This is a genomic window from Neisseria sp. P0022.S009, assembly GCF_051956675.1.
Taxonomy (GTDB): Bacteria; Pseudomonadota; Gammaproteobacteria; order Burkholderiales; family Neisseriaceae; genus Neisseria.
Genome location: NZ_JBQCXE010000002.1, coordinates 333,458 through 389,646, shown reverse-complemented (window position 1 = coordinate 389,646; position 56,189 = coordinate 333,458). Strand labels below are relative to the sequence as shown.

54 protein-coding genes and 4 tRNA genes (2 of these 58 running past the window's edge) are annotated in these 56,189 nt (G+C 49.8%); 32 read left to right on the top strand and 26 right to left on the bottom strand.

Annotation, left to right across the window (positions count from 1 at the left end; translation table 11 throughout):
* On the top strand, positions 1 to 557 hold the end of the coding sequence (locus tag ACTHUG_RS04970; RefSeq protein WP_440386170.1) for an efflux transporter outer membrane subunit. 850 nt of this gene lie to the left of the window's left edge; 557 of the gene's 1,407 nt are visible here — the last part of the coding sequence; its start codon lies off the left edge, out of view; it ends in the stop codon at positions 555 to 557.
* 73 nt (positions 558 to 630) lie between these two features.
* On the opposite strand, the gene ACTHUG_RS04965 is transcribed toward ACTHUG_RS04970, so the two are convergent.
* Positions 631 to 1,968 (bottom strand): GTPase/DUF3482 domain-containing protein, encoded by a 1,338-nt coding sequence (locus tag ACTHUG_RS04965; protein WP_440386171.1) that lies wholly within the window; start codon positions 1,966 to 1,968, stop codon positions 631 to 633.
* A 574-nt stretch (positions 1,969 to 2,542) separates the two neighbouring features.
* Entirely contained in the window at positions 2,543 to 3,004 is a 462-nt protein-coding gene (locus ACTHUG_RS04960) for an Lrp/AsnC ligand binding domain-containing protein (RefSeq protein WP_083296572.1), read from the bottom strand.
* 206 nt (positions 3,005 to 3,210) lie between these two features.
* On the opposite strand from ACTHUG_RS04960, the gene alr reads away from it, so the two are divergent.
* The gene (gene alr / locus ACTHUG_RS04955) at positions 3,211 to 4,269 is read left to right on the top strand and encodes an alanine racemase (protein WP_314058648.1); all 1,059 of its coding nucleotides are present in this window, start codon (positions 3,211 to 3,213) and stop codon (positions 4,267 to 4,269) included.
* 58 nt (positions 4,270 to 4,327) lie between these two features.
* Here the strand turns inward: alr and ACTHUG_RS04950 are convergent, their stop codons facing one another.
* Entirely contained in the window at positions 4,328 to 5,071 is a 744-nt protein-coding gene (locus ACTHUG_RS04950; RefSeq protein ID WP_036493902.1) for a pseudouridine synthase, read from the bottom strand.
* Positions 5,072 to 5,401: 330 nt separating this feature from the next.
* On the opposite strand from ACTHUG_RS04950, the gene ACTHUG_RS04945 reads away from it, so the two are divergent.
* The gene (locus ACTHUG_RS04945) at positions 5,402 to 7,483 is read left to right on the top strand and encodes a carbon starvation CstA family protein (RefSeq protein WP_440386172.1); all 2,082 of its coding nucleotides are present in this window, start codon (positions 5,402 to 5,404) and stop codon (positions 7,481 to 7,483) included.
* On the top strand, positions 7,473 to 7,667 hold the full coding sequence (locus ACTHUG_RS04940) for a YbdD/YjiX family protein (protein ID WP_003747442.1): 195 nt from the start codon (positions 7,473 to 7,475) through the stop codon (positions 7,665 to 7,667). The genes ACTHUG_RS04945 and ACTHUG_RS04940 overlap by 11 nt, the downstream gene beginning before the upstream one ends.
* Positions 7,668 to 7,784: 117 nt before the next feature.
* On the opposite strand, the gene ACTHUG_RS04935 is transcribed toward ACTHUG_RS04940, so the two are convergent.
* The 5 genes from ACTHUG_RS04935 to ppsA form a co-directional block, all read right to left on the bottom strand.
* Complete coding sequence (locus ACTHUG_RS04935; protein WP_003747441.1) at positions 7,785 to 8,075, bottom strand: chaperone modulator CbpM; 291 nt, start codon at positions 8,073 to 8,075, stop codon at positions 7,785 to 7,787.
* Between the two features lie 15 nt (positions 8,076 to 8,090).
* Entirely contained in the window at positions 8,091 to 9,050 is a 960-nt protein-coding gene (locus tag ACTHUG_RS04930) for a DnaJ C-terminal domain-containing protein (protein WP_036491296.1), read from the bottom strand.
* A 192-nt stretch (positions 9,051 to 9,242) separates the two neighbouring features.
* Positions 9,243 to 9,737, bottom strand: a complete 495-nt coding sequence (locus ACTHUG_RS04925; RefSeq protein WP_036491298.1) for a hypothetical protein — start codon at positions 9,735 to 9,737, stop codon at positions 9,243 to 9,245.
* Between the two features lie 170 nt (positions 9,738 to 9,907).
* A complete protein-coding gene (locus ACTHUG_RS04920) occupies positions 9,908 to 10,612 on the bottom strand; it encodes a peptidoglycan DD-metalloendopeptidase family protein (RefSeq protein ID WP_004520516.1) in 705 nt (234 codons plus the stop codon).
* A 270-nt stretch (positions 10,613 to 10,882) separates the two neighbouring features.
* Positions 10,883 to 13,267, bottom strand: a complete 2,385-nt coding sequence (gene ppsA / locus ACTHUG_RS04915; protein WP_049347931.1) for a phosphoenolpyruvate synthase — start codon at positions 13,265 to 13,267, stop codon at positions 10,883 to 10,885.
* 416 nt (positions 13,268 to 13,683) lie between these two features.
* Between ppsA and ppsR the strand changes: the two genes are divergently transcribed.
* Positions 13,684 to 14,505 carry a posphoenolpyruvate synthetase regulatory kinase/phosphorylase PpsR gene (ppsR, locus tag ACTHUG_RS04910; RefSeq protein WP_049323052.1) on the top strand — a complete coding sequence of 274 codons (822 nt, stop codon included), beginning with the start codon at positions 13,684 to 13,686 and terminating at the stop codon, positions 14,503 to 14,505.
* 58 nt (positions 14,506 to 14,563) lie between these two features.
* Here ppsR and dcd read toward each other — a convergent pair whose 3' ends face one another.
* From dcd to ACTHUG_RS04890, 4 genes are all read right to left on the bottom strand, one after another.
* Positions 14,564 to 15,130, bottom strand: coding sequence for a dCTP deaminase (dcd, locus tag ACTHUG_RS04905; RefSeq protein WP_003680541.1), 567 nt, complete (start codon positions 15,128 to 15,130; stop codon positions 14,564 to 14,566).
* 125 nt (positions 15,131 to 15,255) lie between these two features.
* Positions 15,256 to 15,687 carry an MORN repeat family protein gene (locus ACTHUG_RS04900; RefSeq protein ID WP_036491305.1) on the bottom strand — a complete coding sequence of 144 codons (432 nt, stop codon included), beginning with the start codon at positions 15,685 to 15,687 and terminating at the stop codon, positions 15,256 to 15,258.
* Between the two features lie 24 nt (positions 15,688 to 15,711).
* Positions 15,712 to 16,494, bottom strand: a complete 783-nt coding sequence (locus tag ACTHUG_RS04895) for an ADP-ribosylglycohydrolase family protein (protein WP_440386173.1) — start codon at positions 16,492 to 16,494, stop codon at positions 15,712 to 15,714.
* A 77-nt stretch (positions 16,495 to 16,571) separates the two neighbouring features.
* Complete coding sequence (locus ACTHUG_RS04890) at positions 16,572 to 17,471, bottom strand: recombination-associated protein RdgC (protein WP_440386174.1); 900 nt, start codon at positions 17,469 to 17,471, stop codon at positions 16,572 to 16,574.
* 133 nt (positions 17,472 to 17,604) lie between these two features.
* Here ACTHUG_RS04890 and ACTHUG_RS04885 point away from each other — a divergent pair.
* Positions 17,605 to 17,680, top strand: a tRNA-Glu gene (locus tag ACTHUG_RS04885).
* A gap of 124 nt (positions 17,681 to 17,804) precedes the next feature.
* The gene (serS, locus tag ACTHUG_RS04880; RefSeq protein WP_107857501.1) at positions 17,805 to 19,100 is read left to right on the top strand and encodes a serine--tRNA ligase; all 1,296 of its coding nucleotides are present in this window, start codon (positions 17,805 to 17,807) and stop codon (positions 19,098 to 19,100) included.
* 65 nt (positions 19,101 to 19,165) lie between these two features.
* Here serS and ACTHUG_RS04875 read toward each other — a convergent pair whose 3' ends face one another.
* The 3 genes from ACTHUG_RS04875 to ACTHUG_RS04865 all read right to left on the bottom strand — a co-directional run bounded on the left by ACTHUG_RS04875 (position 19,166) and on the right by ACTHUG_RS04865 (position 20,666).
* Positions 19,166 to 19,405, bottom strand: coding sequence for a putative hemolysin (locus ACTHUG_RS04875; RefSeq protein WP_440386175.1), 240 nt, complete (start codon positions 19,403 to 19,405; stop codon positions 19,166 to 19,168).
* A 129-nt stretch (positions 19,406 to 19,534) separates the two neighbouring features.
* Entirely contained in the window at positions 19,535 to 20,338 is an 804-nt protein-coding gene (locus tag ACTHUG_RS04870; RefSeq protein ID WP_049347925.1) for a basic amino acid ABC transporter substrate-binding protein, read from the bottom strand.
* A 76-nt stretch (positions 20,339 to 20,414) separates the two neighbouring features.
* Entirely contained in the window at positions 20,415 to 20,666 is a 252-nt protein-coding gene (locus ACTHUG_RS04865; protein WP_070588139.1) for an NGO1151 family protein, read from the bottom strand.
* A 165-nt stretch (positions 20,667 to 20,831) separates the two neighbouring features.
* Here ACTHUG_RS04865 and ACTHUG_RS04860 point away from each other — a divergent pair, with 165 nt between their 5' ends.
* The 4 genes from ACTHUG_RS04860 to ACTHUG_RS04845 all read left to right on the top strand — a co-directional run bounded on the left by ACTHUG_RS04860 (position 20,832) and on the right by ACTHUG_RS04845 (position 23,930).
* Entirely contained in the window at positions 20,832 to 21,638 is an 807-nt protein-coding gene (locus tag ACTHUG_RS04860; protein ID WP_440386176.1) for a hypothetical protein, read from the top strand.
* A 121-nt stretch (positions 21,639 to 21,759) separates the two neighbouring features.
* On the top strand, positions 21,760 to 22,320 hold the full coding sequence (locus ACTHUG_RS04855; protein WP_440386177.1) for a DUF3465 domain-containing protein: 561 nt from the start codon (positions 21,760 to 21,762) through the stop codon (positions 22,318 to 22,320).
* Positions 22,321 to 22,464: 144 nt separating this feature from the next.
* Entirely contained in the window at positions 22,465 to 23,634 is a 1,170-nt protein-coding gene (gene metZ / locus ACTHUG_RS04850; RefSeq protein ID WP_440386178.1) for an O-succinylhomoserine sulfhydrylase, read from the top strand.
* Between the two features lie 89 nt (positions 23,635 to 23,723).
* Positions 23,724 to 23,930, top strand: coding sequence for a DUF2788 domain-containing protein (locus ACTHUG_RS04845; RefSeq protein WP_003747401.1), 207 nt, complete (start codon positions 23,724 to 23,726; stop codon positions 23,928 to 23,930).
* A 66-nt stretch (positions 23,931 to 23,996) separates the two neighbouring features.
* Here ACTHUG_RS04845 and ACTHUG_RS04840 read toward each other — a convergent pair whose 3' ends face one another.
* Both ACTHUG_RS04840 and ACTHUG_RS04835 read right to left on the bottom strand, forming a co-directional pair.
* Positions 23,997 to 24,788, bottom strand: a complete 792-nt coding sequence (locus ACTHUG_RS04840; protein WP_440386179.1) for a Cof-type HAD-IIB family hydrolase — start codon at positions 24,786 to 24,788, stop codon at positions 23,997 to 23,999.
* 197 nt (positions 24,789 to 24,985) lie between these two features.
* Positions 24,986 to 26,377, bottom strand: a complete 1,392-nt coding sequence (locus ACTHUG_RS04835) for an exonuclease domain-containing protein (protein ID WP_440386180.1) — start codon at positions 26,375 to 26,377, stop codon at positions 24,986 to 24,988.
* Positions 26,378 to 26,492: 115 nt separating this feature from the next.
* On the opposite strand from ACTHUG_RS04835, the gene ACTHUG_RS04830 reads away from it, so the two are divergent.
* From ACTHUG_RS04830 to ylqF, 18 genes are all read left to right on the top strand, one after another.
* Positions 26,493 to 26,569: transfer RNA gene (locus ACTHUG_RS04830), tRNA-Arg, on the top strand.
* Positions 26,570 to 26,581: 12 nt separating this feature from the next.
* A tRNA-Glu gene (locus ACTHUG_RS04825) sits at positions 26,582 to 26,656 on the top strand.
* Between the two features lie 165 nt (positions 26,657 to 26,821).
* Complete coding sequence (locus tag ACTHUG_RS04820; RefSeq protein WP_440386181.1) at positions 26,822 to 29,047, top strand: DNA internalization-related competence protein ComEC/Rec2; 2,226 nt, start codon at positions 26,822 to 26,824, stop codon at positions 29,045 to 29,047.
* 321 nt (positions 29,048 to 29,368) lie between these two features.
* Positions 29,369 to 32,488, top strand: a complete 3,120-nt coding sequence (locus ACTHUG_RS04815) for an Mbeg1-like protein (protein WP_440386182.1) — start codon at positions 29,369 to 29,371, stop codon at positions 32,486 to 32,488.
* Between the two features lie 116 nt (positions 32,489 to 32,604).
* A complete protein-coding gene (locus ACTHUG_RS04810; RefSeq protein ID WP_440386183.1) occupies positions 32,605 to 33,225 on the top strand; it encodes a phosphoribosylanthranilate isomerase in 621 nt (206 codons plus the stop codon).
* 36 nt (positions 33,226 to 33,261) lie between these two features.
* The gene (locus ACTHUG_RS04805) at positions 33,262 to 33,864 is read left to right on the top strand and encodes a DNA glycosylase (protein WP_070813819.1); all 603 of its coding nucleotides are present in this window, start codon (positions 33,262 to 33,264) and stop codon (positions 33,862 to 33,864) included.
* A 4-nt stretch (positions 33,865 to 33,868) separates the two neighbouring features.
* Complete coding sequence (locus ACTHUG_RS04800; protein WP_440386184.1) at positions 33,869 to 34,279, top strand: hypothetical protein; 411 nt, start codon at positions 33,869 to 33,871, stop codon at positions 34,277 to 34,279.
* Between the two features lie 112 nt (positions 34,280 to 34,391).
* Complete coding sequence (gene trpB / locus ACTHUG_RS04795) at positions 34,392 to 35,594, top strand: tryptophan synthase subunit beta (RefSeq protein WP_440386185.1); 1,203 nt, start codon at positions 34,392 to 34,394, stop codon at positions 35,592 to 35,594.
* A gap of 127 nt (positions 35,595 to 35,721) precedes the next feature.
* The gene (locus ACTHUG_RS04790) at positions 35,722 to 36,627 is read left to right on the top strand and encodes a DMT family transporter (protein ID WP_440386420.1); all 906 of its coding nucleotides are present in this window, start codon (positions 35,722 to 35,724) and stop codon (positions 36,625 to 36,627) included.
* 52 nt (positions 36,628 to 36,679) lie between these two features.
* Entirely contained in the window at positions 36,680 to 37,969 is a 1,290-nt protein-coding gene (bioA, locus tag ACTHUG_RS04785; RefSeq protein WP_440386187.1) for an adenosylmethionine--8-amino-7-oxononanoate transaminase, read from the top strand.
* The gene (gene bioD, locus ACTHUG_RS04780; RefSeq protein ID WP_440386188.1) at positions 37,966 to 38,622 is read left to right on the top strand and encodes a dethiobiotin synthase; all 657 of its coding nucleotides are present in this window, start codon (positions 37,966 to 37,968) and stop codon (positions 38,620 to 38,622) included. The genes bioA and bioD overlap by 4 nt, the downstream gene beginning before the upstream one ends.
* Positions 38,612 to 39,106, top strand: coding sequence for a chorismate--pyruvate lyase family protein (locus tag ACTHUG_RS04775; RefSeq protein ID WP_440386189.1), 495 nt, complete (start codon positions 38,612 to 38,614; stop codon positions 39,104 to 39,106). Before bioD ends, ACTHUG_RS04775 begins: the two co-directional genes overlap by 11 nt.
* A gap of 173 nt (positions 39,107 to 39,279) precedes the next feature.
* Complete coding sequence (gene ubiA, locus ACTHUG_RS04770) at positions 39,280 to 40,200, top strand: 4-hydroxybenzoate octaprenyltransferase (RefSeq protein WP_070850695.1); 921 nt, start codon at positions 39,280 to 39,282, stop codon at positions 40,198 to 40,200.
* Between the two features lie 269 nt (positions 40,201 to 40,469).
* Positions 40,470 to 40,919, top strand: coding sequence for a PTS IIA-like nitrogen regulatory protein PtsN (ptsN, locus tag ACTHUG_RS04765; RefSeq protein ID WP_003747374.1), 450 nt, complete (start codon positions 40,470 to 40,472; stop codon positions 40,917 to 40,919).
* 3 nt (positions 40,920 to 40,922) lie between these two features.
* Positions 40,923 to 41,885, top strand: a complete 963-nt coding sequence (gene hprK / locus ACTHUG_RS04760; protein WP_003747372.1) for an HPr(Ser) kinase/phosphatase — start codon at positions 40,923 to 40,925, stop codon at positions 41,883 to 41,885.
* Positions 41,866 to 42,720 carry an RNase adapter RapZ gene (gene rapZ / locus ACTHUG_RS04755; RefSeq protein WP_440386190.1) on the top strand — a complete coding sequence of 285 codons (855 nt, stop codon included), beginning with the start codon at positions 41,866 to 41,868 and terminating at the stop codon, positions 42,718 to 42,720. The genes hprK and rapZ overlap by 20 nt, the downstream gene beginning before the upstream one ends.
* 34 nt (positions 42,721 to 42,754) lie before the next feature.
* A complete protein-coding gene (locus ACTHUG_RS04750; RefSeq protein ID WP_039862229.1) occupies positions 42,755 to 42,979 on the top strand; it encodes a protocatechuate 3,4-dioxygenase in 225 nt (74 codons plus the stop codon).
* 93 nt (positions 42,980 to 43,072) lie between these two features.
* Entirely contained in the window at positions 43,073 to 44,014 is a 942-nt protein-coding gene (gene ylqF / locus ACTHUG_RS04745) for a ribosome biogenesis GTPase YlqF (RefSeq protein ID WP_440386191.1), read from the top strand.
* A gap of 54 nt (positions 44,015 to 44,068) precedes the next feature.
* Here the strand turns inward: ylqF and ACTHUG_RS04740 are convergent, their stop codons facing one another.
* From ACTHUG_RS04740 to ACTHUG_RS04705, 8 genes are all read right to left on the bottom strand, one after another.
* On the bottom strand, positions 44,069 to 44,662 hold the full coding sequence (locus tag ACTHUG_RS04740) for a LolA family protein (RefSeq protein WP_440386192.1): 594 nt from the start codon (positions 44,660 to 44,662) through the stop codon (positions 44,069 to 44,071).
* A 59-nt stretch (positions 44,663 to 44,721) separates the two neighbouring features.
* On the bottom strand, positions 44,722 to 46,944 hold the full coding sequence (locus ACTHUG_RS04735) for an NADP-dependent isocitrate dehydrogenase (RefSeq protein WP_440386193.1): 2,223 nt from the start codon (positions 46,942 to 46,944) through the stop codon (positions 44,722 to 44,724).
* Between the two features lie 172 nt (positions 46,945 to 47,116).
* Entirely contained in the window at positions 47,117 to 48,319 is a 1,203-nt protein-coding gene (locus tag ACTHUG_RS04730; RefSeq protein ID WP_440386194.1) for a beta-ketoacyl-ACP synthase, read from the bottom strand.
* A 3-nt stretch (positions 48,320 to 48,322) separates the two neighbouring features.
* Positions 48,323 to 48,841 (bottom strand): hypothetical protein, encoded by a 519-nt coding sequence (locus ACTHUG_RS04725; protein WP_440386195.1) that lies wholly within the window; start codon positions 48,839 to 48,841, stop codon positions 48,323 to 48,325.
* A gap of 97 nt (positions 48,842 to 48,938) precedes the next feature.
* Entirely contained in the window at positions 48,939 to 50,177 is a 1,239-nt protein-coding gene (locus ACTHUG_RS04720; protein WP_314576963.1) for an NAD(P)/FAD-dependent oxidoreductase, read from the bottom strand.
* A gap of 133 nt (positions 50,178 to 50,310) precedes the next feature.
* Positions 50,311 to 52,629, bottom strand: a complete 2,319-nt coding sequence (locus ACTHUG_RS04715; RefSeq protein WP_440386196.1) for an MMPL family transporter — start codon at positions 52,627 to 52,629, stop codon at positions 50,311 to 50,313.
* Between the two features lie 93 nt (positions 52,630 to 52,722).
* Positions 52,723 to 53,340, bottom strand: coding sequence for a 4'-phosphopantetheinyl transferase family protein (locus ACTHUG_RS04710; RefSeq protein ID WP_440386197.1), 618 nt, complete (start codon positions 53,338 to 53,340; stop codon positions 52,723 to 52,725).
* Positions 53,341 to 53,392: 52 nt separating this feature from the next.
* The gene (locus ACTHUG_RS04705) at positions 53,393 to 53,905 is read right to left on the bottom strand and encodes a hypothetical protein (protein ID WP_223168965.1); all 513 of its coding nucleotides are present in this window, start codon (positions 53,903 to 53,905) and stop codon (positions 53,393 to 53,395) included.
* A 199-nt stretch (positions 53,906 to 54,104) separates the two neighbouring features.
* On the opposite strand from ACTHUG_RS04705, the gene ACTHUG_RS04700 reads away from it, so the two are divergent.
* The 3 genes from ACTHUG_RS04700 (at position 54,105) to ACTHUG_RS04690 (ending at position 55,468) form a co-directional block, all read left to right on the top strand.
* Positions 54,105 to 54,197 (top strand) — tRNA-Ser (locus tag ACTHUG_RS04700).
* A gap of 80 nt (positions 54,198 to 54,277) precedes the next feature.
* Positions 54,278 to 54,838, top strand: a complete 561-nt coding sequence (locus tag ACTHUG_RS04695) for a pseudouridine synthase (RefSeq protein WP_440386198.1) — start codon at positions 54,278 to 54,280, stop codon at positions 54,836 to 54,838.
* Positions 54,839 to 54,973: 135 nt separating this feature from the next.
* The gene (locus tag ACTHUG_RS04690) at positions 54,974 to 55,468 is read left to right on the top strand and encodes a hypothetical protein (protein ID WP_082013629.1); all 495 of its coding nucleotides are present in this window, start codon (positions 54,974 to 54,976) and stop codon (positions 55,466 to 55,468) included.
* Between the two features lie 99 nt (positions 55,469 to 55,567).
* Here the strand turns inward: ACTHUG_RS04690 and ACTHUG_RS04685 are convergent, their stop codons facing one another.
* On the bottom strand, positions 55,568 to 56,189 hold the 3' portion of the coding sequence (locus ACTHUG_RS04685) for a DUF4198 domain-containing protein (protein WP_440386199.1). 185 nt of this gene lie beyond the right edge of the window; 622 of the gene's 807 nt are visible here — the last part of the coding sequence; the start codon falls outside the window, past its right edge; its stop codon occupies positions 55,568 to 55,570.

Here is a 56,189-nt window from a genome sequence, read left to right as displayed (position 1 = left end):
ATATCCGCGCGGCCGAATACTCGCTCAAACAAGCCAATGCCAATATCGGCGCGGCACGTGCGGCCTTCTTCCCGCGCATCAGCCTGACCGGTTCGGTCGGTACGGCTTCCGGCGAGTTGAGCGGCCTGTTTAAGAGCGGTACAGGTGTTTGGGCGTTTGCACCGTCCATCACGCTGCCTATCTTTGACTGGGGTACCAACAAAGCCAATCTTGACGTAGCCAAACTGCGCCAACAGGTACAAATCGTTGCTTATGAAGCCGCTGTTCAATCCGCATTTAAAGACGTTTCCAATGCTTTGGTTGCGCGCGAACAGCTGGATAAAAGCTATGAAGCGTTGAGCAAGCAAAGCCGTGCTTACAACGACAGCCTGCGCCTCATCAGCCTGCGTTACAAACATGGCGTATCTAGCGCATTGGATTTATTGGATGCCGAACGCAGCAGTTACGGCGCAGAAACTGCTCTTTTGGCCAATCAGCTGACCCGTCTGGAAAACCTTGCCGACTTGTATAAAGCACTTGGCGGCGGTTTGAAACGCGAAACCAAAGCTGCCGAATAAGTGTTGTCGGCTAAAATCAAGAGGCCGTCTGAAACATTTGGGTTTCAGACGGCCTTTTTGTTCAACAGCGATTTTAAACTTTTAATTTCTCGCTTAAAGAACCGACATAGGCTGCGCGTTCGTTACGGCTGAGTTCGGGCTGGTGTGTGTTGAGCGAAGACCATTTGCGGTTGCTGCGTGCTTTGTTGAGTTCGCTTGGCAGTTTGGCCGCATTCCATGGCGCTTTGCGTTCGTTTAGCTCGATATGAGATTGGGCGGCATGGCCGCGCGTTTGCAAGACGTGCAACAAACCCAGCGCACGCGCAGCGAGCAGGGTAAGGGTTTCCGGATCGGTATGCAGGGTTTGTCGGCCGTTGATTTTGTCGGTGATGTCTTGGGCGTTGGGCAAAATGCCGCCCAACAGTCCGCCGATGGCGGTACCCAAACCAAGCGAACCGCCAAGCGTGGCAATGTCCAAGCCTAGGCCGATGAGTGCGCCTGCGGTTGCGCCGGTACCGGTACGGATGCCGTAATGTTTGAGCAATTCGCTGTCAAACGGATCTTGTTTGAAGGCTTTGGGCATCCATGTGCTGTCGCTGCCGACTTCGTCGTGATAGAAGCGGTAAAGTGTGAACAGGCGTTGTTGCATTTGCCGCTCAAGTTGGCGGATTTCCGATTGCATGACTTCCAAAGTCGGGGCAGGGTCGTCGTTTTCGGCAATTTCTTGGGTAAATGCGGCGGCATCCAGCAGAAAATCGGCAATTTCACGGCGCGCTTCCGTATCCAGCCGTTGCCACTCGCGACGGCGCATATTGATGAGGCGGTCGAGGATGTCGCGCTTAGGTAACATGGTGGCAAGGTTGTCCCATAATCGGATTTCGCCTTCAAAGTCAAACGCAACGGTATCGAAACCGGCGTAAACATGCAGGGCGCGGCGGGCGAGCATATTGGTCCAAGCGGTCAGGTCTTGATTTTGAGTGAAGTTGAACACAGGCATGATGGGCTTGGCGCACCAAGACAAAATGGTCAGCTCGTCTTTGTATTTGTTAAGGACGGGCTCCCGCGCATCGATGACATACATGGCCATGTCGCTTTGCATGACTTGGCGCAGCACTTTGGCTTCTTGGTTGAATTCGTGATGCGCTTCATGGTTGTTGAGGAATTGCTGAATGCGCTCGATGCCGTCATCGCGTGCGGATGTGTGGGTTTCCAGCCAGTCCAACACGCCGCCGGCATCTTCGAGGCCGGGTGTGTCGTAGAGGTAAACCAAGCTGTCGTCGCCGTCGTTGATGAGGGCTTCTTCGACATGGCGCGTGGTCGAGGGCGCATTTTTTACTTCGCCGAAGGTGCTGTCGCGCAAAAGCGTGCGTAAGAGTGAGGTTTTGCCTGTGTTGGTATGGCCGACGACGGCAAGGGAAAGTGGGGTGGTCATGGTTGTGGGTTGGGACGGATATGGGCTATGAATGTGTGAGTATGGGGCTGTTTGCCTGCAGTGGCAATATGTGTTTCAGACGGCTCTAAATTTCTTTTATATATGGGCGAAAATAGCCAGAAAAAGAGGGGAATAGCGGATTTGTTGTTTTTTGGCAAAATGCTTGAAAATAGGTAGGAAAACAGTTGACAGTCGGGTAGAAGGCTAGGATAATTCGCGCCGTTGAGTTGCTTGATGCAGCTTGATTTTTCTCCTCTATTTCTCCTTTGTAGACTTGGCGCATATCGAAACGGTATGCGCATTTTTTTATCTGCTTTGAAACATGATTACATTTAAGTTCTGTAAATTGGATAATTAAGAAATTTTACAAGAAAAATACTTGCAAGGTTGAATCTCTTGTTGCATAATTCGTTTCGTTAGCTGGTTCGAGTAGTCAGTTAATAGTTTCTCCTCTATTTCTCCTTTGTAGACTTGGCACACATTCTATCGGATGTGTGCATTTTTTTTGCCTGTTTAAAATAAAGGCCGTCTGAATGTTGTAATCTTTCAGACGGCCTTTGTTGGTTGAATGGAATTAGATGTCTAATACTACTTCTTCTTTGACTTCTTCCATGACAACATAGCTGCGGCTTTCGGCTGCTGCCGGCAGTTGCAGCAGGATATTGCCGAGCATATCGCGATAGGCGGACATATCGGGTAGGCGGACTTTGATGAGGTAGTCGTATTCGCCGGAGACCAAGTGGCATTCCAAAATTTGCGGAATCTTCAGCACTTCGCGTTTGAAGTCTTCAAAAATATTGCCGGATTTTGAACGCAGTTTCAGTTCGACAAAGACCAAGAGGCTTTGACCCAAGGCATGAGGATTCAGATGGGCGTGATAGCCGGTGATGAGGTTGTCGCGTTCCAAGCGGCGGACGCGTTCGGTTACCGGCGTAGTGGAGAGGCCGACTTTTTCAGCCAATTCGGTCATGGGGATGCGTGCGTTTTGTTGCAGGAGCTTGAGAATTTTTAAGTCGGTTTTGTCGAGTTCTTTCATGGCTTTGATGCTTGTCGTTTTCAATTTGGATGACATCATAACCTTAAAACAGGCTCAGAAGAAGCATAAATCCTTAAAGGTAAGGCGGAAGGAAGATATTAATCTTGTGTATTTCATGGAATCCTGTATGGTTTTTGACCTATAATATTCGCTTCAAAGTAATAGGGCAGGCCGTCTGAAACGGATGCCGATAAGAGGAATACATTATGCGTCCGCTCAATGCGCAAATCCGTTTGGATAATTTACGTCAAAATTATCGTTTTCTCAAAGAGTTGCACGGCAATAAATTGTTGGCTGTGATTAAGGCCGATGCTTACGGGCATGGTGCGGTCAGATGTGCACACGCGTTGGCGGATATTGCCGACGGCTTTGCGGTGGCAACGGTAGATGAAGGCGTGGAATTGCGTCAAAACGGCATTAAAAATCCGATTGTTTTATTGGAAGGCGTGTTTGAGGCTGCAGAGTATGCGGATGTTGACCGTTATGATTTGTGGCCGGCAATCGGCAGTCAATGGCAGTTGGAGGCGTTTGCACATCATGAGTGGCAACGTCCGACAACCGTATGGCTGAAAATGGACTCTGGTATGCACCGTGCCGGTTTCTTTCCGCATAACTATGCCGCCGCCTATACGGCATTGAAACAATCTGAATCGGTTGAAAACATTGTGAAATTCAGCCATTTTGCCTGCGCGGACGAACCGGAAAACGGCATGACCGAAATGCAGCTTGAAGCATTTGATTTGGCGTGTGAAGGCTTGGAAGGCGAGGAGAGCCTGGCCAATTCCGCCGCGATTTTGAACGTGCCTGAAGCGCGCCGCGATTGGGGTCGTGCCGGTCTGGCCTTGTATGGTATTTCGCCTTTCGGTGGCGTGGATGAGCGTTTGAAACCTGTTATGCGCCTGACTTCCCGCGTTTTCGGCGAACGTGTGTTGCAGCCGCATTCTCCGATTGGTTACGGTGCAACGTTCTACACCAGCAAATCCACTCGTGTCGGTTTGATTGCCTGCGGCTATGCCGACGGTTATCCGCGTCGCGCTTCCACTAATTCTCCGGTTGCCATCGATGGCAAACGCAGCCGTATTATCGGCAGGGTGTCTATGGATATGATTACGGTTGAGCTGGAAGCTTCGAAAGAGGGTTTGGGCGCGGAAGTCGAGCTTTGGGGCGATGTGATTAATATTAATGAAGTTGCCGAAGTTGCCGGTATGATTCCGTACGAAATCCTCTGTAATATTAAACGTGCGAAGTTTACTTATATCGAGTAAGCAGTCAAAGATCAGGCCGTCTGAAATATGTTTTCGACGGCCTTTTTGTTATCTGCAATTAAAACGATTCGTCAGCGCGTAAATAACGCCATTTGCCCGGCGGCAGTCTGCCGAGTTTGACTTTGCCCATGCGGATGCGTTTCAAACCGACAACGCGCAGGCCGACCAGCTCGCACATGCGGCGGATTTGGCGTTTTTTGCCTTGCCGCAAAATAAAGCGCAATTGGTCTTCGTTTTGCCATTCAACTTTGGCGGGGCGTAATTTTTCTCCGTCCAAACTCAAGCCGTGGTTGAGCAGGGCGAGGCCTTTGTCGTCTAGTTTGCCGCGGACGCGGACGAGGTATTCTTTTTCGCTGCTGCTGTTTTCGCCAATCAGTTGTTTGGCAATGCGGCCGTCCTGGGTGAGCACCAATAATCCGACAGAGTCGATGTCCAGGCGGCCGGCCGGGGCTAAGCCGAATTTGTGTTTTTCACTGAAAGGGATACGGCTGTCGTCGCCTTCCCAATGGTTGTCGGCGGTAATGAGTTCGGCGGCGGATTTATAGCCTTTTTCTGCCTGCGCGCTGACGTAGCCGACGGGTTTGTTCAGCAGGATGGTTACGCGCGCGGCTTGTTTTTCGTGGGCTTGTTTGTTGAGGTCGATGCGGTCGCGCTCGGTGACTTTTTGACCGAGTACGGCGGTTTGGCCGTTGACTTTGACCCAGCCTTGCTCAATGTAGCTGTCTGCCTCGCGGCGCGAGCATAAGCCCAATTGCGCCATGCGTTTGGAGAGGCGCATGGTTTCGGAATCGTTGTTTTGCATGGTATGGCAATATAGAAGAAATGGGAATGTCGGATTATAGCATTGACCGTTTGTCAGGCCGTCTGAAAACTGAATTTTTGGGTTTTCAGACGGCCTTGCGTTTGCTATATGTTAAGGAATATTTAGTTTTGAAGTAAAAAATGAAGGGTATATTGTCTGTTTGTGTTAACCTTACGGGCGAACTAATCATTTTGTTTTTTGTCGAATTCGGGTTGAAATGACATTTCACTCTTAAATCATGAAGACTAAAATGATTGGTCTTTCTAAAGCGCATGAAGGCAGTTTGTCGCTAAAACAAGCTTTCGTGTATCACGTTTTAAGGATAAATCAATGAAATCGCTCAAATCATTTTTGATTTGGGGCATTGTGGTTTTGGTCGGCCTGGCCTCCTTTACCACTCTGGCCCTCAGTCGCGGCGAGCAGGTCAGTGCGATTTGGATGGTTACGGCCGCCATTTCGGTATACTGCATTGCCTACCGTTTTTACAGTCTTTACATTGCCAACCGTGTGATGCAGCTTGATCCTAACCGTCTGACTCCGGCAGAACGCCACAATGACGGCTTGGACTATGTGCCCACACATAAAGGCGTACTGTTCGGCCACCACTTTGCCGCGATTGCCGGCGCAGGTCCTTTGGTCGGTCCTGTATTGGCAGCGCAAATGGGTTATCTGCCCGGTACTTTGTGGATTATCTTCGGCGTGGTGTTTGCCGGTGCCGTACAGGATATGATGGTCTTGTTCGTCTCCATGCGCCGTGACGGTAAGTCTTTGGGCGATATCGTGAAACAAGAACTCGGTACTGTCCCCGGCGTGATTGCGTCTATCGGTATTTTGATGATTATGGTCATCATTATGGCGGTGTTGGCGCTGATCGTTGTGAAAGCATTGGTTCACAGCCCTTGGGGTACGTTCACCATCGCAGCGACTATGCCGATTGCTCTGTTTATGGGTATCTACACCCGTTATATCCGTCCGGGCAAAATCGGCGAGATTTCCATCGTCGGCTTTATTTTGCTGATGTTGGCCGTGATTTACGGTGAAGATGTTGCCCGCAGCTCCTTTGGTCACTGGTTCGACCTTGACGGCATTCAGCTGACTTGGGCGATTATGATTTACGGTTTCGTGGCTTCCGTATTGCCGGTTTGGCTCTTGCTGACTCCGCGCGACTATCTGTCTACCTTCCTGAAAATCGGTACGATTGCCGCTTTGGCTTTGGGTATCGTTATTGTTAACCCAACCCTGCAAATGCCTGCAGTTACCCACTTTATCGATGGTTCAGGCCCGGTATTCTCCGGTGCGTTGTTCCCATTCTTGTTCATTACCATTGCTTGTGGTGCGGTTTCAGGCTTCCATGCTCTGATTTCTTCCGGTACTACGCCAAAAATGGTGGAAAACGAAACCCACGTCCGCATGATCGGTTACGGCGGCATGATTATGGAAAGCTTTGTGGCCATTATGGCGCTGGCCGCCGCCGCTTCGCTTGAGCCAGGCGTGTACTTTGCGATGAACAGCCCGGCTGCGCTGATTGGTACTGATGCCAACACTGCTGCCGAAGTCATCACCACTAAACTGAATTTCTCTGTTGATGCCGCAACCTTGTTGCATACTGCTAAAGAAGTGGGCGAAAACACCATTCTGTCCCGTGCAGGCGGCGCGCCAACCCTCGCAGTCGGTATGGCGCACATCATGAGCCGTCTGATTCCGGGCGAAGCCATGATGGCGTTCTGGTATCACTTTGCCTTGCTGTTTGAAGCCTTGTTCATCCTGACCGCCGTTGACGCCGGTACGCGCGTAGCCCGTTTCATGATCCAAGACTTGGGCAGTATTTTCTACAAACCATTCGGTAACACCGACTCTATCCCAGCCAACCTGGTTGCCACATTCTTTGCCGTGGCATTGTGGGGTTACTTCCTCTATACCGGCGTAACCGACCCTCTGGGCGGCATTAACTCGCTCTGGCCTCTGTTCGGTATCGCCAACCAAATGCTGGCAGGCGTAGCGTTGATTATGTGTACCGTTGTATTGGTGAAAATGAAACGCGACCGCTATGTATGGGTAACCTTGGTTCCTGCTGTCGGCGTATTGTTTGTAACCTGCTATGCCGGTTTGCAAAAACTGTTCCACAGCGACCCGCGCGTCAGCTTCTTGGCGCATGCAGGCAAATACCGCGATGCCTTGGCTTCAGGCGAAGTCCTTGCCCCGGCTAAAGACATTGGAGAAATGTCACAAATCATCTTCAACGACCAAATCAATGCCGGCCTGACCGCTTTGTTCTTAGCAGTTGTCGTGATTGTCGCCGTGTACGGTTTGCGTACCGCCATGAAAGCCCGCAAAGTCGGCTGGCCAACTGCTAAAGAAATTCCGGCAGTGTACCGCGACGGCAAACAGCTGGAGGCTCAGAGTGAAGCATAAGCTCGCATCTTGGTGGAAAACCATCAAGCTGACAGCAAACTTGATGGCCGGTGTCCCGGATTATGAAAACTACGTTGCCCGTCAGCGCAAACATAATCCCAACGCGCCGGTCATGACTGAGCTGCAATTCCAAGACTACTGCCGCAAACGCCGTTGCGGCGGCAACGGCGGACGCTGTTGTTAATGAAGGTATAAAAAGGCCGTCTGAAAATATTTTCAGACGGCCTTTTATTATGGAATATCAATAAACATCAAAAACTTTGTCTTGTCATCAATATTTAAGCGAACAACTTGCCAATATTTACTCTTCTTCGAGCAGTACCAGCGGACGCTGTATTTTTCTGAGTTCTTCCACCTCGTCCAACAGCCGCATAATCAGCCCCAATGCGGGAATGCCGGCTTCAAAATCACGGCTTAAGCGTTGTGCGCGACGGATGCGGGCAAGATGAAAACCACTAAAGGTACTTTTTTCGGGCGCACCATCGATGCTGATGATGTCTTCTGCTATAAGTTCCAACAGCCAATCGCGACGGCAACGGCTGGCGGCAACGATTTCTTCAAAAGTAAGGGTAACATCGGAGGACTGAATCATAATTTATCCTTTCTCTTATGCTTGTTTCGCGGCAAAGTGTTCGGCCAATTTTTCCCATGCGGCACGGTCGGCTTCGCTCTCTACTGGCGGAACATTAATGCGGATATTGAGATAAAGGTCTCCGGCTTCTTTTGCAGGAATACCTTTGCCTTTAAGGCGGATGCTTTTACCGCTTTGGCTGTTGGCAGGCAGATTGACCTGCAAGCGGCCTGAAGCGGTAGGGACGATGATTTTGCCGCCCAATACGGCTTCCCAAGGTTTGACATCTATTGTTTGATATACGTCTTTCCTGTTTTTGACGTATAAATCAGGTTGGTCGTGGAACTTGATTTTTAAGTACAAGTCACCGTTTTCACCGCCGTTATATCCCGGCAAACCTTGGCCGGCCAAACGGATTTGTTGGCCTTCTGCAATGCCTTTGGGGATTTTGACGTTGAGGGTTTTATTTTGATAAACCGCACGTCCGTATTCGTCTAGGGTCGGCACATTCAAAGTCATGCTACGTTCTGCGCCAACATACGCTGCATAAATATCAATACTCAATTCAGCATGTTGATCCTCGCCTTTTATTGGGCCGCGGGGTTGCTCGGAACGAGTGTGGGATTGGCGGAATGATGAAAAAAGATCTTCAAAATTGAAATCTCCCGCTCCGAACGGCTCGCCTTCATGACGTTCATAGCGGAAGCTGCCGCCGTTAAATCCATTGCCAAACGGATTGCCGCCTTGACCGAACGGATTGCCTCCAGCGCTGCGTCCGTAAGGATTAGCCAACATTTCATCGTATTCGGCCCGCTTTTCTTTGTCGGAAAGCGTTTCGTAGGCACGGTTGATTTCTACCGTACGTTCGGCTGCGTCAGGTTCTTTGCTGACATCGGGGTGGTATTTGCGCACCAGTTTTCGGTAGGCTTTTTTGATTTCGGCCTCATCCGCATCTTTGGCAACGCCTAGTATTTCATAATAGTTTTTTTCTGCCATGTTATTCCTTTGACTGCTCATATACAAAATTCTTATAGTTTTAATAATTGAGGGTAGATATTCTAAAATCAAGGGCGTTGGAAATAAAATTCTCTATCTCTGACAATGATTAATGGATAATTTATTTCTTTGTTTCTAGAGAAATAGAAAATATAAAGGCCGTCTGAAATACGATTTTTCAGACGGCCTTTATCAAATTGGGGTTTTATTTGTCTTGAGCGTTTTTTGTTCGCTAACAATCCATTGGGCAATATCTGAACCCAAGACTTTAGAAGTGCGATTTAAGACGGCGCAAGAGCTTTTATAAACACCGAGCATGCCGCCGGAAGAATTGCGGGTAAAGGTTTTTTTATTGACTTCTTCGCCATCAACATACAAAGTGGCAACGGCTGTAATACTTTTGGCGTGGCCGACAAAGGCTACGCCTGCGCTCATGGCGGAAGTAATGGAGATATCTGCGTATGTGCCTTGTTTTTTACCGTCACGGACAATAGTTACATCACTTTTGGCTGCAGTTTCTTGCAAAGATTTGGACATGACGTTGCCAATTTGTAAACACTCGGAAACGATACGGGTATCGATTTCTTCTGCATGACGGTAAGGGATGCTTTCATCAATATGGACATCTGCGCTGGCAAATGCAGAAGCAAACAAGAATGCGGTTGCAAGGATGCGGTTAGGAGACATAGTAGAGCACCTAAAATAGAATGTTAAAAAGAGTTGTTATTGTATAACGGCGTTTACACTCAATCAACATAAGTTAAATAGGAAAAGATTTTGTTGAAATGGCTGTTATAGCAAGATAATCAAAAGGCCGTCTGAAATACGGTTTTTCAGACGGCCTTTTGATTGGGACATTAATTTGTTCTGGTCAAATAGGGCAGGGGATCGACTGCTTTGCCGTTTAGACGAACTTCAAAATGTAGCTTGACGCTGTCTGTATCGCTGCTGCCCATGGTGGCGATAACTTGGCCGGCTTGGACTTTTTGATCTTTTTGTACTAAAAGCGTGTCGTTGTGGGCATAGGCGGTAATGGTGTAGTCGTTGTGGCTGATCAAAATCAGCTTGCCGTAGCCGCGGACTTCTTCGCCAACGTAGATGACGGTACCGGCTGCGGCAGAACGGATTTGTTGGCCTTGTGTGCCTGCAATATCTATGCCTTTGCTGGTTGTGCCGTTGTAGCGTTGGATAATGGAGGATGAGGCATTATCGGTCGGCCATTGCAAGCTTAACCGATTAATCGGGGTAACGGCGGTTGCTTGGCGTTGCTGCGTAGCAGTATTGCGGGAGGCAACATGACGGCGGACGCGCAATACTTGGCCGACTTCGATTTGTGAGGCGTTGGGAAGGTTGTTCCATGCAACCAGTGTATTGACGTTTTGTCCGTAGCGTTTGGCGATTTGGGTCAGGGTATCGCCGGGACGGACTTTGTAGTAGCCGTCGGGTACGGCGCGGTTGGAAGAAGTGTTGTTGCCGGCGCAGGCTGCTAAGACGGCAATGGTGCTGATGAGTGCCAGACGTTTCAAGGCCGTCTGAAAGGTGGAAATAAAATTTGTATTCATGGGTTGTTTCTAAAGGTATCGTTATGCTGTGTATGATAGATAGGAAGAGTGAAAAAAGGTTCACTCAAAAGGCATGGGATAAAATGCGGAAAGGCAATATAGTACCATTGAGAATTTGTAGATATGGCTGAATATTTCTATATCTTTTTGATGCAAGGGGACTTTTTTGAAAAGGTAAAAGAACGTGAAAGTTCTTTCAGACGGTATTGAATAAGGCAATAAAAATCCCCTGCCGAGATAAACGGGCAGGGGATTTTTGTCTCATCGAACTTATTTGTTCAATTCGTTAGCCAGATACAGCCAAGTTTCAATCACGGTATCAGGGTTGAGCGATACGCTTTCGATACCTTCTTGAACCAGCCATTTGGCAAAGTCCGGATGGTCTGACGGGCCTTGACCGCAAATACCGACGTATTTGTTTTGTTTGCGGCAGGCAGAGATTGCCAAGTGCAACATCACTTTAACGGCAGGATTGCGTTCATCGAAGGAGTCAGATACCAAGCCGCTGTCACGGTCGAGGCCGAGGGTCAGCTGGGTCATGTCGTTAGAGCCGATGGAGAAGCCGTCGAAGTATTGCAGGAATTGTTCTGCCAATACAGCGTTGCTTGGCAACTCGCACATCATGATCAGGCGCAGGCCGTTTTTGCCGCGTTCCAAACCGTTTTCTTTCAGGGCTTTGACAACAGCTTCGGCTTCACCCAAAGTGCGGACGAATGGAATCATGATTTCGACGTTGGTCAAACCCATTTCGTCACGGACGCGTTTCAAGGCTTTGCACTCGAGTGCGAAGCAGTCTTTGAAGCTGTCAGCGACATAACGCGCCGCGCCGCGGAAGCCCAACATTGGGTTTTCTTCGTGCGGTTCGTAAATGCTGCCGCCCACCAAGTTGGCGTACTCGTTGGATTTGAAGTCAGACATACGGACGATGGTTTTGCGTGGGTAAACCGAAGCAGCCAAAGTTGCCACGCCTTCCGCGATTTTATCGACATAGAAGTCGACAGGGGAAGCATAGCCGGCGATGCGGCGGGTAATTTCCGCTTTCAATTCGTCGTCTTGTTTGTCAAATTCCAACAAGGCTTTAGGATGGATACCGATTTGACGGTTGATGATGAATTCCATACGTGCCAAGCCGATGCCTTCGCTAGGCAGGTTGGCGAAGCTGAATGCCAATTCAGGGTTACCAACGTTCATCATTACTTTTACAGGCGCTTTAGGCATGTTGTCCAAAGCAACATCGGTAATTTGTACGTCCAGCAGGCCGGAGTAGATGAAGCCGGTATCACCTTCGGCACAAGATACGGTAACTTCTTGGCCGTCTGAAAGCAGATCGGTTGCGTCGCCGCAGCCGACTACGGCAGGAATGCCCAATTCACGCGCGATAATCGCTGCGTGGCAGGTACGGCCGCCGCGGTTGGTCACGATGGCGGAAGCACGTTTCATTACGGGTTCCCAATCCGGGTCGGTCATGTCGGTAACGAGTACGTCGCCTGCTTCAACGGAATCCATCTCGGAAGCATCTTTCACCAGGCGTACTTTGCCTTGGCCGACTTTTTGACCGATGGCACGGCCTTCGCACAAGACAACTTTTTCGCCGTTGATGGAGAAGCGGCGCAGATTGCGGCTGCTGTCCTCTTGGGATTTTACAGTCTCAGGACGGGCTTGCAGGATGTAGAGTTTGCCGTCCAAACCGTCGCGGCCCCATTCGATGTCCATTGGGCGGCCGTAGTGTTTTTCGATAGTCAGCGCGTAATGGGCCAGCTCGGTAACTTCGGCGTCGGTAATGGAGAAGCGTTGACGGTCTTCTTCAGGTACATCGATGTTGGTGACAGATTTACCGGCTTCGGCTTTGTCGGTAAAGATCATTTTGATTTGTTTCGAACCCATGGTTTTGCGCAGGATAGCCGGTTTGCCTGCTTTCAAAGTAGGTTTGAATACATAGAATTCGTCAGGGTTGACCGCGCCTTGTACGACGTTTTCGCCCAGGCCGTAAGAAGAGGTAACGAAAACGACTTGGTCGTAACCGGACTCGGTATCGATGGTGAACATCACACCGGACGCGCCGCTGTCGGAGCGCACCATGCGTTGTACGCCTGCGGAAAGGGCAACGATGTCGTGTTCGAAGCCTTTGTGGACACGGTAAGAAATGGCACGGTCGTTGTACAGGGAAGCGAATACATGGCGCATGGCTTCTTTAACGTTTTCCAAGCCGTTGATGTTCAGGAAGGTTTCTTGTTGGCCGGCGAAAGAAGCGTCCGGCAGGTCTTCTGCTGTTGCGGAAGAACGTACGGCAACGGAAATGTCCGCACCGCCGGCATCGGCAACCATTTTGTTCCAAGCTGTTTCGATTTCAGCATCCAGCTGCTCAGGGAACGGAGTATCCAAAATCCATTGACGGATTTCTTTACCCACGCGCGCCAACTCGGCAACGTCTTCAACATCCAGTTGTTTCAGGGCTTCGGAAATACGCTCGCTCAGACCATTGTGAGCCAGGAAAGCGCGATAGGCTTCGGCAGTGGTCGCAAAACCACCGGGAACGCGTACGCCTTTTTCAGTCAGTTGGCTGATCATTTCGCCCAAAGAGGCATTTTTACCGCCCACTCGCTCAACGTCAGTCATACGCAGGTTTTCAAACCAAATAACGTAGTTTTCGGCCATTTGTGTGTCCAATCCAATCCAAAAATGTTAAAAAAGAAACAAATCCGCCTGCTTATTGTAGCCATTCGTTTGATGGCTGTCATGTGTTTTATCTTTTTTAAAATCACAAATTCGTCTGTGATACTGTGCTTTTCAAGCGTGTAGTCTTCTGAAATGTGAATATCAGATTCATGTTTTTGTGAGTTATCCTATTGTTAAATATGGAAAACAAAATAAGTTAATAAATTTGATAAACAAGATTTATTTTGCAATTTTAGAATAAAATTCTACAAAAAATTAAAAAATAAAATATTATGCTAATTTAAAAATTGTTCAAATTTGTTGTAATCCTGTGTAATCTGCTGGGAGTCGCTTTATTGCAAAGGCTGTAACTGCTATGATTGCCGTCTGAAACGTTACCTTCAAGAGGATTCATTATGACTGATCCACGCCAAGTCTTCTATATTTCCGACCGAACCGGCCTGACCGCCGAAAATATCGGTGAAGCCTTGCTGAACCAATTTGGCAATGTTGAGTTCAAACGCCATACCTATCCGTTTATCGATACGCCTGAAAAAGCGCGTGCTGTTGTAGACAAAGTCAACCAGTCTGCCGAAAAATTCGGCGTGCGCCCGATTGCTTTTGTCAGTGTGGTCAATGACGAAATCCGTGAAATCATCAAGAAAGCCAATGCGTTCCATATTAATTTCTTTGAAACCTTTCTCGGCCTTTTGGAAAAGGAACTCAATACGGAGGCGGTTGCCGCCCAGCAGGGGCACCACAGTATCGGCAATACCCAACGCTATGATGCGCGTATGGAGGCGGTCAATTTTTCACTGAATCATGATGACGGTGTCAGTGATAAGAATTTGAAAGAAGCCGATGTGATTTTGATGGGGGTTTCCCGTTCCGGCAAAACGCCGACTTGTCTCTATCTGGCCTTGCAATACGGTATCCGTGCCGCCAACTATCCGCTGATTCCCGATGATTTGGAATCGACCGATTTGCCGCGTATGGTCAAGCCTTATAAAGACAAGCTGTTCGGTTTGACCATTCAGCCTGAACGCTTGCAGGCAATCCGTCAGGAACGCCGCCCTAATTCGACTTATGCCAAAATCGATACTTGCCGCAGTGAGATTGCCGATGCGCAAAATATGTTTAAACGCCACGGTATTCCGTTTACCAATACTACGGACAAATCTGTGGAAGAACTTGCCGTGCATATCTTGCAGGCTTGCAAGCTGAAACGCCGTTTTTAACTGAAATGATAAAAGGCCGTCTGAAAGTTTCAGACGGCCTTTTGTTTGCTCTTTGATATTAGGTTTTGGGCAGGGTAACACCGGTTTGCCCCATGTATTTACCGTTGCGGTCTTTGTATGAAGTTTCGCAGACTTCATCGCTTTCAAAGAACAAGACTTGAGCCACGCCTTCGCCTGCGTAGATTTTTGCCGGTAGCGGCGTGGTGTTGGAAAACTCAAGCGTAACGTAGCCTTCCCATTCCGGCTCGAAAGGGGTAACGTTGACGATGATGCCGCAGCGTGCGTAGGTGGACTTGCCCAAGCAGACGGTCAGGACGTTGCGCGGGATGCGGAAATATTCGACTGTGCGCGCCAGGGCAAAGGAGTTGGGCGGGATGATGCAGCAGTCGTCTTCGACGGTTACGAAGTTTTTCGGGTCGAAATTTTTCGGGTCGACGATGGTGCTGTTGATATTGGTGAAGATTTTGAATTCATTGGCGCAACGGATGTCGTAACCGTAGCTGGACGTGCCGTAGGAAATGATGCGCTGGCCGTTGGCCTCTTTGATTTGGTTGGGCTCGAACGGCTCAATCATGCCGTGTTCTTCGGCCATGCGGCGTATCCATTTGTCGGATTTAATGCTCATGGTGGTTGTCCTGGGGTAAGGGTTGTTTGGAAATTTTTTGAAATCAACACAACAGCCTTTAGACAGGCTTGTCAATTGATGTTTCAGACGGCCTAAAAGCTGGATAAGGCCGTCTGAAAGGCTGTTTATTTGGTTTTGGAAGCAGATTTCTTAGCCAGTTTGACTTCTTTAATCATACCGTCTTCGCATTTCATGATGAAGACGGGTGTGCCGTTTTGGGAAGCGGTAAAGTTTCCGTGCGCCCTGCCTTTTTTGAACACGCCCTCCAGCGTCATATTGCGTAATTTGGCGCTGTTGGAGGAGAAAGGTTCGATAAAGGTTTCGCTGTTGCCGGAAACGGTATATACGCCTTTTCCGTCAAATTTGCCGTTTTTAAAGGCGCCGACATAGCTGCGGCCGTCCTGGCATTTCCATGTGCCTTTACCGGATGGTTTGCCGTCTTTGCCGACATCGCCATCGTAAACGCAACCTTTTTCCTGATAAGGATTGATGGTTTCGGCAATGGCAGGCGTACCCAGCATGAAGGCGACGGGAAGTAGGGCGAGGTATTTCATCATGATTGTTCCTTTTTGCAGGCGGTTTCAGACGGCCTGATATTGGGATTCAAAAGTCAGCAGGGTTTCAGCAATGCGGCGTGGCAATATGGCTAAAGCGTGTTCGCGCATGGATGCAGGGATACCGTAGTAGGCTTCGGCAATGCTACCGGTAATGGCCGCCAAGGTATCGCTGTCTCCGCCTAGGGAAACCGCCAGTCGGATGGCGTGTTCAAAATCATCGCTTTCAAGAAAGGCGGTAACTGCTTGAGGTACGGTGTCCTGACAGCTTTCGTTAAAATGATAATGTGGGCGGATTTGGTCGCAACTTTGGCTCAAATCATAGCCGAATTGTCGCGTAATGTTTTCTTTGAGTTGCGCTTTGCCCATACCGGTACGCGCCCAAAAGATGGCGGCAGCTACAGCTTGTGCACCTTTAATGCCTTCCGGGTGGTTATGCGTTACGGCGGCGGATTGTTCAGCAAAATGCAGGGTTTCTTCCAATGTGGCAAATGCCCAGCCAACGGCAGAAACACGCATGGCCGAGCCGTTGCCCCAGCTATTATAAGGTTCTGGATCTTTCCATTCTATCCATTGTGAGAAGCGGCCGACATATGCGCCTTTTGGATAGGGATATGCCCTGCACCAGCTTTGTAAGATTAAGGCTAAATCATCGTTGCAGCCTTGTAAAACCCAATCGGCGATGGCAACAGTGCAAATCGTGTCATCGGTAAAGTCGCTGTCGGGACTGAAAATGTCAAAATCGGTGTGACGGTAGTTGTCAAACTCAAATCGTGATCCGGCAATATCGCCAATGACTGCGCCCAACATCATGACATCCTTTCTGATACTTCATTTATGTTTCAGACGGCCTTTGATATTTCCCAATCAAAAGGCCGTCTGAAAAATTATTCTTGCCAGCCGCCCAAATAAGAAACCAGTTCTTCCAACATGGTGCTTATGGCTTCGGTCATCAGGATTTGTGAGGCAAAGGCGAGGCTGGCTGCATCGTCGCCGTTGCTTTCCGCTTCTTCTTGCAAAACGTCCAGATACTGGATGCGTTTGAGCGTAAAGTCTTGGGTGAGGATGAACGTGATTTGTTCGCGCCATACCAAGCCGAGTTGGGTAACGGTTTTGCCATTTTTGACGTGTTGTACCACTTCATCGGCGGTCAGGTCTTGTTTGGAAACTTTGACGACCGGAACAACATCGCCTACGCCTTTAAGTTCGCAATCGCTGTCCAATTCAAAACCGCCCTCACAGTGGCCTTGCAGCAGCCAACTGGTCATTAGGGAGGAGGGCGATTGTTTGGTGTTGGGCAGGGCGGCTTCCAAACCGCCCAACGCTTCGCGCAGTTTGGTCAGGATATTTTCTGCTTTGGCAGAGGCGGCATTGTTGACCAAAAGATACCCGTGGCGTGTGTCGAAAATCGCCTGTGTGCGGCTGCTGCGCGTAAAGGCACGGGGCAGCAAGTCGTCAGTAATCTGTTCTTTCAGCTCTTGTTTTTCCTTACGGCCGACATTGCGCGCTTCGTTGTTTTGGATTTCCAAAACCTTATCATCCAAAATATCGCGGATCACGCCGGCAGGCAGGACTTTTTCTTCTTTTTTCAGAGCAACGCGCCAAGTGTAATCGGCAGGGAAAACCAGCTCGGGCGAAAAGGAAACCGGCGTGGCAAAGCCTTCGCTAAACCAGTCCAAACCCTGACAATGGGCGAATTCGGATTGCGCCAATTTGTCGGCAAGGACTTCTAGTTCGGGCAATTTGTCTTTGTTGAGCGGATAAAAACTGATTTGCTTAAACCACATGGCGAGTTTTCCTTTTTATTAAAACCGGCATTATACAGGGAAAATAACATACGGAAATCGGCAACATCTTTAAAAATGCAGTAAAGGCGTTGACAGAAGAAAAGGCTTTCTGTATAGTTCGCGCTTCGGTTACGCGCCCATCGTCTAGAGGCCTAGGACACTGCCCTTTCACGGCGGCAACCGGGGTTCGAATCCCCGTGGGCGTGCCAAAATTCTTAAAAAACGCTCCTGCTTTTGCAGGGGCGTTTTTTGTTTTCAGACGGCCTGTCGCTGTGAAAATATCTTTAAATTGGTTTACAATAATGCCATTCTGAATCTTAACGAGAGAAAACAATGTTAGACATCCAATTGCTCCGCAGCAATACCGCCGCAGTTGCCGAACGTTTGGCCGCCCGCGGTTATGAGTTTGATACCGCGCGTTTTAATGCTTTGGAAGAGCAACGCAAAGCCGTTCAAGTGAAAACAGAAGAGTTGCAGGCTTCACGCAACAGTATTTCCAAACAGATCGGTGCGTTGAAAGGCCAAGGCAAACACGAAGAGGCTCAAGCTGCGATGGATCAGGTTGCCCAAATCAAGGCGGATTTGGAGCAGGCTGCCGCTGATTTGGATGCCGTTCAGAAGGAATTGGATGCTTGGCTGCTGAGCATTCCGAACCTGCCGCACGAAAGCGTGCCTGTCGGTAAAGATGAAACTGAAAACGTTGAAGTCCGCAAAGTCGGCACGCCGCGCGAATTTGACTTTGAAATCAAAGACCATGTTGATTTAGGCGAACCTTTGGGTTTGGATTTCGAAGGCGGTGCAAAACTGTCAGGCGCGCGCTTTACCGTGATGAAAGGTCAAATCGCCCGTCTGCACCGCGCACTGGCGCAATTCATGCTGGACACGCACACGCTGAAACACGGCTATACCGAACATTATACGCCTTATATTGTGGACGATCTGACCCTGCAAGGTACGGGTCAACTGCCTAAATTTGCAGAAGATTTGTTCCACGTTACTCGTGGCGGCGACGAGAGCAAAAAAACGCAATATCTGATTCCGACCGCCGAGGTGACGCTGACCAATACCGTTGCCGACAGCATTGTGGCAGGCAGCGATTTGCCGTTGAAATTGACTGCGCACTCCCCATGTTTCCGTTCCGAAGCGGGCGCATACGGTAAAGACGTGCGCGGTTTGATTCGCCAACACCAATTCGATAAAGTGGAAATGGTGCAAATCGTTCATCCGGAAAAATCATACGAAGCGTTGGAAGAAATGGTCGGCCATGCTGAAAATATTTTGAAAGCGTTGGAACTGCCATACCGTGTGATTACTTTGTGTACCGGCGACATGGGTTTCGGTGCAACCAAAACCTACGACTTGGAAGTCTGGGTTCCTGCGCAAAACACCTACCGCGAAATTTCCAGCTGCTCCAACTGCGAAGATTTCCAAGCTCGCCGCATGAAAGCGCGTTTCAAAGATGAAAACGGTAAAAACCGTTTGGTACATACTTTGAACGGCTCTGGCTTGGCAGTCGGCCGTACTTTGGTGGCTGTTTTGGAAAACCATCAAAATGCCGACGGCAGCATTAATGTTCCTGCTGCGTTGCAACCGTATATGGGCGGCGTGACCAAACTGGAAGTAAAATAATCGCTGTTTAAATGAAAAGGCCGTCTGAAACTTGGGTTCAGACGGCCTTTTATATGATTGGGCAATTATTTGTTGTGTTGACGGAAATATTCCCATTCTTCAACGATTTTACCGTCAGGCAAGTGGCACACGCCGTATTCGTTGCCGTCTTTGTCTTTTTTGATTTCGGATTTACCGCCTTGTTTGACGCAGAATTCAGAAGCCGGATTGGCTACGTTGACGTTGAAGGGTTCTTGTTTTTCAGAAGCGGAGCAGGCGGCCAAAGCAGTGGCGGCAGCGAGGCTGAGGATAAGGGGTTTGATCATGGCGTGTCTTTCATTTGAAGGATAAAAACCAGCGGATTATAAGGGATGCTTGCGTTTAATGGCGTTAACCAGATTAAAGGCCGTCTGAAAAGTTTTCAGACGGCCTTGAGTTTAAGAAGTCATACCGGATTATTTGGCTGCTTCGGTTTTTTCGCCTTCTTTAGCAAAGTATTTGGCGTAAATTTTGTCGTATTCGCCACTTTCGCGTACTTTTTTCAGCGCATCGTTCAACATTTTGATGGTTGCTTCGTCGCCTTTGCGTGCAGCGATACCGTAGTTTTCGATGGTGAAGTCAGGCAGGGAGATGAAATCCAAGCCTTTGGTCGGGTTGTTTTTCACATAGTTGGCAATAACCGCGCTGTCGCTGACTACGGAATCCAAACCGCCGTTTTCCAATTCTTTGATAATCAGAGGAACGCTTTCAAAGCGGGCGATTTTCGGATTGTCGTTGCCCAAGAGTTTGGAAACGGAGAAGTCGCCGGTGTAGCCGGTTACCACGCCGACTTTGGCCATGTTTTTCAGGTCTTCGGAAGAAGCTACTTTTTTGCCTTTCGGAACGAGGACAACTTGGGTGATTTCAAAGTATGGGTCGCTGAAGAGCATGCTTTGTTTGCGGTCGTCAGTGATGGTTACGCCGGACATAACGATGTCCACGTCGCCGTTGTTCAGAGAAGGGAAGAGGCTTTCCCATGGCTGGTGTTTGAATTCGACTTTGAAGTTGCCGGCTTTGGCCATGGCATTCATCAAATCTACGTCAAAACCTTCCACTTTGCCGGCAGAATCCAAAGATTCGAATGGGGCAAACTCGGCGTTAGAGCCGACACGGTACACTTTATCGGCAGGAGCAGAGGCATTGTTGCTTTGACCGCCGCAGGCAGTCAGGGCAAGGGCGGAACAAGCGAGGGCAGTGGCCAGCCATTTTTTCATATTCATGATATGTGCTTTCTTAATAAAATGTTAACGGATAAAATCTTAGTTTAGCATAATTTTGTGAACAAACTAGCCGAAATCAGTGGTCTTTTTCTCGGAAAAATGCGTAGGTTACGTCATGGAAGAGGTCGGTGTGCGGGCTGTCTTCGTAGCTCAATTCCGCCAACGCGTCTTCAAAGGCAAGCTGGATGGATTCTACGGCATCGTTGGCCATGTCGGAGGGCAGAGAACGGATAAGGCCTTTGAGGGCGGTGGCGAGGACGTGGTTTTGCATACGCAAAACGTCGTTGGCTTCTTCCAAGTATTCGAGGCGTTGTTCGATGCTGCTCATGATGTATCCTTGAGGGTTTATTAAATAAAATAGTGATTATATAGTGAATTAATATTAAAATGTGACGCTTGCGCCGGCTTGCCGGATATGTCCAACCATCGGCCGCAGTTCAAGCGTTTTTTGTTTGAATGCGGTTCACAATAAAAATGAAAAAACGAGATTATTATGGAAAACAACCGTCTTGACCCCACAGCCCTCGAGGAAGAAGATCTGAATTGGGAAAAACGCTTGGAAAGATTGCGTCAGGCACGACAATTCAATACTGCGCCGACTCATGCGCCATTGGTCAAAAAATCGGACGACGCTGTCGATGTTACGCCCAAAACCGCGCCTAAAAAAGAATATAAATTAGATGCGGACAATCGTGAAAAAGTATTGGAAGAATATTTGTACCGCTGGCAGCTGGAACACAATACTGCCCTTGCCGACGAGGGCGAGGCAGTGGAAACCGATGCGATGGTGGTTTTGCAGGATAATTGGTTGAGCGCGCAATCGGCATTGCAGGCTGCGGCTTCAGACCGTCATATCGAATCGACGCGCACCGTCAGACTGAATCCGAAATCAGGTGCCGTAGATTTTGATGTGGCTGAAGCAGAAGAAACTGAAAAATCGGAAAATGATGATGCGCAAGCGGCTGAAGGGGCGGCTTCAGACGGCCTTGAACCTGAAAAAGAACCGGCCGTCAATGTCCATATCAATGTTTTGAACCCGCAGGCGATTGGCCGTCGGGAAGTGTTCTGCGTTTCCGAAAAAGATTTGACCGAGCGTCTGATTAAACGTTTGCGCCCCCATGTGGCTGATGCGGTCAACGGCATGATTCGGATTGCCGTGCAAAAACAAATGGCCTTGTTCACTTACCAGTTGCAGCAAATGCTCAACGAGCAGGCGCCGGGTTTGGTGGAAGATGTATTGGAACACAATGTCAAACGTATTCTGGACGATATGAAGGTTGAAATGAAATACCGCCGCTGAGTATCCGGGCCGTCTGAAAAGTTTCAGACGGCCTTTGGCATAAATTTCCCTTAAAATTTTGCGAAGCGTGTATAATGGCGGCTCACGTTTTCGTGATAAATATCCTTTCTAAATAGTTGATATGCCCGATGCAGAATCGGGCATTTTTTTTGAGATTGTTATGAATAAAAACAAAATCATTGTATTGCTGATTGCTCTGGTTGCCGTATTTGCCTATCAAAAAATGCAAAACAAGCAGCCGCTACAATCGCAGCATCAGCAGAAAATAGAAGCCGTTCAAAAACAAAACAATGTGGGCGGAGAAAATGCCGATACGGCTCAACAGCAAACCGGTTCGGGCAAACAATCGGCAGAAGCGGTTTTGAAACAGGCGTTTGAAAACGAACAAAGCGATATTCAGGTTGAGGGAGAGGGCACGGTATGGAAAACCCTGCCGGATGACAACAAAGGCACGCGCCACCAACGCTTTATCTTGAAGCTCTCCAGCGGCCAGACGCTTTTGGTGGCACACAATATCGACCTTGCCGATAAGATTAAGGGTTTGAAAAAAGGCGATAAAGTAGCGTTTTACGGAGAATACGAATGGTCGGAGCAGGGCGGAGTTATCCATTGGACGCACCATGACCCGTCAGGCCGGCATACTGACGGCTGGTTGAAACACGACGGCCGCCTTTATCAGTAAAAACGGTTTTCTTGTTTTTTCAGACGGCCTGAAACACGGCCTTCGGCTTGAAAGATGGTAGAAATCGGCGCAAAATGTTAACAAGTTAAACAGACGGAAAAATATTGTTCCGTCCATTGGAATACACAGTAGATTGGAGAATAAATGAACAAAAAACTTCATCCGCAAACGCTGGCCATCCGGGGCGGCAAAGAGCAGACCGAATATCGCGAACACAATCAGGCGCTGTTTTTGACCAGCAGCTTCATGTGGGAAAGCGCGCAACATGCGGCAGATTTGTTTTCCAAAAAAATTAAAGGCTTTACCTATACCCGTACAGCCAATCCGACTACTGCCGCTTTTGAAAAACGCATTGCCGCATTGGAAGGCGCAGAGCGCGCGGTAGCCACTTCGACCGGTATGTCTGCAATTCAGGCGGCGTTTTTTACCTTCCTGCAAGCAGGCGACCACGTTGTTTCCAGCCGCAGCCTGTTCGGCACGACCGTCGGTTTTATTAATAACATCGTAACTAAGTTCGGCATTGAAGTCAGCCATGTGTCGCCGGTTGATGTAGATGAATGGAAAGCGGCCATCAAGCCCAATACCAAACTGTTTTTCTTGGAAACTCCGTCCAACCCATTGGGCGAAGTTGCCGATTTGGAAGCGCTGGCCGAACTGGCGCACAGCATCGGCGCGCTTTTGGTGGTGGACAACAGCCTCTTGTCGCCCGCCGGTTCGCAGCCTTTGAAACACGGTGCGGATATTTCCGTTTCTTCCGCAACCAAAGCCATCGACGGCCACGGCCGCGTGATGGGCGGCGTATTGGCCGGTTCGGAAGAGCTGATGACGCAAGTTGCCATATATTGCAACTCTTGCGGTTTGGCAATGTCTCCGTTTAACGCATGGCAGTTGTTGAGCGGCGTGGAAACCCTGTCGCTGCGTATGGAAAAACAATTCGACAACGCCCTGAAAATCGCCCAATGGCTGCAACAACAGCCGCAAGTCCAAGCCGTGTACTACACCGGTTTGCCCAACCATCCGCAGGCAGAGCTTATCCGCAAGCAACAAAACGGCGGCGGCATCGTCATTGGTTTTGAAGTTGCCGACCAAGAAGCCGCATGGAAAGTCGTGGACGGTGTGGCGCTTTTCTCCCGTACTGCCAACCTCGGCGACGTGCGCTCGACCATCACCCATCCGTGGACAACCACGCACGGCCGGATGCAGCCTGAAGAAAAACTCGCCGCCAATATCCGTCCGGGCTTGATCCGCCTCTCTGTCGGTTTGGAATACATCGACGATTTGATTGATGATTTGCAACAAGCATTGAACAAATAATCTAAAAACAAATTTCAGACGGCCTTAAAATTTAATAGGCCGTCTGAAAGCAATCAAACACACATCTTAAGAATAAAAGGAAAAAAATAATGTCTGAAGCAGAATTCGCCTCGTGGGCAATGAAAATCCTCCTCACCGGCCTGATTATCTTTTTGGGCTTTATCGTTTGGAACTTGGGTAAAGAATCCAAGGCCGGCAAATTCGGCATTGCCATGCTCTTCTTGGTTTTGGGCTTGGGCGTGTTTGGATTTGTATTCAAAGAATTGCTGATTAGCTTTTTGGTATTGCCGAAATAAGCAGGAAGTTTATAGATAGAACAAGGCCGTCTGAACATTTTTTCAGACGGCCTTTTGATTTGATAATTAAATTACGCCCAATTCTTGCAAGCCGCGCAATACGCCGTCTTCATCGACACTTGGGCAGACGAATTGTGCGGCGGCTTTGGCCGCTTCTTCGCCATTGCCCATGGCAACGCCGAAGCCGACGGTTGACAGCATTTCCAAGTCGTTGAAGCTGTCGCCGAATGCCATCACTTTGCTCATATCAATCCCCAGTTTTTCCACTGCGTGGGTGATGCCCCGTGCTTTTGAACCTTCTTGTTTGAGTAGGTCCATGGCATGTTTGTGCCAGCGGACGGATTTGAAGCCGTGTTGCTGGGTTAGTGGTTGCAGGATTTTTTCTTCTTCCTTATCCACAAAGACCAACATTTGATAGACGGGTTGTTTGCGGAAATATTCTTTGTCGGTTAAAAAGTTGGGCAGGATATGCGATAAACCTTCGACAACGCGCGGAGAGTTGGAGGAGACGGCAATTTCTTGGTTGTTGACGAATGCGTAGTCTATTTTGTGTTGCTCAAGCAGGTTGATGGCGGTTTCGATGTCGGCAATATCCAAGGGGTAGCTTTGCAGGGGCTCGCCGCGAAAGGAAATATATTGGCCGTTGATGGTAACGAGCATGTCGATGCCGCATTCTTGAATCAATGCTTTGACTTTGGCGGGAATGGCGGCTTCCGGCCGGCCGGTGGCAATGGCAGTCAGAATGCTTTTGGCTTTCAATGCGCGCATGGCTTGGGCAACCGAAGGACGTAAGGTATCCGTGTATTTGCGGTAGAGGGTGTCGTCGATGTCAAAGAAGATGATTTCAGGATTGTTCATGGTTCACTCGTCGGGCCGGGTATACACAGCTTTCATTGAAAATTGTGTGAACAGCTTGTGTATAAATTGGTTTAGTATTTGATTGTTATTACAAAAATAAGTTCTGATTAAAATTTAGGCAGTTTTTGTGTTGAGAATAAAGCGGAAAGTTATTCACAATAGGCCGTCTGAAAATTTGGTTTTCAGACGGCCTTGTTTTAAGTAATCAGACGGATATTTTCTTTGTCTTGCCTGAATTTGTTTTTAATCACGATAGGCAGGCTGCTGTCGAAATACCAGTTGCCGTCAGGCAAAGCCAACGCGCCGCCGGCGCAGAGCAGGGTAATGCTGTTTCCGGTCAGGGGATCGGTTTCGGTAATTTCAATTTCATGCGCTTTGCCCCAATCGGTTACGGGGAGTAGGGCGGCAAGCTCGGTAATACGTTGGTTTTGATGTTTGATGCCGTCGGGTTGGCGGCAGTCGCCGTTGCATTTTCCGACGGCCTCAACAGGGCAGGGTTCGCCCTTTACGTAGCCGGTCGGCAAAATATTGAGCGAATCCGGGCAGAGCCTGTGTTCTTGCGACCATTGCGCCAAAGCGCGTTTGGCTGCTTTTTTGTGGGCAAACAAACCGTATGGACGCCAGTTTCTGGTGCCGTTGTTTAACAAGACAATGCGTGCTTTAAGGCTGCCGTGTTCGTCAGCGATAAAGCGGACGGTGGAAAACGATGTGGACTTTTCAGACGGCATCAGTTGGTATTCCTGCATGGTCTGGGCTTTGAGCCATAATGTATGGAGCTGACCGAGTGCCGGAATAAAACGGATGGAGGCCGCGGCTTTGATGTGCGGCGGCAGTTTTTTGCTGTGCAGCAGGGTAGCGGTTTCGCTGTATGCGCGTTCGTGTGCTTCAATGGCTTGGGCTTTGCCGAAATGGTCAAACCAAACCAATACGCCGTAACTGTCGGGCAGGGCATAGAGCTGTTGGGCAAGCGAATCAGGCAGCCAAGTGGGCAACATTTTCGGATTCATCAACACACGGACGTGTTCGTCCCATTGTTGGTGATTTTTTTCTGCCAGACTTAATTCGAGATAATCACACAATGCGGCAACATCAGTCATGGCGCGGTGGCGGTTGGCCGTCTGAATGCCGGTGCGTTCGATAATGCTGTCGAGGCTGTGTTTGTAAAACTCAGGATAGAGGCGGCGCGACAGTTGAACCGTACAGAGCGAGGGTGCGGCAAAGTCAGTATGGATACGGGCAAACTCGTGGCGCAGGAAGGTGTAGTCAAAGCGGCTGTTGTGCGCAACAACCACAGCACCTTGCAACAGCGGCAACAAATCGGCTGCAATATCGGCAAAGACAGGCGCGTTTTTCACCGTTTCATCATGAATTCCGGTCAGCCTGGCAACAAATTCGGGAATGCTGCGGCAAGGATTGACCAATTGCTCGTAATGTGTGGCGCGTCCTTGCTCAAAACGAACAAGGGCGACTTCCGTTATCCTGTCTTGATAGAAATTTCCACCGGTCGTCTCCAAATCCACCACGACCACAGGCCGTCCCAAACGGGAAAATGCTTCGGATAAGAGCGGCCAGCGTGCGAAATCTGACATTTTATTCTCTGTAAATTCAATAGCAAATGCGCATTTTACACGCTGTCTGCAAGTTTTCCAAATAAAACGCTTGACAGGAAACAGTCCACTCTCTATAATTCAAATCTTTCTTGATGCACCCGTAGCTCAGTTGGATAGAGTATCTGGCTACGAACCAGAGGGTCGGGCGTTCGAATCGCTCCGGGTGCGCCACAGAAAATCTCCGCGCCCATCGTCTAGCGGTTAGGACATCGCCCTTTCACGGCGGTAACCGGGGTTCGATTCCCCGTGGGCGTGCCAGTTTATAAAAAAGCGCAATCTGTTTCAGATTGCGCTTTTTTGCGTCTATCGGCTTTGAAATAATTTAAGCATATCTTTTATCTGATAACGGCTAATCGACATTTGTCATAATCTACTAAAAGCATTTATTATATATCCAATAATCATAATTTAAGGGAAACGTTCATGGCGTGGCGGTTTGTGTTGCCTGCTTGGGTGGTTGGTGTAGTGCTTTCGTTTGCGTTGCCGTTTGTGCCGCCATGGTGGACTTGGTTGTCTGTAATCATTGGCGCGCTTGCGTTATGTCGAAGATTTGCTGTGGCTTGGTTGGCTCTGGCCGTCTGCATGGGCATGGCGTTTGGTGTGTGGCGGACAGGGCTGGTGTTGGCCGGGCAATGGCCTGTAGGGGAGGTGGCGGCTAAAGTTTTGATGGTTGAAGTGGTGGATATGCCGCGTGATGATGGTCGGCGCGTGCAGTTTGCGGCAAGGGCTTGGGATGAGCGTGGTCAGGCTTTTGATTTGATGTTGTCAGATTATCAGCGGCGCGATTGGATGGTGGGTAGTCGGTGGTCTGTATCGGCGCGGGTAAGGCCTGTGATCGGTGAAGTGAATGTGCGCGGTTTGAACCGTGAAACATGGGCTTTGGCCAATGGTATCGATGGCATGGGTACTTTGGGGCGCGACAGGAAACTCGTGCGGCAAGGCGGCGGTTTCGGTTTGGCTAATATGCGTGATGCGGTAAGCCGAAGTTGGCAGGGAACGGCGGACAAATATCCTGAGTTTTCAGACGGCATAGGGCTGATGCGTGCTTTGAGTATTGGCGAGCAATCGGCGTTGCGGCCGCCTTTGTGGCAGGCATTCCGTCCTTTGGGGCTGACGCACTTGGTCAGTATTTCGGGCCTGCATGTAACGATGGTGGCGGTATTGTTTGCCTGGCTGATCAAGCGAATTTTTCGTTATTCGCCGTGGATTCCGGCAAAACCGCGTGTGTGGATATTGGCCGGCGGTGTTGCCGGGGCTTTGTTTTATGCGCTTTTAGCCGGTTTTTCCGTACCGACGCAACGCAGTGTGTTGATGTTGGCTGCGTTTGCGTGGGCATGGTGGCGCGGCAGTGGCGGCTCGGGCTGGGTGGCATGGTGGCAGGCTTTGGCCGTTGTTTTGTTGTTGGACCCGTTGGCCGTATTGGGTGTGGGAACGTGGTTGTCTTTCGGTTTGGTTGCTGCTTTGATTTGGGCTTCATCAGGCCGTCTGAAAGAGTCGGGCTGGCGTTTGGCTGTACGGGGGCAATGGGCGGCAACGGTATTGTCGGTGGTATTGCTGGGCTATTTGTTTGCTTCGTTACCTTTGCTCAGCCCGTTGGTTAATGCACTGGCTATTCCTTGGTTTTCTTGGGTGTTGACGCCGTTGGCTTTGCTGGGTTCGGTTTTCCCGTTTGAACTTGTCCAGTTGGTAGCGGCATTCTTGGCAGAATATACTTTACGCGGTTTGGTATGGCTGGCTACGGTATCGCCTGAATTTGCCGTCGCAGCGGCGCCCGTGCCTTTACTGGTGTTGGCGATGATGGCGGCTTTGCTGTTATTGCTGCCTAAAGGAATGGGCTTGAAACCTTGGGCATGTCTGGTTTTATTGGGTTTTGTGTTTTACCGTCCTGCCAAGCTGGAGGAGGGGGTGGCAAGAGTTACGGTGATGGATGCGGGGCAAGGTTTGTCGGTATTGATACAAACGCGTAACCGCAATCTTTTGTTTGATACGGGAACGGAGCAAGTGGCGCAAACAGGTATTGTGCCGAGTTTGAACGCGATGGGTGTGCGCCGTTTGGACAGCCTGATTTTGTCGCACCATGATATTGACCATGACGGCGGTTTTCAATGTGTGGCGGCTGTCGGTGCTGATAAATTGCTTGCGGGACAACCTGAGTTTTATCCGAATGCAGAGTTTTGCCAAGAAGACAAATGGCAATGGGACGGCGTAGATTTCGAGTTGCTCCGGCCGTCTGAAAATACGGGCAAGGAAGATAACGACCAGAGCTGCGTATTGCGTGTTGTGGCAAACGGCAAAGCCTTGTTGATAACCGGCGATTTGGGCGTGAAGGGCGAGGCCGGTTTGATTGAGAAATACGGCAATGCGCTGTATAGCCAAGTGTTGGTATTGGGACATCACGGCAGCAGCACGGCTTCGTCAGGCAGCTTTCTGCATACGGTTTCGCCGCAATATGCCGTGGCATCCAGCGGCTATGCCAATGCCTACAAACATCCGACCGTTGCCGTACAAAATCGTGTTCGTGCGCACGGTATTACTTTGTTGAGAACGGATTTGTCAGGCGCATTGGTGTTTGTTTTGGGGCAAGACGATGTGTTCCAAGGCCGTCTGAAAAAGGACAAGTTTTATTGGCAGAAGAAACCGTTTGAGTAAAAAGGATAAAAGGCCGTCTGAAAGACTTTTTCAGACGGCCTTGATATTTTTTTATTATTGACGGGCATTATCCAAATTTTGTGTGAATCCAATTGTGGATAGTTTGGTTTAATTATTGATAATAAAGAATAAATTGATTTTGATGAAAAAATAGGCAATTTAAAAAGGAGCTAATAATCACGAAGTCATTTTATAACTGTTGTTAATTTGATAAGCATTTTGAATCTGTTTGGCTGAATAAATTCACTTGTTTTTAGCTTGCTTATATAATCTAAACGCATTATTGCATATTCAAATTAAATTTAACAAAGGGATAAAGAAATGACTGAAACTCAAAACCAACCTAATAACGAAGAGTCTGTAGTGATTATCGGCACGCGTCGTGATGATGTGCTGTATGGCAGCTTGGGACACAATATTTTTTACGGCGGCTTAGGAAACGATACCTTTATTGTGAACAACCGGAATGACCAAATCGTTGAAAGGTACGGCGAGGGTACGGATACGGTTTATACCCATACGACTTATACGTTGCCGAATTATGTTGAAAACCTGACGATGACCGGCCACGATAATATTTTTGGTTTCGGCAACAATTCCGACAACGTCCTTATCGGCAACAGCGGCAACAATCGTTTGAGCGCCGGTCGTGGCAATGATGTGCTTTACGGCGGGGCGGGTAATGATTTGCTGCTGGCAGGCGATGATGACGACAAACTTTATGGTGGCGACGGCAACGATATTTTGCGTGGCGATCATGGTAACGATTATTTGGAAGGAAACGAAGGCGACGATGTTTTAGACGGCGGAATCGGTGCAGACGTAATGCGCGGAGGTAATGGCAACGATACATATTATGTGGACAGTCAAAACGATGTCGTTATCGAAGAAGCCAATGGCGGCATTGATACGGTCTACACAGGTATGACTTACCGTTTGCCGACACATGTCGAAAACCTGACCTTGACCGGCAGCGGCAATTATTTCGGCTTCGGCAACCATTCCGACAACGTCCTAATCGGCAACATCGGCAACAACCGTTTGATCGGAGGCCGCGGTAATGATGTGCTTCGCGGAGAGGCAGGCTATGACTTGCTGTTGGCGGGCGATGGCGACGACAAACTTTACGGCGGTACCGGCAACGATATTTTACGCGGCGATGCCGGTAATGATTATTTAGATGGCGGCGAAGGAAATGACACGCTTGAAGGTGGTAGCGGAGATGATACTTATGTGTTCCGCCGCGGCAGCGGCCATGATGTCATTTCAGACAATTTGGGCCATAACAGCATTCATTTTGAAGGTTTGAGTAAGAAGGATATCAGTCTTACTACTCGTCCAAGCGTCAGTAATCCTGTCCTTGAAGATTGGGTATTTACGATTCGTGAAACAGGCGAAACATTGACCCTTAGAGAGCAACACAAGACCTATTCATCTGTATCCAATTATAAATTTTCGGATAGAGAGGCGGATTTTGCAAAAACCTTTAAATACCCCGAACATGATACCAGCCAAGACAGCGTGACCATGCGTGTGCTTTACAAAGATGGTCATGCCGTCACACATGCCACCGTACAAGGGCAGCATCTTCAGACGGCCTCTTTGCAGTATTGGGAAAATATTGCCACTCAAAAAAGAGTCAATGATATTGTTCGACCCAGTTATAAACAGGCTCAGCATTCTATTTTTACCAAAGACAGTGATGGCGACGGTTTGGTCGATGCCATTGACCGCAATACACAGGAGTGGAATGTTTCCGAGCGCGATTTACGGATGTTCTCATCATTGGCGTATCATTCTCCATCTGAACTGCATACTTTGTTTAAAGGCGATTATTGGTGGAATACGCAATATGCTTCTATTGCTAAGAATATTAACGACAAATATTTTAGCAATCAGGCCAATGTATCTGAATTGGTTGGGAAATGGACATTGCTTAAGGCAGGTAGTCCGGGAGGCGGTTTGGATTATGCGATTTTCGGCAATTCGAACAAGAAGGGCGGTTGGGAAAATGTCGTGGTAGCGTTTAGAGGTACGCAGGCTACCAGCATTAAAGATGTTTTGGCTGATTTGAACATTATGACCGGTAATTTGCCGGCTCAAACCAAATATCTGAATGACATTGCCCGTTATATTGATACGCTTCATGCCAAAAATGTGTATTCGACCGGACATTCGTTGGGCGGCTATCTTGCAGAATACTTTGCCGCACATACCATGCAACAGCGTAATGATTGGGCAAGTGATTTCAAACGCAGCAGTCTGTTTAATCCGGCTGTTTTGAATGTGGACAGCGATTCGCCCGAAGCTTTAAAACAAGCACGGGATATGGCCGATAAAATGGCGGAAACACGTATCACGGACAACTCGGATACAACACAGGCACGCCATCTGTATGAAACCAATTCCTATGTAATCAAAGGCGAATGGGTTGGAGATGGTTTTTCAGGCAAAACAGGTGCGGGTATTGGTGCATTTTTGGGAGGGCTTGTTTTTGGGCCATTTGGCGTTGCAGCAGGTGTACTTGCAGGTGCTGCTGCGTCCCAAGTTCATAAAGGATTGGGCAGATACCCGAATGCCAAGGTTTTGGATTTTAAAAGCGATGATGTATGGGGCAAACACAATATGACCAGCTTTTATGAGTCTGATACCGAACTTGAACAATACTTCTCCCAAGGTAAACGTATCGACAAGCATTACAAAAATCCTTATTTGATGGATTCTGACCAAGACGGTTTTTCAGACGGCATTGAAAAGAAATGGGGTAGCAGCAGTAATGATGCCCAAGAAACGCCATACGCAACCGGTACCTCTGCTATTTATACCGATGACCGGCCCATGCTTGCCGTGGTTCAGACAGAGGATGCAGCCGGTAACGTCCTGTCACTCAAAGGCGTGGAAATGACGGCGCACCAGCAGGGCGATAAGATGGCGTATGCGGCAAACGGCAAGGAAATCGACTTAGGCAAAAACGGCTTTGATTGGTCTGTCAGCATCAGTGGAGACAACAAAGGCGTAGCGGCCTTGCATGGCAGCGCGGCTGACGATGTATTGAAAGGCAGCGATGGCAATGATTATCTGGCAGGCGGACTGGGTAGCGATACCATTGTTACCGGCGAGGGTAGAGATACGGTGGCATTTACTGCGTGGGATGTTCGTGAGGGCAAACTGGATCACTTGCTGGATTTCAATCCGGTCAAAGACAAGTTGGATTTGAGCGCCATGCGTCCGCTGCTTAATGAGAAAGAAAGCCAGGTCGGCTGGGCGGATTTGTTTGTCCGCGATGTGGATACATTCAGCCCCGACCGCTCGTATCTTGTGTTCAACAGCACCCAAAAAACCTTGGCGTATCGGGGGGCAGGAGCTGAAAGCAATACAGAGTTTGCACGTTTCTACAACGAAGACGCTGCGCAGCTGACGGCCGCTAATATTATCGGCTGATGGTTATTTTGAAGTTTAAGGCCGTCTGAACTTGATATTTCATGTTCAGACGGCCTTAAACTTTGTGTTTGTTAACTATATAATATCCGACCCATCTGTTTAAAAAGGCCATCGCCATGAACACCATACGCACCAAGATTTGCGGTATTACCCGACCTGAAGACGCGCTGGCTGCGGCCGAATTGGGCACGGATGCCATCGGGCTGGTGTTTTACGCCAAGAGTAAACGGGCTGTAAATATTGAGCAGGCGCAGGCGGTTGTGAGAAATTTGCCGCCGTTTGTATCGGTGGTGGCCTTGTTTGTGAATGAAAAAGAGCAAGCCATCCGTGAGATTTTGCGTCAGGTGCCGATAGATGTGATTCAGTTTCATGGCGATGAGGACGATGATTTTTGCCGTCGGTTTGACCGCCCGTATTTGAAGGCCGTGCGCGTACAGTCCGCTGCCGATATTCAGACGGCCTGTGCCAAATTTCCGAATGCCCGCGCTTTGCTGTTTGATGCCTATCATCCGACCGAATACGGCGGTACGGGACAAAGTTTCGACTGGACCATGTTGCACGGCAATATCGGCAAACCGTGGATACTGGCCGGCGGATTGACTGCGGAAAATGTTGCCGAAGCGGTAAAAATCAGTGGTGCGGCGGCGGTGGATGTGTCCGGTAGCGTGGAAATCTCCGGCGGGGTTAAGAGCAGGGAGAAAATGGCGGCGTTTATTCAGGCGGTAAAGGCCGTCTGAAATTTTGTTTGAATTCAAAGCAACCGGAATACAGATATGCAAGAGCCAATCGTTGAGTCCCACCCTTTCGCAGCCTTGTTGCCGCCGCAGGCAACGGTCATGATGATGGGGACGTTTCCGCCTAAAGAAGAAAAACACGCGATGCAGTTTCATTATCCGAATTTTCAAAACGATATGTGGCGCGTGTACGGGCTGGTGTTTTTCGGCGATGCGGCGCATTTTCAAAAGCAGGGCGAAAAGGCGTTTGATGCCGATAAAATCAAAGCGTTTTTAAGTGAGAAGGGGATTGCATCCTGTCCGACCGTATTGAAGGCAATACGCGAACATGGCAATGCTTCGGATAAGTTTTTAAAAGTGATAGAGACCGTCGATTTGGCGGCAGTATTGGCGCAAATGCCCGAGTGTCGCCATCTTTGCACCACCGGCGGTAAGGCAACCGAAGTTTTGTTGGAGATTCAAGGCAGCGGCATGAAAATGCCGAAAACCGGCGAAACAGTGCCGTTTCCCTATGCTGGACGTGAGTTGACCCTGACGCGCCTGCCTTCGACTTCGCGCGCCTATCCTTTGAGTTTGGCGAAAAAAGCGGCGGCGTATCGGGCTTTTTTCGAAACGGCTGGATTGACTGTTTTTCAGGAGTAGGGCGATGGACCGTTATGAAATCTCTTTAATGACGTTTATGGCGTTGTGGTGGCTTTTTAATGTCGTCTCAGTGTGGTTGAAGGCTAAACAATGGCATATCAAGATATTGTTGGGCGGAACGCTTTTGTATGTGATACAAATATCTACAGTCATTATGTCTGTTAACGGCCTTAATTGGATATTTTTGAACACAAGTACCATAAATACCGATTCGTTGATTATTGCTTTGCTTGCGCTTAACTTTCTGGGTTGTTGGTTGCTGGCACTGTGGCTGGGAATGTTGGCACTAAAAATATGCCTGAGAAACAAAAACGAAGAAAAATATATTGCACCGCCGTTGGGTGCGGCATTGCTTGCAACATCGAGCAGTACGCTGTTGTTCCTATTTTGTCTGCTGATATTATTATTCAATTAGTTGCCGACAAGATGAATGGAAAACGGCTATAATTGCTGACAATTTTTACTTTCAGACGACCCTTTACTGAATCAGGCCGTCTGAAACCAGAAAACGAACAAGGAAAAATCCCATGAAAAATTATCACGCTCCCGACGAGAAAGGCTTTTTCGGCGAACACGGCGGTCTGTATGTTTCCGAAACCCTGATTCCTGCTTTGCAAGAATTGGCAGAAGCCTATAAAGCGGCGAAAGAAGATCCTTCATTTTGGGAAGAGTTCCGCCATGATTTGAAACACTATGTCGGCCGTCCCAGCCCTGTTTACCATGCCGCGCGATTGTCCGAGCATTTGGGCGGCGCACAAATTTGGCTGAAGCGTGAAGATTTGAACCACACCGGCGCGCACAAAGTCAACAACACCATCGGTCAGGCATTGCTTGCCCGCCGCATGGGCAAAAAACGCGTGATTGCTGAGACCGGCGCGGGTCAGCACGGCGTGGCCTCCGCCACTGTTGCCGCACGCTTCGGCATGACTTGCGACGTGTACATGGGCGCAGACGATATCCAACGTCAAATGCCCAACGTGTTCCGCATGAAATTATTGGGTGCGAACGTGGTCAGCGTCGACAGCGGCAGCCGCACGCTGAAAGACGCGATGAACGAAGCCATGCGCGAATGGGTGGCCCGCGTGGACGATACGTTCTACATCATCGGCACTGCCGCAGGCCCTGCGCCGTATCCCGAAATGGTACGCGATTTCCAATGCGTGATCGGCAATGAAGCCAAAGAACAAATGTTGGAAGCCATCGGCCGCCAACCTGATGTTGCCGTTGCCTGCGTGGGTGGCGGCTCGAACGCCATCGGTTTGTTCCATCCCTATATCGAAGAAGAAAACGTACGTTTGATCGGCGTAGAAGCCGGCGGTTTGGGCGTGGATACCCCCGACCACGCCGCACCGATTACCAGCAAAGCCCCTATCGGCGTACTGCACGGTTTCCGCAGCTATTTGATGCAGGACGAAAACGGCCAAGTCCTGGGTACGCACTCTGTTTCCGCAGGCTTGGACTACCCAGGCATCGGCCCGGAACACAGCCATTTGAACGACATCAACCGCGTGGAATACACCGTTGCCAAAGACGACGAAGCACTCGAAGCCTTTGATTTGCTCTGCCGTTTCGAGGGCATTATTCCTGCGCTGGAATCTAGCCACGCCGTAGCTTGGGCGGTGAAAAACGCGCCGAAAATGAGCAAAGACCAAGTGATTTTGGTCAACCTCTCTGGCCGCGGCGACAAAGACATCAATACCGTGGCAAAACTTAAAGGCATTGAGTTGTAAGCCTGATTGATTGAGCAGTAAAGGCCGTCTGAAAAAGCTGGATTTCAGTCTTTCAGACGGCCTTTGTTTCCGTGATGGTTGGCGCAAGCTTAAAACCGATTATCCAAGTTATCCATTTATTGTGATTATGAAACATTTGGCAATCCATCTAAAACTATTGGGCATGGCGGCGTTTTGGGGCGCATCTTGGCCGATGGGGCGGATGTTGGGACAGGCGCTGCCGCCTTTAACGGGCGGTATGCTGCGCTTTTTGACGGCGGCAATCTTGCTTTTGGGCTGGCTGTTTGCACGGTATCGGTTGCGTACTTTGGCGGTTTTGTCGCGCAAACAATGGCTTGGATTGGCGCTGGCGGCGACATTCGGCGTATTTGGTTTTACCGTATTGTCTATGCTGGGTTTGCAGAGGATTCCTGCTTCGAGGGCGACGGTGTTGGTTACGTTTAATCCTGTGTTGACGATGTTTTTTGCGGCTTTGCTGTTTGGAGAAAAACTCAACGGCAAGATTGTGTCGGGTATGCTGTTAGCTGTGGCAGGCTCGATATGGGCGGTCACGCATGGCGAGATTGCGGCGTTTTTGTCGGGCGGCGGCCTAGGGTGGGGCGAAGTGCTGGTGTTTTTCAGCCTTTGCTGCTTGGTCACTTATACGATGATAGGCCGGGCGGTGTTGCAGGGGATTGACGCGCTGACGGTTACCGTGGCCACCGCTTGGCTGGGTGCAATGATGTTGCTGCCGCCGGCGCTGATTTCAGACGGCCTGCCGTTTGGTATGCTTGCCGAAATGGACGGCAGGGGCTGGTTTGCTTTGATTGGCTTGTCTGTCGGTGCAACGGTCTTGAGCTATGCGTGGTATTTTGAAGGCGTGAAGACTTTGGGCGCAGGCAGCGCGGCGGCGTACATCACTTTGGTGCCGGTATTCGGCATTTTGTGTTCCGCTTGGTTTTTGGGCGAGGCATTGCATGTTTCCTTGGTTGCCGGCTGTTTGGCGGCGGTGGGCGGATTGGCGTTGATGCAGTACGGAAGACGTGCCGTCTGAAATAGAAAATATGTTATATAATAATGAAACTGATCAAATCATTGTTTTTAACATGTCCGAACATTCCTCCCTGCTCGATTTCGACCGCACCCATCTGCTCCATCCTTATACATCTATGACCGACCCGTTGCCTGTTTATCCGGTGCGCCGAGCGGAGGGCGTGCATATCGAATTGGCGGACGGTACGCGGCTGATTGACGGGATGTCGTCTTGGTGGTGTGCGATACACGGCTATAATCATCCTGTTTTGAATCAGGCGGTTGAGGCGCAGATTAAACAGATGTCGCATGTGATGTTCGGCGGTTTGACGCATGAGCCGGCGGTGGAACTGGGCAAATTATTGGTCGGGATTTTGCCGCAGGGGCTGGACCGTATTTTTTATGCGGATTCGGGTTCGGTTTCGGTAGAAGTCGCGCTGAAGATGGCGGTACAATACCAGCAGGCGCGGGGTTTGACCGCGAAGCAGAATATCACGACGGTGCGGCGCGGGTATCACGGCGATACTTGGAACGCGATGTCCGTCTGCGATCCGGAAACGGGGATGCACCATATTTTCGGCAGCGCTCTGCCGCAGCGTTATTTTGTCGATAATCCGCAAAGCCGTTTCGACGATGAATGGGACGGGGCGGATTTGCAGCCTGTCCGCGCCTTGTTTGAAGCGCATCATGCGGACATTGCCGCCTTTATTTTGGAACCGGTCGTGCAGGGCGCGGGCGGTATGTATTTTTATCATCCGCAGTATCTTAGCGGATTGCGCGATTTGTGTGACGAATTTGATATCGTGTTGATTTTTGACGAAATCGCAACCGGATTCGGGCGCACGGGCAAGATGTTTGCCTGCGAACACGCGGAGGTCGTACCGGATATTATGTGTATCGGCAAGGGCTTGAGCGGCGGCTATATGACGCTGGCGGCGGCGATTACTTCGCAAAAAGTCACCGAAACGATTTCGCGCGGCGAAGCGGGTGTTTTTATGCACGGCCCGACGTTTATGGCGAACCCGCTGGCGTGTGCCGTTGCCTGCGCTTCGGTCAAGTTGCTTTTGTCCCAAGATTGGCAGGCAAATATCCGTCGCATTGAAAGCATCTTAAAAGGCCGTCTGAACGCTGCATGGGACATTCGAGGCGTGAAAGACGTACGTGTCTTGGGTGCCATCGGCGTGATCGAGCTGGAAAAAGGCGTGGATATGGCGCGTTTTCAAGCGGATTGCGTGGTGCAGGGAATTTGGGTGCGCCCATTCGGCAGGCTGGTGTACCTCATGCCGCCTTACATCATTTCAGACGGCCTCTTGACCGAACTTGCCGACAAAACCGTACAAATCTTGAAGGAACACAGCAAATGAAAGGCGTTTACTTCGTCAGCGGCATAGACACGGACATCGGCAAAACCGTCGCCACCGGCATGTTGGCAAAACAATTGTTGCAGCAGGGCAAGAGCGTGATCACGCAAAAGCCCGTGCAAACCGGTTGCCAAAACATCGCCGACGACATCGCCGTCCACCGCAACATCATGGGCATACCCATGCAGGAAGCCGACAAACAGCGGCTGACCATGCCCGAAATCTTCAGCTATCCCGCCTCGCCCCACCTCGCCGCCCGTCTGGACGGCAGGACTTTGGACTTGAACAAAATCCGTGCCGCCACGGAGCAACTGGCGGCACAATACGAAATCGTATTGGTCGAAGGCGCAGGCGGATTGATGGTTCCGCTGACGGAAAACCTGTTAACCATTGATTATATTCAGCAACAGGCTTATCCCGTCATTCTCGTTACCAGCGGGCGGCTCGGCAGCATCAACCATACCCTGCTTAGCTTCGCCGCGCTCAAACAATACGGTATCCGGTTACACAGCCTGATTTTCAACCATATCCACGACAGCAAAGATGAAACCGTTGCCGGCGACACCTTGGAATATCTTAAAGGCCGTCTGAAAGATGAATTTCCTGAAGCCCAATGGCAGGAGTTGGCCAAAACAGAGGTGCCAGATGGAGCTTGATATACCGAGTGGCACGCTTTGCTCATATGCAGAAGCTTCAAGTCTTCTGCCGTCTAAGGTCGGACATTTGCTGACCGTTTCTTCGCTAACCGCTGCGTTGCGCGCTTCAGGTAAGGATTTTTCAGTCGAGCCGGTGTATTTGGGTTTGACGAAGGAGGAGGAAAACGGAGAAGAAATCTTTGTGCGCGATGTTTTGCTCAAACTGGACGGCGAAACAGTGATACAAGCCAGAAGCGCGTGCCGGCCGGATAGCCGTCTATGGACTAAATTATTGGATTGCGGAACGCAGCCTTTGGGCGAGCGTCTGTTTGACGGTACATTGCCATTGAAACGTTCGGATTTTGAGTTTCTTCGTTTTGAAGATGCCGATCATCCGTCTTTCAGACGGCCTGTTACCGCGCGCCGTTCGTATTTCGATTGGAACGGCGAAATATTGGAATTAACAGAATATTTCTTATTGAAATTAATAGATTTATACCGATAAGGCCGTCTGAAAAGAAAACCGATTGCCGATGTTTGTCATAATTCTGTTATAATACAACAAATTAAATCGTTAAGATTCGTTTGATTTCAGACGGCAATAAATTATAATAAGAGCTAAGGCTCTAAAATGCCTTTCCTTCAGCATCAATACATATACAACGACACATTACACCAATGAACATACGGCGCTTTTTCCTACAATTTTTACCGCGTTACGCTGTCGGACGGATGGTGATATACGCCAAACTGATGCGCATCGACAAACCCATCGGCACCCTGCTTTTGCTGTGGCCGACTTATTGGGCATTGTGGATTGCGTCTAAAGGCGTTCCCGATGCGGATATTTTTATTGCCTTTACTGCAGGCACGTTTTTAATGCGCAGCGCAGGCTGCGTCGTGAACGACTTTGCCGATCGCAATTTTGACGGCGCAGTAGAGCGCACCAAAAACCGCCCGTTTGCCAAAGGTTTGGTTTCCAAAACCGAAGCGCTGCTTTTGACCGTCATGTTGTGTCTGATGGCGGCCTTGTGTCTGGTGCCGCTCAACCGCTTTACCTGGCTGATGAGCCTTCCGGCCTTGTTTCTGGCCGTCACATATCCCTTTACCAAACGCTTTTTCCCGTTGCCGCAGTTTTATTTGGGACTGGCATTTTCGTTCGGTATCCCCATGGCCTTTGCCGCCGTGCAAGGCCGAGTGCCTCCCGAAGCGTGGCTGATGTTTACCGCCAATGCCTTATGGACGCTGGCTTACGACACGATTTATGCCATGGCGGACAAAGAAGACGATTTGAAAATCGGCATTAAAACTTCGGCAATCACATTTGGCCATCACGACATTAGCGCAGCCATGCTTTGCCATTTTTGGTTTACCGTATTGATGGCGGTGTTGGGTATCAAAATCGGCGCAACTTGGCCGTATTGGCTGGTATTGCCGATAACTGCGTATTGGCAGTGCCAACAATATGCCGCCATCCGTACGCGCGACCGTCAGTTGTGCTTCCAAACGTTTTTGGCCAACAACCGCATCGGCTTGGCGTGGTTTTGCGGATTGGTCTGCCATTATTTCTGGTTGTTTTTGGTGTCCAAACTGTTTTAAAAAACGAGGTTGGGGCCGTCTGAAAAGAAAGGGAAAAGGAGTATGCCGGACATACTCCTTTTTATTTAAACCGTGATTTAGCCAATGATGGAATTTTTACTTTAAATCAATCATAATCAAATGGTTGGATTATTTTCGGCTCGTTAAAAAATATCAAAAACAACATGGAAAATGTTAGCGGGACGAGTGTAAATTACGCCTTCAGGATTGAGATTTGCACCGACAATCGGTACAATCCCATTGTTTTGCGACATTTAAAAGAGATACATATGAGCCTGATCGGCGAAATTTTACCTTTGTCCCATATCGTTTTGGATTTGGAAGTCAGCAGCAAAAAGCGTCTGTTTGAAGAGGCCGCACAGCTGCTGGAGAATGAAGCAGAATTACCGAATGCCAACGTGTTCGACTGCCTGTTTGCCCGTGAAAAACTCGGTTCGACCGGTTTGGGGCAGGGGGTGGCGATTCCCCACGGCCGTCACGCATGCGTGAAAAAAGCCACCGGTGCGTTTATCCGTACCAAAGAGCCGGTCGCCTTTGATGCGCCCGACGGCAAACCCGTTTCCCTGATTTTCATCCTGCTTGTGCCTGAAAACGCTACCGGCGAACATTTGGAAGTCTTGTCCAAACTGGCCGGCAGATTCTCTCAAAAAGCCGTCCGTGAAGCATTGATGGCCGCGACTTCTGCCGAAGAAGTACGCACACTCCTGACCGAAGAGTAATTCATGCCCAGCATATCCGTCCGCCGCCTGTTTTCCGACAATCAGCACAAACTCGAACTTGCTTGGGCTGCCGGCAATTCCGGCGCGGACAACCGTATCGGTGTCGAAGCCGATAAACCCGTCTTGGCCTTGGTCGGCCACTTAAACTTTATCCATCCCAACCAAATTCAAGTTGTCGGCGTAGCCGAAGCCGAATATTTACGCCGTCTGGAATCGGGCGAACTCAACTATGATTTCGGCGAGCTTTTCGACATCCCCATGTCTTTGGTCATCGTCGCCAACGGTTTGCCGGTTTCGCCCAAATTGCGTGATTATTGCCATACCAACAGTATCCCCTTACTGACTTCCAAACAGGAAAGCCCGCACTTGATGGACGTTTTGCGGATTTATCTGCAACGCACATTGGCGACTTCCACCATCAAGCACGGCGTATTTTTGGATGTATTTGAAGTGGGCGTACTCATTACCGGACAATCCGGCTTGGGTAAGAGCGAATTGGCATTGGAGCTGATTTCGCGCGGCCACAGCCTGATTGCCGATGATGCGGTCGAACTCTTCCGCACCGGCCCGGAAATGCTGGAAGGCCGTTGCCCGCCTATGCTGCGTGATTTCCTCGAAGTACGCGGTTTGGGCATACTCAATATCCGCCATATTTTTGGCGAAACCTCCATCCGTCCGAAAAAAATCCTCCAGCTGATTATTAATTTGGTTCCGGCTGACGACGGATACATGAAACAACTCGATCGATTGAGCATCCGTACCGAAACAGAATCTATCCTCAACGTCAGTGTCCGTTCCGTTACCCTGCCTGTTGCAATCGGTCGAAACTTAGCAGTATTGGTTGAAGCTGCGGTGCGCAATTACATCCTTCAATTGCGCGGCAAAGACAGCACCAAAGAATTCCTCGAACGCCATCAAACACAACTCAAAGAAAACGAACAAAACCATGAAAATCGTCCTGATTAGCGGCTTATCCGGCTCAGGAAAATCCGTAGCCCTCAAACAGCTTGAAGATTTGGGCTATTACTGTGTCGATAATCTTCCCTTGGAAATGCTTCCGTCGTTGGTTTCACTCCACATCGAACGTGCCGATGAAACCAAACTCGGTGTCAGCGTTGACATCCGTTCTGGTATCAATATTCAGGAAGCGCAAGAGCAAATCCAATATTTGCGGCATGAAGGGCATCAAGTCGAAGTCCTCTTTATTGAAGCAGAAGAGGGCGTGTTGGTACGCCGCTTCTCGGAAACCCGCCGCGGCCATCCTTTGTCCGGCCATAATCTGACCTTGTTGGAAAGCCTGCAAAAAGAACGCGAATGGCTCTTTCCGCTCAAAGACATTGCATATTGCATCGATACGTCCAAAATGAACGCGCAGCAGCTGCGTTATGCCGTTCAACAATGGCTCAACATTGAACGCATCGGTTTGCTGGTTATTCTTGAATCCTTTGGTTTCAAATACGGCGTTCCCAATAATGCCGACTTTATGTTTGACATGCGCAGCCTGCCCAATCCGTATTACGATCCGGAATTGCGCCCTTTTACCGGTATGGACAAACCCATTCAAGATTATTTGGACCAGCAGCCTTTGGTTCAAGAAATGGTTGATGATATTGAGCATTTCTTAAACCGCTGGCTGCCGCGCCTGCAGCAAGAGAGCCGCAGTTATGTGACGATTGCCATCGGTTGTACCGGCGGTCAGCACCGCTCCGTTTATGTTATAGAAAAACTGGCCGAACGCCTCAAAGGCTGTTATGAACTCCTTGTCCGCCACCGTCAGGCACAAAGCTTGGCAGGACGTTAACTTGCCGTTTCAGACGGCCTCAAAGGAAGAAACCATGAAAAAAATCAGTCTGACCGCATTATCCCTGCTTATCTTGACCGCCTGCGCGACAGAGCCTGTTACTGCTTACCGTTGGCACCGTACCGGCGCGAGTGAAGCTGAAGTTTCCCGCCAAATCAATACCTGCAAATCGCAAGTCCAAAATGGAAATACATCCAAAACGTTTGAGCAATGTATGGATGAAGCTGGGTATTACAGCTACGAGCATGGCAATCTCTAAATCCTGATTGACCGATTATCCCAATATCGAGGCCGTCTGAAAAACAATGATTGTTCAGACGGCCTCAGATACGAATAGAAAGAGCAAAAAGACATGGCTATCCAATGGTTTCCCGGCCACATGAACAAGGCAAAAAAAGCCATTGCCGAACGTATTAAAAGCGTTGATATGGTGATTGAGATGTTGGACGCGCGTATGCCTGCTTCCAGCGAAAACCCCTTGCTTGCCCAGTTGTCCAAAGGCAAGCCCAAACTCAAAATCTTAAACAAGCAAGACCTTGCCGATCCCGAGCGCACCAAAGTTTGGCTCGAACACTACAACAGCCGCCAAGATACCCGCGCCATTGCGCTGGATTCTTCCGAAACCGGCACACATGGCAAAATCACCCAAGCCTGCCGCGCCATGATTCCGCATCGCCAAGGTATCGAGAAGCCGTTGCGTGTCCTGATTTGCGGTATTCCCAACGTCGGCAAATCCACCTTGATTAACGGCATGATCGGCAAAAAATCTGCCAAAACCGGTAACGAACCCGGTATTACCAAAGCCGAACAGCGCCTTTTCCTTGCCGACGATTTCTGGCTTTACGATACCCCCGGTATGTTGTGGCCGAAAATTATTGTTGAAGAAGGCGGATACAACCTTGCGGCCGGCGGTGCAGTCGGACGCAACGCGCTGGACGAAGAAGAGGTGGCGCTTGAGCTTTTGGATTACCTCCGCCGCCATTATCTGGCCCTGTTGCAAGAGCGCTATCAAGCCGACAAAGATCCAAGCAGCCATTGGGACGATACTTCTTGGCTGGAGTGGATTGCCAAGAAGCGCGGAGCGGTTTTGAGCGGCGGACGGGTCAACTATCAAAAGGCCGCTGAAAATATCCTGACCGATTTCCGAGAAGGCAAAATCGGCAGAATCACGCTGGAAACGCCAAACCAATGGGAGGCTTGGCTGAAAAAAGCCAGACAGAAAGAAGCCGAACTTAAAGCCATTCGCGAAGCCAGAAAGGCGGAACGAAAAGGGCAGCAGCCTTCAGCCGATTAATACAAAAGGCCGTCTGAAATCTATTTTCAGACGGCCTTTTGTTGGGATAGACAATTACAGGGCGGTACGGCTGAAGCTGTCCAGAGCTTTATCGGTTTGGATTTGGTTGAACTGCATGGTGGTTTTGTCGCCTTGCTTTTCGTCCAATTCGATTTTACGTACCAGCGTATCGCCGTTGATTTCGATACGATTGAAGATTTGGCGGGTAATGGCGGTTTTCGGAGTCAGGGTCAACGTCCATTTTTTTTCGTTGCCGTTTAATTTCAAATCAAATTGTTTTTCCAAGCCTTGGGTATTGCCGCCCAAAAGGTCGAGGAAGAGTTTGATTTGGCGGCTTTGGCCGTTAAGCTTGCTGGCATTTGGGTTGACCCATTGGCTGCCGTTCCATTGCATGATGCCGTCTGAACGCACGCGCAGGGTGGTTTCAAATGGTTTTTGCATTTTCCAGAGCAGGCCTTTTTGTGGGACAAGGGTAAAGCTGCCGCTGGTGGTCATGGGTTTGCTGAGGGATTTGAGCTGGCGTTGTTGGACAAAATTGCCTTGCACGTTTTGCGGTTTTTGCAGGGTTTGTGCCAATTCGGCAGGGGAAAATGCCCACAAGGACGGAGCGCTGATGAGGAGAGTAAGAGAAAGAATGGTTTTTTTCATTGTGTTTCCTATAAGGTCTGAGGCCGTCTGAAAGTTCAGACGGCCTTTTATTGCTTTAATTATAAGGCTGACAATGCCTGATTAAAGGTTGCGCTCGGACGCATCGCTTGCGCGGCTTTTTCAGGATTGGCTGCGTAGTAGCCGCCGATATCGACTGCTTTGCCTTGTACGGCAGAGAGTTCTTCAACGATTTTGGCTTCGTCGGCAGTCAAAGCGGCTGCCAACGGCGCAAATACGGCTTTCAGTTCGGCATCTTTGTCTTGCGCCGCCAATTCTTGCGCCCAGTAGAGGGTGAGGTAGAAATGGCTGCCGCGATTGTCGAGTTCGCCTGCTTTACGTTTGGGCGATTTGTCGTTCAACAGCAGTTTTTCGGTGGCGGCATCCAGCGTGTCGGCGAGGACTTGGGCTTTGGTATTGCCGGTTTTTTGCGCCAGATGTTCAAACGATACGGCAAGCGCGAGGAATTCGCCCAAAGAGTCCCAACGCAAGTGGTTTTCTTCGAGGAATTGTTGGACGTGTTTCGGTGCGGAGCCGCCCGCGCCGGTTTCAAACATACCGCCGCCGTTCATCAATGGAACGATGGACAGCATTTTCGCACTAGTGCCGAGTTCCAAAATCGGGAACAAGTCGGTCAGGTAGTCGCGCAGGACGTTGCCGGTTACGGAAATGGTGTCTTCGCCGTTTTTCAGACGGCCCAAGCTGAATTTAGCGGCTTCTTCAGGCGCGAGGACGCGGATGTCGAGGCCGTCGGTATCCAGTTCGGCAAGGTAGGTTTTAACCTTGGCGAGCAGGCTCTTGTCGTGCGGACGGTTTTCGTCGAGCCAGAACACGGCTGGTGTATTGCTCAGGCGGGCGCGGTTGACGGCGAGTTGTACCCAGTCTTTAACCGGCGCGTCTTTGGTTTGGCACATACGCCAGATGTCACCGGCTTCAACGTCGTGTTGCATCAGGACATTGCCTGCTGCATCGATGACTTGAACCTGACCGTCGGCTTCGATTTCGAAGGTTTTGTTGTGTGAACCGTATTCTTCGGCTGCCTGCGCCATCAGACCGACATTGGGCACCGTACCCATGGTTGTCGGATCGAACGCGCCGTGTTCGCGGCAGAAGTCGATGGTTGCTTGGTAAACACCGGCATAGCTGCTGTCCGGAATGACGGCTTTGGTATCTTGCGCTTTGCCGTCTTTGTCCCACATGCGACCGGAGTTACGAATCATCGCAGGCATAGAAGCATCGACGATGACATCGCTAGGAACGTGCAGGTTGGTGATGCCTTTGTCGGAATCGACCATCGCCAAATCAGGGTTGGCGGCGTAAACGGCGGCGATTTCAGCTTCAACGGCAGCGCGGGTGTCCGCATCCAGTTTGTCAAGATTGGCAAGCAGGTTGCCGAAGCCGTTGTTGACGTTGACACCTGCGGCAGCCAGTTTGTCGCCGAATTTTTCAAATACAGGCGCGAAGAATACTTTGACGGCGTGTCCGAAGATAATCGGGTCGGACACTTTCATCATGGTGGCTTTCATGTGCAGCGAGAACAAAACGCCTTTTGCTTTCGCGTCTTTCACTTGTTCGGCAAGGAAGGCGAGCAGGGCTTTTTTGCTCATCACGGTCGCGTCGATGATTTCGCCGGCTTTCAGGGCAACAGGCTCGCGCAGCTCTTTTTTGTTGCCTTGTTTGTCGGTAAACACGATGGATACGGAAGTCGCATCGGGTACGGTAACGGATTGTTCGTTATGGAAAAAGTCGCCGCTTTGCATGGTGGCAACGTGGGTTTTGGAGTCTTTCGTCCATGCGCCCATGCTGTGCGGATGTTTTTTCGCAAAGTTTTTCACTGCTTTAGGCGCTCGGCGGTCGGAGTTGCCTTCGCGCAGGACAGGGTTTACCGCGCTGCCTTTGATGCGGTCGTAGCGTTCGCGTACGGCTTTTTCTTCATCGGTTTGCGGGTCGGCAGGATAGTCGGGAACGGCAAAGCCTTTAGACTGCAATTCTTTAATTGCGGCAGTCAGTTGCGGTACGGATGCGCTGATGTTCGGCAGTTTGATCACGTTGGCATCGGGCTGTTTCACCAGTTCGCCCAACTCGGCAAGCGCATCGGGTACGCGCTGCGCTTCAGTCAGGTATTCGGGGAACGCCGCCAAAATACGGCCGGAGAGAGAAATGTCGCTGGTTTTGACATCAATATCGGCGTGGCGGGTAAACGCCTGCACAATCGGCAACAGGGATTGGGTGGCCAATGCAGGAGCTTCGTCGGTGTAGGTATAGATAATGGTGGATTTAGTCATGGGTTCATTCTCTATGTAGGTTAAGTTTTTCTTTTCGGGCACATCGCGAGATGAAATGTGCTAAGCCTATTATGGCATATTTCGGCGGATTTGGTTGTTGTTTTGATGTTATTGTTTTTTAAGTTGCGGAAAAGAAAAAGGCCGTCTGAAAAGACAGCCTAAATATAAGGACTTATCCGATAATCAAAACGGCATTGCTGCCGCCGAAGGCAAAAGACGAGCTGGCGGCAATGCGTTTTTCAGACGGCCAGCGGCTGTTGCCGTCGGTCAAAGCGATGTTGGGCAGCTCGGAATCGGGTACGTTGTCCCATTGTTGGGGCGGCAGTTTGCCTTCCGGATTGTATTGGCGGTTGACCATCAACCAGGCAAACGCGGCTTCGATCGCACCGGCTGCACCCAAAGTATGACCGGTGGACGGTTTGGTTGAGGTGCAAAGGGTGCGGCTGCCAAATACTTCGGCAACGGCCCGGCTTTCCATGCTGTCGTTGTGTTGCGTGCCGGTGCCGTGCAGATTGATCCAGCCGATGTCTTCCGCTTTCAAACCGGCTTTATCCAAAGCAGCCTGAAAGGATTGGGCCGCCCCCAAACCATCAGGGCGGGGAGAAGACATATGGTAGGCATCGCTGCTTGCACCGTAGCCCAGCAACTGCATTTCGCCGTCAAAATCGGCATCGCGCGTCATTACGAAAAATGCGGCCGCTTCGCCGATATTGATGCCGTTGCGGTTGGCGGAAAAAGGCTTGGCAATGCCGTCTGAAAGCACTTCCAAAGAGGCAAAACCATTGATCGTCAGCGGAGAAAGCGTATCTGCGCCGCCGCAAATCACAGCATCACACAATCCGGCACGAAGCAGCCGGGCTGCGCTGATGAGGGCGCGTGCACCGGAAGTGCAGGCGGTGGAAACGGTATAGCGCAAGCCGTCCAGACCGTAAACTTGGGCGATAAATTCGGAGGGCGAAGCCATGGTGTGTTGCAGCTGCTTGAACGGAACATCCGTCCATCCACCGCCTTGGACAATGTGTTGGAACAAAGGGATATTTTCGTCTGCGCCACTGGTGGACGTACCGGTAACGACAGCGACCCTTTCTTTGCCGTAACGGGCAATGGCCGTCTGAATCAGTCCGTCTATTTGCGAAAGCGCGTGCAGGATAAGCTGGTTGTTGCGGCTGCGATGCGCTTCGGGAATGCTGTCGGGCAGAGGCATCAGGGTTTCTTTGACTGCACCGAAAGCATGCGTTTTGCCTTTGACCCATTGGTCTGAAAAAGTCAGGGGCGTGTTTTCAGACGGCGTGAGCAAGGCATCGGCATGAACTTGCAAGCCGCTGCCCAATGCGCTGGTCAGTGCCGGACGGCTGAGATAAACAGGAGTATTCATGAATTAGTCTTCTGCAATCGGGCTGACCGTCCAGAAAGTTTGGTCGGGGAAGCCGATGAGGAATTGTTCGGAATGGTGGGCGACACACCACAAATCACGCTCGCGGTAGCTGAACACCGCGCCTTTGCCGTCAGGGCAGAAGCCTTGATGGGTGGCATTTTGTTGGCGGGCTTCAGGGTAAAGCGTGGCGGCGTGTTCGGCGGCCAAAAGCGGTAATAAGGCGGCAAACAGTCGGCGCGAAGTGGCATTGGGCATCACAAAGCCGTCGTTTTTCCAGCCTTTGGTGCTGACCGATTGACGTGATACCGGCGCGCCCAGTGCATCGGTTTGGACAAAGCGGATGCCGTCTGAATGAGGCTCGACTGCCAAGAGATTGGTTTGAACGGTTTGCCCCGCCGCATTTGTCTGCTCAAGTTTGAACCATTGGCCTTCTTTGGAAAGCGGCGGCAGCGTTTGCGGATGAGGGAGCGAGGTTGCGCATGCAGAAAGCAGCAGTGTGGCAAGCAAAGGGATAAATCGCATAAGGTTTTATCTATCGGTCAAAATATTTAATGATGAGGGTAGATTTTCAGACGGCCTGTTCTGTTTTCAGGCGAGGCCGTCTGAAAGGCATTCGTCCTTATTCTACCTTCAAATCGCCCACCAATGCGGCAAGTGTGGACAAGCGTTGCTCGGATTTTTCCACGAATGGATTGTTCGTGTCCCAAGCGTAGCCTGCCAAAATAGACGAAATCATGCGGCTGATTTCAGGACTGCGGTTGGGCGCGTAGATGGCATTTTGGAAGCGGAAATCGTACCAACCGTTTACATAAGTGCGGAATGCGTTCACGCCGATCATCAGTTGGTCGGCAAATTCGGTTTGCCAATCGACGGCTTCGCCTTTGAGTTGTTTGGCCAACAAGTCGGCAGCCAGTTTGGCAGAGTGCAGGGCAATGGTTACGCCGGAGGAGAAGACGGGGTCGAGGAATTCGGCGGCGTTGCCCAAAAGGGCGAAATGTTTGCCGTATAAGGTTTTCACGTTGGCAGAGTAGCCTTGGATGGAGCGGAACGGGAAGTCGTTTTCCCAAACGGCTTTATCCAAGATTTCCGCCAGCATCGGGCATTCGTACACAAATTTTTTCAACACGGCTTCTGATTCGCCGGCCAGCTTGTCGGGCGTACCGACAACGCCGATGGAGCAGCGGTTGTCGCCGAAAGGAATCAGCCAAATCCAGACATCGCGATGTTCCGGATGCGTGTTGATCAGGATTTTGTTGCGGTCGAATTTCGGGCTGGTGATGTTGTCGTCGATATGCGTGAAGTGGGCTTGGCGAGGAGGCAGCTCGGACGGGCTTTCCAAGTCCAAAAGGCGGGGTAGGACGCGGCCGTAACCGCTGGCATCCAAAACGAATTTAGCGGTCAATTCATAGTTTTCGCCTGTATCGGTCTCAACGCTCAAACGTGCCACATCGCCGCTGTTGTCAAACGCGGTTACGCCGTGTCCGAAGCGGACATCGACGCCTTGTTTTGCCGCTTCATCAATCAGGATTTTGTCGAAGATGCCGCGGCGCACTTGATAAATGGTGCCGGGGCCGTCTGAAAATTTTTCAGTAAAGTTGAAATCTGTGTAACGGCTGCCCCATGAAAACGCAGCGCCGTCTTTAAATTGAAAGCTGGGTTCGGCATGCACTGCGTCGGCAAAACCGGCTTCTTCCAACATTTCCATGCAATGCGGCAACAGGCTTTCGCCGATGACAAAGCGTGGGAAATGTTGTTTTTCCAATACGCAAACTTTAAAGCCTTGTTTGTTCAGCAAAGCGGAAGCAACCGAACCTGAAGGACCTGCGCCGATAACGGCAACGTCAAATTCTACGGACATTTTAAAATACCTTTGATTTTAATGATAAATAATGTTTAAACCAGCGTCTGAAGTTTTTCAGACGACCTCTTACAACGTGACGATAGAAGTTGAAACAAAATATCGCCTTAATTTAATCGTCTTCATCTTATGTCTAATTTTTCAATAATGTGCCTGCCAGCCAAATATTGAATGCCACGCCGATGGTAACCGTCATGCCGAACGCGGCAACGGCGGGCGTGCTGCTGATGGCGAGCAGGGCAAAGGAAATGGCAGTTGTCGCGGCGGCAAGCAGCATACCGCCTAATTTTGTCGGCGCGCTGTGATGTGCGGTGGCGGCATAGACGGCATAGTCCACACCGATGGCGGACACTAAAAGCAGGCCGAACATGGCAAACAGGCTGACGGGAATACCGGCCAAACCGAGTACGGCAACGGTGCAGATGGCGGCGGCCAGCGGCACGGCAAGGATTTTGCTGCCGCGTTTGAAACCGAACATTTTCCACAAAAGCAGCCATGCCAAGGCATAGGAAGCCAGTTTCAACCATGCGGCCTGATTGCGCGTGTGGTGGAAAAGCTCGTTTAAGTGGGCGCGTTTGTCTGCCCAATGTATGCCGGAGACGTGTTGCACTGCGGCGCGTACGGCGGCTTCATCGGCCATGCCGTTCAAACGCACGACGGCAGCAAAACGGCCTGGTTCCACTTCGCCCAAATACAAGGAACGCCAAGCTTCTGCCAAATCGGTATTCAGGCCGTCTGAAAGCGACAATGGTTGCGTATCGGCGGCTTGCAGCAGGGCATCGCGCACAGTTTTGCGCGGAATACCGATTTCTGTGAGCGGTTTCCAGCTATCAGGCAACTTGGTCAATTCGCGCAGGCGATTTTGCAGTTTTTGCTGTTCCGTTGTCGCCAGGATGAATTGGTCTGGCGATTGGATGCCGGAAAGTTTGCCTTGCGCGATTAAGGGCTGCAGGGCGTGGCCGAGTTCGGCGGTTTTCTTCAACAGGGCATCTTCGCTTTGTGCTTCGGCCACCAAATATTTGCCGCCAAAATCCGTACCGCTCAACCGGCCGATTTGTTGTACTTCTGTCAACATCGCGGTCGGCATATTGACCCATTGACGGATGTCGTCACGCCAGTCGCTGCGCCACAATCCGACTGCCAGCAAAATTCCGCCCACGATTAACCAGCCGCGTTTGTGCAGGCGGTTTTTCAGACGGCCTGACAAGGAATAGAGCTTTTCGGTTAATGCGGCAAAAGGCACGGTTTTGGCACGATAGCGGCGAAACAGCGGCGGCAGCCATAAAACGGTGGCACCAAACGCGCCAAATAAGGCAAAGCCTGAAAATACGGCGGTTTGGCGCAGTACAGGCAAAGGGGTGAACCACAGCAGCGCGTAGCCCAAGACGGTAATCGTCAGGCTGACGGCAAAGCTCGGCAAGACATGTTTTATTGCCGATTCGGCCTGCCAAACGGTCTTTTCAGACGGCCCGAATACCGACGGCGCAAGCCAGTGCAACGGGAAATCCACCAACATGCCCACCAAGCTGGTGCCGATGACGATGGTCAGGATATGCACTTCGACGAAGGTTAATAACGCAACCGCCAGTCCGGTCAACATACCGGCTGCCAGTGGCAAGGACAGCAAAAATACGCGGCCGCTGCGGAAGACCCACAACAGCAACGCAAAGGTCAGCCCAAGCCCGACCATACTCATCAGCCGGCTTTCTTTTTCTGCGGCTGCTTTGGATACGGCGGCGAACAATGCGCCACCTGCGCTTAAGGTTTCCGCGCCGTTTTCCGAAGCGATTTGACGGCTTTGTGCCATCAGCGGCAAGAGGGCGTCGTTGCCGGAAAATTGATCGCCGCCGGCGAGCCGTCCGCGCAAAAATACCCAAGTTTTGCCTTGGTCTTCGGCAAACAGCATGCCGTTGTCCATGTCCCACTGCAAACGGCTTTGCGGATTGGCTTTGTCGGCAACAAAGCGTCCAAAGCCCAGCCAGTCTTGTTCTAAAGACAAAGGGGAGGGGGCGGCAAACGGATTGGCCGCGGCTTCTGCGCGCGCTTGAAAATAGGCTTGCGGCTGCTCAAACAGCAGGCGGATTTCGTCTTGCGGCAAAACGGCCAAGCCCAGTTTCTGCATATCCGCCCGCACTTTGTCCAAATTCGGCGTCATGCTGCTGTCGACTTGTTCAAATACGCCGCTCTTGCGCCATGCGTCGGCAATTTGTGAGGCCGTCTGAAAAGCGGTTTCGGCATCGGTACTGCCGGCAAGCAAAATGACTTGCGAATTGAGCTGTGCTTCTGCGGCTTTATCCGCGGCCGTCAGTAAGGCATCGGGTTGCTGCTCGCTTGGCAACAGTGCAGTCAAATCGGTTTGGATACGCGCTTGTGAAGCAAAGGCATAAACCAAAAACAGGGTAAGAAACAGGATAAGGGCAGTATAGAGGCGGTTTAGGAGGCGAAGATTCATCGTTCAGACGGCCTTTTGCAAATGCTGCTGTTGGTGTGTGGAATCAGTAAAAGTACAGTAAATTAAATCAGATTATTATTATTTTGTCAGTTATTAGATGGTTTGCCGGTCGATTAAATCATTGGATTTGAGCGAACCGAAAAACTGCCATTGCAGGGCGACGGCTTTTCCCTGCCAAACGCAGGCAAGTGCCATCGTATCCGCCAAAATCGCGCTTGTACCGCGCCAATCGGTTTGCTTTCCGGCGTGTAAACCGACGGGTTGTCCCAAATCGAAAATATAGCCGACCAATTTCATGTCTGACGGGAAATCCAAATTCGCCGCTTTAATCAAGGCTTCCTTGAAACACCACAATCGGTAAAACGTTTCAGACGGCCAGTTTGCCGTTTCCAAAAAGTCTTGTTCTTCCTGCGTGCAGACCAAAGCCGACAGCGCTTTGAAATCGCGCGGGCGGATAAATTCGATATCGACACCGGCTGTTAAGGGATGAGGCGCACACAATAAAGCGGCAAAGCCTTGGCTGTGGCTCAGCGATACAGTCGGCAAATCGGTTTGCTGTTTTAATGCTCGGCTGACTTGCCAGTCTTGACGCTGCGCCAGTTGCGGCGTGGCAGCCAAACGTTGGGAATCGGCTGCGTTTAGGGAGGCATGGTCGTAGCAGGCGGCAAAAGACGGATCGGCCAGCAGGCAGTGAAGGGTTGTCGTATCCATAAAATAGAAAAATGCCAAACTTCATCTTGAAGTCCGGCATTTTTGACATTGCTTAGTGGAAGCTGCCTTTCAAAACCACACGGCTGTTGAATGTAGCGATGTGGCATTCGTACTCGTTACCGCCTTTGGTTACTTTGTCAAAGTAGCTAACCAGATGAACGGATTTGGCTTTTTTGCGATGCGCAGTACTTTGGAAGCGTTTAACTGCGCTTAAGAATGCGCGTTGGCAGGTTTCATCAGGGGTTTTGCCGACTGAGTTGGAGATTTGACGGGAAGTCAAAGTCGCGCCGGATGTGCTGCCGTAGTGAACGCGGATGCTGGGGTCCAAAGCGGATTTGGCTTCGGCAGAGTTCAAAGCTACATCGACTTTACACATATAAATATCGTTTTGACCTTTGCCATTGACTTTATGGCCTTCACCCATGCTGCGGCAGGCAGAACCGGCGGCAGTTGTTTTTTGAGTAGAAGTTTGAGAGGAAGAAGTAGATGGTTGAGAATTGCCGGATTGTGAGCAAGCGGCAAGCATCAGGGCGGATACGGCAACCAAAGCAGAAAAACGTAACATACGAACTCCTTTATAATAAGGGGTGTGAAAAAAGGTTTACAGAAAACAAAATCATTTTAACATATATGAAAGCCGTATAAAAATAGGATGATGTAAAAAATATTATATTTTTATTTAAATGATTTCATGGTGTTAAGAAAGTTTGGGGCGGTAATGCTTGACGAAGGAGGGTAGAGGGCGTATATTGCGATCTTCCTTAGGAGTAATGGCTGAGAGGCTGAAGGCACTTCCCTGCTAAGGAAGCATGTGGGGTCAACCTGCATCGAGGGTTCGAATCCCTCTTACTCCGCCAAATATGAAAGACACCGTTTATACGGTGTCTTTTTTATTATCCGGAATTTCTTGGAATCTAAGGCCGTCTGAAAGTGTGAAATGAACGATTTGATTATCCTAAACAAGCCTTATGGCGTGATTTGCCAGTTTTCTGCACATGAAAAACATCCGTGCCTTAAGGATTTTGTCGAGAAACCGGGATTCTATCCGGCCGGACGTTTGGATACGGACAGCGAGGGTTTGCTGCTGCTGACCAATAATGGCCGTTTGCAGGCGCAGATTGCCGACCCGAAATTCAAGCAGGTCAAAACTTATTGGGCGCAGGTGGAGGGTTCTCCTGATGAAGCCAAATTGGATTTATTGCGCCGTGGTGTAGATTTGGGCGATTTTGTGACCCGTCCGGCTGAGGTCAGGGTCTTGGAAGAGGGTGAGGCAGATGTTTTATGGCCGCGCGTGCCGCCGATTCGCGTGCGCAAGTCCGTGCCTGATTTTTGGGTGGAAATCAAAATTTCGGAAGGGAAAAACCGCCAAGTGCGAAGGATGACGGCGAAAGCAGGCTTTCCATGTTTACGCTTGGTCCGCGTGGCAATAGGCCGTCTGAATCTGTTTGATTTGAATTTGGAATTGGGACAATGGCAGTTTGCGCCGTATAAACCTTGATTAAAATCATTAAAATTAAAATTAATAATAAAATACTAATCCATGAAATTGTCTGATAAAATATTAAATATTGTTATTTATATTTAATATTTATTTATTTTTGTGAAATTTAAAATTACTGCCTGAGGTTATGAAATGTCAGAACATACTACGCTGATTATTAATTGGAAAGGTCCATACTCATACGATGATATTACTAACAATCCAGAGTTGAGAAATGGATTGTATCTTGCGGCAGGCAAACAAAAATATGAAAGAGGTGATAATTCCATCCAATATTGTGGCATTACAGAAGGAAATTTCTCCTCAAGATTTAGGAATCATCACAAACTCCCACTTATTACAAGAGAACAGGAATTTTGGTTGGGAACAGTGGTTGTGCCAGCAAATGCGAGCCGTTATTATCTTGAAATGGCTGAAGCACTGATTATTTATTTCTGGCAACCCTCTTTAAACGAAAAGAAAAAAATTTCTCCACCTAAATCAACAACAGTAATAAATTATTGGTTCACAAAAGACGGACAGCCTAGATTCAACCAGCGAGCTATTTATAGAGATTTACCAGATGTTCTATCATGGGATACAGAACATTGGAGAACAGGTAACCTAACTGTTTACACAGATTACTAAAATTTTATTTCTCAAAAATATCTTAATTTTAAAATATAGATAAAAAGGTCGTCTGAAACCCCTGCAATACGGTTTTCAGACGACCTTTGTTATTGGGTATTAATGATGCGTATGGCCAATTTGGAAAGTCAAAGTGGTGTAGTTCGCCTGTTTTTGACACACGCTTTGATCGGGGAAATCGGCTTTGTGTTCTACGCTGGCTTTCCAGAAACCTTGGCGCAATGGAATGATGCTGACTTCGCCTTTGTCATCGGTGGTATCGGAGAAGGCTTGGGCTTCGGTTTTATGGGTTTTGCTGCGGTCGCTGGTGTCGAAGCCGTCAAATGTGGCGGTAACGGTGGCGTTCGGCAGCGGCTCGCCATTGAAGAGGACGCGGACTTTGAAGCGTTCGCCGACGTGGACGTTGGCAGGGTTGTCTAAAGGAACGATTTCCAAATGTTGGCCGACTTGTTTGGTGATGATGGCGGTATCTGCGCTTTCGTGGCCGACATTGACGATGTTTTTACCGAACATACGGGTTTGTTCGCAATAGCTTGCATCAGGCATTTCTTTGATGCTTGCCTGCTTCCAACCTGCGCTGTTTTTAGACCAGAAAGTCGGTTGGTATTCGGCAGTTACCAAATAGCTGCCGTCTTTGACCGGCAGTTTGCTGCGGTATTGGTAATTGTATGTGCCTTTTTGAATCATGTTTTCTTTGCCTTTTTCAGTCACCAGTTGCATG

What these genes read in the sequence shown, in the direction of transcription:
- ACTHUG_RS04965 (WP_440386171.1), bottom strand. Translation starts at nt 1,968, where the DNA reads ATGACCACCCCACTTTCCCTTGCCGTCGTCGGCCATACCAACACAGGC.
- ACTHUG_RS04960 (WP_083296572.1), bottom strand. Translation starts at nt 3,004, where the DNA reads ATGAAAGAACTCGACAAAACCGACTTAAAAATTCTCAAGCTCCTGCAA.
- alr (WP_314058648.1), top strand. Translation starts at nt 3,211, where the DNA reads ATGCGTCCGCTCAATGCGCAAATCCGTTTGGATAATTTACGTCAAAAT.
- ACTHUG_RS04950 (WP_036493902.1), bottom strand. Translation starts at nt 5,071, where the DNA reads ATGCAAAACAACGATTCCGAAACCATGCGCCTCTCCAAACGCATGGCG.
- ACTHUG_RS04945 (WP_440386172.1), top strand. Translation starts at nt 5,402, where the DNA reads ATGAAATCGCTCAAATCATTTTTGATTTGGGGCATTGTGGTTTTGGTC.
- ACTHUG_RS04935 (WP_003747441.1), bottom strand. Translation starts at nt 8,075, where the DNA reads ATGATTCAGTCCTCCGATGTTACCCTTACTTTTGAAGAAATCGTTGCC.
- ACTHUG_RS04930 (WP_036491296.1), bottom strand. Translation starts at nt 9,050, where the DNA reads ATGGCAGAAAAAAACTATTATGAAATACTAGGCGTTGCCAAAGATGCG.
- ACTHUG_RS04925 (WP_036491298.1), bottom strand. Translation starts at nt 9,737, where the DNA reads ATGTCTCCTAACCGCATCCTTGCAACCGCATTCTTGTTTGCTTCTGCA.
- ACTHUG_RS04920 (WP_004520516.1), bottom strand. Translation starts at nt 10,612, where the DNA reads ATGAATACAAATTTTATTTCCACCTTTCAGACGGCCTTGAAACGTCTG.
- ppsA (WP_049347931.1), bottom strand. Translation starts at nt 13,267, where the DNA reads ATGGCCGAAAACTACGTTATTTGGTTTGAAAACCTGCGTATGACTGAC.
- ppsR (WP_049323052.1), top strand. Translation starts at nt 13,684, where the DNA reads ATGACTGATCCACGCCAAGTCTTCTATATTTCCGACCGAACCGGCCTG.
- dcd (WP_003680541.1), bottom strand. Translation starts at nt 15,130, where the DNA reads ATGAGCATTAAATCCGACAAATGGATACGCCGCATGGCCGAAGAACAC.
- ACTHUG_RS04900 (WP_036491305.1), bottom strand. Translation starts at nt 15,687, where the DNA reads ATGATGAAATACCTCGCCCTACTTCCCGTCGCCTTCATGCTGGGTACG.
- ACTHUG_RS04895 (WP_440386173.1), bottom strand. Translation starts at nt 16,494, where the DNA reads ATGTTGGGCGCAGTCATTGGCGATATTGCCGGATCACGATTTGAGTTT.
- ACTHUG_RS04890 (WP_440386174.1), bottom strand. Translation starts at nt 17,471, where the DNA reads ATGTGGTTTAAGCAAATCAGTTTTTATCCGCTCAACAAAGACAAATTG.
- serS (WP_107857501.1), top strand. Translation starts at nt 17,805, where the DNA reads ATGTTAGACATCCAATTGCTCCGCAGCAATACCGCCGCAGTTGCCGAA.
- ACTHUG_RS04875 (WP_440386175.1), bottom strand. Translation starts at nt 19,405, where the DNA reads ATGATCAAACCCCTTATCCTCAGCCTCGCTGCCGCCACTGCTTTGGCC.
- ACTHUG_RS04870 (WP_049347925.1), bottom strand. Translation starts at nt 20,338, where the DNA reads ATGAATATGAAAAAATGGCTGGCCACTGCCCTCGCTTGTTCCGCCCTT.
- ACTHUG_RS04865 (WP_070588139.1), bottom strand. Translation starts at nt 20,666, where the DNA reads ATGAGCAGCATCGAACAACGCCTCGAATACTTGGAAGAAGCCAACGAC.
- ACTHUG_RS04860 (WP_440386176.1), top strand. Translation starts at nt 20,832, where the DNA reads ATGGAAAACAACCGTCTTGACCCCACAGCCCTCGAGGAAGAAGATCTG.
- ACTHUG_RS04855 (WP_440386177.1), top strand. Translation starts at nt 21,760, where the DNA reads ATGCCCGATGCAGAATCGGGCATTTTTTTTGAGATTGTTATGAATAAA.
- metZ (WP_440386178.1), top strand. Translation starts at nt 22,465, where the DNA reads ATGAACAAAAAACTTCATCCGCAAACGCTGGCCATCCGGGGCGGCAAA.
- ACTHUG_RS04845 (WP_003747401.1), top strand. Translation starts at nt 23,724, where the DNA reads ATGTCTGAAGCAGAATTCGCCTCGTGGGCAATGAAAATCCTCCTCACC.
- ACTHUG_RS04840 (WP_440386179.1), bottom strand. Translation starts at nt 24,788, where the DNA reads ATGAACAATCCTGAAATCATCTTCTTTGACATCGACGACACCCTCTAC.
- ACTHUG_RS04835 (WP_440386180.1), bottom strand. Translation starts at nt 26,377, where the DNA reads ATGTCAGATTTCGCACGCTGGCCGCTCTTATCCGAAGCATTTTCCCGT.
- ACTHUG_RS04820 (WP_440386181.1), top strand. Translation starts at nt 26,822, where the DNA reads ATGGCGTGGCGGTTTGTGTTGCCTGCTTGGGTGGTTGGTGTAGTGCTT.
- ACTHUG_RS04815 (WP_440386182.1), top strand. Translation starts at nt 29,369, where the DNA reads ATGACTGAAACTCAAAACCAACCTAATAACGAAGAGTCTGTAGTGATT.
- ACTHUG_RS04810 (WP_440386183.1), top strand. Translation starts at nt 32,605, where the DNA reads ATGAACACCATACGCACCAAGATTTGCGGTATTACCCGACCTGAAGAC.
- ACTHUG_RS04805 (WP_070813819.1), top strand. Translation starts at nt 33,262, where the DNA reads ATGCAAGAGCCAATCGTTGAGTCCCACCCTTTCGCAGCCTTGTTGCCG.
- ACTHUG_RS04800 (WP_440386184.1), top strand. Translation starts at nt 33,869, where the DNA reads ATGGACCGTTATGAAATCTCTTTAATGACGTTTATGGCGTTGTGGTGG.
- trpB (WP_440386185.1), top strand. Translation starts at nt 34,392, where the DNA reads ATGAAAAATTATCACGCTCCCGACGAGAAAGGCTTTTTCGGCGAACAC.
- ACTHUG_RS04790 (WP_440386420.1), top strand. Translation starts at nt 35,722, where the DNA reads ATGAAACATTTGGCAATCCATCTAAAACTATTGGGCATGGCGGCGTTT.
- bioA (WP_440386187.1), top strand. Translation starts at nt 36,680, where the DNA reads ATGTCCGAACATTCCTCCCTGCTCGATTTCGACCGCACCCATCTGCTC.
- bioD (WP_440386188.1), top strand. Translation starts at nt 37,966, where the DNA reads ATGAAAGGCGTTTACTTCGTCAGCGGCATAGACACGGACATCGGCAAA.
- ACTHUG_RS04775 (WP_440386189.1), top strand. Translation starts at nt 38,612, where the DNA reads ATGGAGCTTGATATACCGAGTGGCACGCTTTGCTCATATGCAGAAGCT.
- ubiA (WP_070850695.1), top strand. Translation starts at nt 39,280, where the DNA reads ATGAACATACGGCGCTTTTTCCTACAATTTTTACCGCGTTACGCTGTC.
- ptsN (WP_003747374.1), top strand. Translation starts at nt 40,470, where the DNA reads ATGAGCCTGATCGGCGAAATTTTACCTTTGTCCCATATCGTTTTGGAT.
- hprK (WP_003747372.1), top strand. Translation starts at nt 40,923, where the DNA reads ATGCCCAGCATATCCGTCCGCCGCCTGTTTTCCGACAATCAGCACAAA.
- rapZ (WP_440386190.1), top strand. Translation starts at nt 41,866, where the DNA reads ATGAAAATCGTCCTGATTAGCGGCTTATCCGGCTCAGGAAAATCCGTA.
- ACTHUG_RS04750 (WP_039862229.1), top strand. Translation starts at nt 42,755, where the DNA reads ATGAAAAAAATCAGTCTGACCGCATTATCCCTGCTTATCTTGACCGCC.
- ylqF (WP_440386191.1), top strand. Translation starts at nt 43,073, where the DNA reads ATGGCTATCCAATGGTTTCCCGGCCACATGAACAAGGCAAAAAAAGCC.
- ACTHUG_RS04740 (WP_440386192.1), bottom strand. Translation starts at nt 44,662, where the DNA reads ATGAAAAAAACCATTCTTTCTCTTACTCTCCTCATCAGCGCTCCGTCC.
- ACTHUG_RS04735 (WP_440386193.1), bottom strand. Translation starts at nt 46,944, where the DNA reads ATGACTAAATCCACCATTATCTATACCTACACCGACGAAGCTCCTGCA.
- ACTHUG_RS04730 (WP_440386194.1), bottom strand. Translation starts at nt 48,319, where the DNA reads ATGAATACTCCTGTTTATCTCAGCCGTCCGGCACTGACCAGCGCATTG.
- ACTHUG_RS04725 (WP_440386195.1), bottom strand. Translation starts at nt 48,841, where the DNA reads ATGCGATTTATCCCTTTGCTTGCCACACTGCTGCTTTCTGCATGCGCA.
- ACTHUG_RS04720 (WP_314576963.1), bottom strand. Translation starts at nt 50,177, where the DNA reads ATGTCCGTAGAATTTGACGTTGCCGTTATCGGCGCAGGTCCTTCAGGT.
- ACTHUG_RS04715 (WP_440386196.1), bottom strand. Translation starts at nt 52,629, where the DNA reads ATGAATCTTCGCCTCCTAAACCGCCTCTATACTGCCCTTATCCTGTTT.
- ACTHUG_RS04710 (WP_440386197.1), bottom strand. Translation starts at nt 53,340, where the DNA reads ATGGATACGACAACCCTTCACTGCCTGCTGGCCGATCCGTCTTTTGCC.
- ACTHUG_RS04705 (WP_223168965.1), bottom strand. Translation starts at nt 53,905, where the DNA reads ATGTTACGTTTTTCTGCTTTGGTTGCCGTATCCGCCCTGATGCTTGCC.
- ACTHUG_RS04695 (WP_440386198.1), top strand. Translation starts at nt 54,278, where the DNA reads ATGAACGATTTGATTATCCTAAACAAGCCTTATGGCGTGATTTGCCAG.
- ACTHUG_RS04690 (WP_082013629.1), top strand. Translation starts at nt 54,974, where the DNA reads ATGTCAGAACATACTACGCTGATTATTAATTGGAAAGGTCCATACTCA.